At 72.2% G+C, this 55899-nt stretch carries 50 protein-coding genes and 4 pseudogenes (1 of these 54 only partly in view); 12 read left to right on the top strand and 42 right to left on the bottom strand.

Annotation, left to right across the window (positions count from 1 at the left end):
- From KDK95_RS07140 to KDK95_RS07120, 5 genes are all read right to left on the bottom strand, one after another.
- Positions 1-1275: the 5' portion of a 3-hydroxyacyl-CoA dehydrogenase NAD-binding domain-containing protein gene (locus tag KDK95_RS07140; protein ID WP_307844233.1), read on the bottom strand. Its footprint begins 846 nt before the window's first position; only the first 1275 of its 2121 coding nucleotides appear in the window; it begins with the start codon at positions 1273-1275; the stop codon falls past the left edge of the window.
- Complete coding sequence (locus tag KDK95_RS07135) at positions 1272-2492, bottom strand: thiolase family protein (protein ID WP_307844232.1); 1221 nt, start codon at positions 2490-2492, stop codon at positions 1272-1274. The genes KDK95_RS07140 and KDK95_RS07135 overlap by 4 nt, the downstream gene beginning before the upstream one ends.
- Positions 2493-2705: 213 nt before the next feature.
- The gene (locus KDK95_RS07130) at positions 2706-3107 is read right to left on the bottom strand and encodes a hypothetical protein (RefSeq protein WP_212517221.1); all 402 of its coding nucleotides are present in this window, start codon (positions 3105-3107) and stop codon (positions 2706-2708) included.
- Positions 3104-3295, bottom strand: a complete 192-nt coding sequence (locus KDK95_RS07125) for a type II toxin-antitoxin system HicA family toxin (protein ID WP_212517220.1) — start codon at positions 3293-3295, stop codon at positions 3104-3106. Before KDK95_RS07125 ends, KDK95_RS07130 begins: the two co-directional genes overlap by 4 nt.
- A 123-nt stretch (positions 3296-3418) precedes the next feature.
- Entirely contained in the window at positions 3419-4690 is a 1272-nt protein-coding gene (locus KDK95_RS07120) for an HRDC domain-containing protein (protein ID WP_212517219.1), read from the bottom strand.
- An 83-nt stretch (positions 4691-4773) separates the two neighbouring features.
- On the opposite strand from KDK95_RS07120, the gene lhgD reads away from it, so the two are divergent.
- Positions 4774-5982: an L-2-hydroxyglutarate dehydrogenase gene (gene lhgD / locus KDK95_RS07115; protein WP_212517218.1), complete on the top strand. Its 1209-nt coding sequence runs from the start codon at positions 4774-4776 to the stop codon at positions 5980-5982.
- Positions 5983-5998: 16 nt separating this feature from the next.
- Here the strand turns inward: lhgD and KDK95_RS07110 are convergent, their stop codons facing one another.
- Positions 5999-6928: a LysR family transcriptional regulator gene (locus tag KDK95_RS07110; RefSeq protein ID WP_212517217.1), complete on the bottom strand. Its 930-nt coding sequence runs from the start codon at positions 6926-6928 to the stop codon at positions 5999-6001.
- 91 nt (positions 6929-7019) lie between these two features.
- Between KDK95_RS07110 and KDK95_RS35605 the strand changes: the two genes are divergently transcribed.
- The gene (locus tag KDK95_RS35605; protein ID WP_249160509.1) at positions 7020-8426 is read left to right on the top strand and encodes an MFS transporter; all 1407 of its coding nucleotides are present in this window, start codon (positions 7020-7022) and stop codon (positions 8424-8426) included.
- A 21-nt stretch (positions 8427-8447) separates the two neighbouring features.
- On the opposite strand, the pseudogene KDK95_RS07105 reads toward KDK95_RS35605, so the two are convergent.
- From KDK95_RS07105 to KDK95_RS07075, 5 genes and pseudogenes are all read right to left on the bottom strand, one after another.
- Positions 8448-9626: pseudogene (locus KDK95_RS07105) on the bottom strand (glycosyltransferase); the annotation flags it as partial.
- Between the two features lie 422 nt (positions 9627-10048).
- Positions 10049-10144: pseudogene (locus KDK95_RS37360) on the bottom strand (DNA-binding response regulator); the annotation flags it as partial.
- 120 nt (positions 10145-10264) lie between these two features.
- A pseudogene (locus tag KDK95_RS38165) lies at positions 10265-10465 on the bottom strand (response regulator transcription factor); the annotation flags it as partial.
- A 165-nt stretch (positions 10466-10630) separates the two neighbouring features.
- Positions 10631-10996 (bottom strand): annotated as a pseudogene (locus tag KDK95_RS38160) (response regulator); the annotation flags it as partial.
- 389 nt (positions 10997-11385) lie between these two features.
- Positions 11386-12108 carry a DUF3000 family protein gene (locus KDK95_RS07075; RefSeq protein ID WP_212517214.1) on the bottom strand — a complete coding sequence of 241 codons (723 nt, stop codon included), beginning with the start codon at positions 12106-12108 and terminating at the stop codon, positions 11386-11388.
- Positions 12109-12356: 248 nt separating this feature from the next.
- Between KDK95_RS07075 and hemE the strand changes: the two genes are divergently transcribed.
- The 3 genes from hemE to hemQ are packed head-to-tail and all read left to right on the top strand — an operon-like array spanning position 12357 to position 15537.
- A complete protein-coding gene (gene hemE, locus KDK95_RS07070) occupies positions 12357-13367 on the top strand; it encodes a uroporphyrinogen decarboxylase (RefSeq protein WP_372463276.1) in 1011 nt (336 codons plus the stop codon).
- 2 nt (positions 13368-13369) lie between these two features.
- The gene (gene hemG, locus KDK95_RS07065; RefSeq protein WP_307844228.1) at positions 13370-14803 is read left to right on the top strand and encodes a protoporphyrinogen oxidase; all 1434 of its coding nucleotides are present in this window, start codon (positions 13370-13372) and stop codon (positions 14801-14803) included.
- The gene (gene hemQ, locus KDK95_RS07060; RefSeq protein ID WP_212517212.1) at positions 14800-15537 is read left to right on the top strand and encodes a hydrogen peroxide-dependent heme synthase; all 738 of its coding nucleotides are present in this window, start codon (positions 14800-14802) and stop codon (positions 15535-15537) included. The genes hemG and hemQ overlap by 4 nt, the downstream gene beginning before the upstream one ends.
- Positions 15538-15628: 91 nt before the next feature.
- Here hemQ and KDK95_RS07055 read toward each other — a convergent pair whose 3' ends face one another.
- The 6 genes from KDK95_RS07055 to KDK95_RS07030 form a co-directional block, all read right to left on the bottom strand.
- Positions 15629-16264, bottom strand: a complete 636-nt coding sequence (locus tag KDK95_RS07055; RefSeq protein WP_212517211.1) for a hypothetical protein — start codon at positions 16262-16264, stop codon at positions 15629-15631.
- A gap of 169 nt (positions 16265-16433) precedes the next feature.
- Complete coding sequence (locus KDK95_RS07050) at positions 16434-17477, bottom strand: agmatine deiminase family protein (protein WP_212517210.1); 1044 nt, start codon at positions 17475-17477, stop codon at positions 16434-16436.
- A 77-nt stretch (positions 17478-17554) separates the two neighbouring features.
- Positions 17555-19246: an urease subunit alpha gene (locus tag KDK95_RS07045; protein ID WP_212517209.1), complete on the bottom strand. Its 1692-nt coding sequence runs from the start codon at positions 19244-19246 to the stop codon at positions 17555-17557.
- Entirely contained in the window at positions 19243-19941 is a 699-nt protein-coding gene (gene ureA, locus KDK95_RS07040; protein ID WP_212517208.1) for an urease subunit gamma, read from the bottom strand. The genes KDK95_RS07045 and ureA overlap by 4 nt, the downstream gene beginning before the upstream one ends.
- 292 nt (positions 19942-20233) lie before the next feature.
- The gene (msrB, locus tag KDK95_RS07035; RefSeq protein ID WP_212517207.1) at positions 20234-20644 is read right to left on the bottom strand and encodes a peptide-methionine (R)-S-oxide reductase MsrB; all 411 of its coding nucleotides are present in this window, start codon (positions 20642-20644) and stop codon (positions 20234-20236) included.
- Positions 20645-20704: 60 nt separating this feature from the next.
- The gene (locus KDK95_RS07030; protein WP_212517206.1) at positions 20705-21454 is read right to left on the bottom strand and encodes a dihydrofolate reductase family protein; all 750 of its coding nucleotides are present in this window, start codon (positions 21452-21454) and stop codon (positions 20705-20707) included.
- Between the two features lie 236 nt (positions 21455-21690).
- On the opposite strand from KDK95_RS07030, the gene zapE reads away from it, so the two are divergent.
- Together zapE and KDK95_RS07020 are read left to right on the top strand one after the other, a co-directional pair.
- The gene (gene zapE / locus KDK95_RS07025; protein WP_307844226.1) at positions 21691-22749 is read left to right on the top strand and encodes a cell division protein ZapE; all 1059 of its coding nucleotides are present in this window, start codon (positions 21691-21693) and stop codon (positions 22747-22749) included.
- A 105-nt stretch (positions 22750-22854) separates the two neighbouring features.
- Complete coding sequence (locus KDK95_RS07020) at positions 22855-24057, top strand: PPK2 family polyphosphate kinase (protein WP_212517205.1); 1203 nt, start codon at positions 22855-22857, stop codon at positions 24055-24057.
- A gap of 270 nt (positions 24058-24327) precedes the next feature.
- Here KDK95_RS07020 and KDK95_RS07015 read toward each other — a convergent pair whose 3' ends face one another.
- From KDK95_RS07015 to KDK95_RS06940, 18 genes are all read right to left on the bottom strand, one after another.
- Positions 24328-25116, bottom strand: a complete 789-nt coding sequence (locus KDK95_RS07015; protein ID WP_212517204.1) for a sirohydrochlorin chelatase — start codon at positions 25114-25116, stop codon at positions 24328-24330.
- Positions 25117-25180: 64 nt separating this feature from the next.
- Positions 25181-26077: an ABC transporter permease gene (locus KDK95_RS07010; protein ID WP_212517203.1), complete on the bottom strand. Its 897-nt coding sequence runs from the start codon at positions 26075-26077 to the stop codon at positions 25181-25183.
- Positions 26067-26867: an ABC transporter ATP-binding protein gene (locus tag KDK95_RS07005; protein ID WP_212517202.1), complete on the bottom strand. Its 801-nt coding sequence runs from the start codon at positions 26865-26867 to the stop codon at positions 26067-26069. Before KDK95_RS07005 ends, KDK95_RS07010 begins: the two co-directional genes overlap by 11 nt.
- A 29-nt stretch (positions 26868-26896) precedes the next feature.
- Entirely contained in the window at positions 26897-27997 is a 1101-nt protein-coding gene (locus tag KDK95_RS07000; protein ID WP_212517201.1) for an ABC transporter substrate-binding protein, read from the bottom strand.
- A 151-nt stretch (positions 27998-28148) separates the two neighbouring features.
- The gene (locus KDK95_RS06995; RefSeq protein WP_212517200.1) at positions 28149-29453 is read right to left on the bottom strand and encodes a sulfate adenylyltransferase subunit 1; all 1305 of its coding nucleotides are present in this window, start codon (positions 29451-29453) and stop codon (positions 28149-28151) included.
- Between the two features lie 2 nt (positions 29454-29455).
- Complete coding sequence (gene cysD, locus KDK95_RS06990; RefSeq protein ID WP_212517199.1) at positions 29456-30376, bottom strand: sulfate adenylyltransferase subunit CysD; 921 nt, start codon at positions 30374-30376, stop codon at positions 29456-29458.
- 14 nt (positions 30377-30390) lie between these two features.
- A complete protein-coding gene (locus KDK95_RS06985; RefSeq protein WP_212517198.1) occupies positions 30391-31107 on the bottom strand; it encodes a phosphoadenylyl-sulfate reductase in 717 nt (238 codons plus the stop codon).
- Positions 31104-31283: a hypothetical protein gene (locus tag KDK95_RS06980; protein ID WP_212517197.1), complete on the bottom strand. Its 180-nt coding sequence runs from the start codon at positions 31281-31283 to the stop codon at positions 31104-31106. The genes KDK95_RS06985 and KDK95_RS06980 overlap by 4 nt, the downstream gene beginning before the upstream one ends.
- 150 nt (positions 31284-31433) lie before the next feature.
- On the bottom strand, positions 31434-31520 hold the full coding sequence (locus KDK95_RS38155; RefSeq protein ID WP_372463275.1) for a putative leader peptide: 87 nt from the start codon (positions 31518-31520) through the stop codon (positions 31434-31436).
- A 219-nt stretch (positions 31521-31739) separates the two neighbouring features.
- A complete protein-coding gene (locus KDK95_RS06975) occupies positions 31740-32258 on the bottom strand; it encodes a protein-tyrosine phosphatase family protein (RefSeq protein WP_212517196.1) in 519 nt (172 codons plus the stop codon).
- A 32-nt stretch (positions 32259-32290) separates the two neighbouring features.
- On the bottom strand, positions 32291-33448 hold the full coding sequence (locus KDK95_RS06970) for an acetyl-CoA C-acetyltransferase (RefSeq protein ID WP_212517195.1): 1158 nt from the start codon (positions 33446-33448) through the stop codon (positions 32291-32293).
- Between the two features lie 151 nt (positions 33449-33599).
- Positions 33600-35342, bottom strand: coding sequence for a nitrite/sulfite reductase (locus KDK95_RS06965; RefSeq protein WP_212517194.1), 1743 nt, complete (start codon positions 35340-35342; stop codon positions 33600-33602).
- Between the two features lie 54 nt (positions 35343-35396).
- Positions 35397-35528, bottom strand: a complete 132-nt coding sequence (locus KDK95_RS36750; RefSeq protein WP_282971250.1) for a hypothetical protein — start codon at positions 35526-35528, stop codon at positions 35397-35399.
- A gap of 262 nt (positions 35529-35790) precedes the next feature.
- Positions 35791-36822, bottom strand: a complete 1032-nt coding sequence (locus tag KDK95_RS06960) for a S1C family serine protease (protein ID WP_212517193.1) — start codon at positions 36820-36822, stop codon at positions 35791-35793.
- Between the two features lie 283 nt (positions 36823-37105).
- Positions 37106-37789: a LutC/YkgG family protein gene (locus KDK95_RS06955; protein ID WP_212517192.1), complete on the bottom strand. Its 684-nt coding sequence runs from the start codon at positions 37787-37789 to the stop codon at positions 37106-37108.
- On the bottom strand, positions 37786-39228 hold the full coding sequence (locus KDK95_RS06950) for a lactate utilization protein B (RefSeq protein ID WP_212517191.1): 1443 nt from the start codon (positions 39226-39228) through the stop codon (positions 37786-37788). The genes KDK95_RS06955 and KDK95_RS06950 overlap by 4 nt, the downstream gene beginning before the upstream one ends.
- Positions 39225-39947, bottom strand: coding sequence for a (Fe-S)-binding protein (locus KDK95_RS06945; protein ID WP_212517190.1), 723 nt, complete (start codon positions 39945-39947; stop codon positions 39225-39227). Before KDK95_RS06945 ends, KDK95_RS06950 begins: the two co-directional genes overlap by 4 nt.
- Positions 39948-40040: 93 nt before the next feature.
- Positions 40041-41096: a C40 family peptidase gene (locus KDK95_RS06940; protein ID WP_212517189.1), complete on the bottom strand. Its 1056-nt coding sequence runs from the start codon at positions 41094-41096 to the stop codon at positions 40041-40043.
- 486 nt (positions 41097-41582) lie between these two features.
- Here KDK95_RS06940 and KDK95_RS06935 point away from each other — a divergent pair, with 486 nt between their 5' ends.
- Positions 41583-41855, top strand: a complete 273-nt coding sequence (locus KDK95_RS06935) for a hypothetical protein (protein ID WP_212517188.1) — start codon at positions 41583-41585, stop codon at positions 41853-41855.
- Between the two features lie 128 nt (positions 41856-41983).
- Here KDK95_RS06935 and KDK95_RS06930 read toward each other — a convergent pair whose 3' ends face one another.
- From KDK95_RS06930 to paaN, 3 genes are all read right to left on the bottom strand, one after another.
- Complete coding sequence (locus tag KDK95_RS06930) at positions 41984-42454, bottom strand: DUF2231 domain-containing protein (RefSeq protein ID WP_212517187.1); 471 nt, start codon at positions 42452-42454, stop codon at positions 41984-41986.
- 69 nt (positions 42455-42523) lie between these two features.
- Positions 42524-43108, bottom strand: a complete 585-nt coding sequence (locus KDK95_RS06925; protein ID WP_212517186.1) for a DUF2087 domain-containing protein — start codon at positions 43106-43108, stop codon at positions 42524-42526.
- 185 nt (positions 43109-43293) lie between these two features.
- A complete protein-coding gene (gene paaN / locus KDK95_RS06920; protein ID WP_212517185.1) occupies positions 43294-44970 on the bottom strand; it encodes a phenylacetic acid degradation protein PaaN in 1677 nt (558 codons plus the stop codon).
- A gap of 222 nt (positions 44971-45192) precedes the next feature.
- Here paaN and KDK95_RS06915 point away from each other — a divergent pair, with 222 nt between their 5' ends.
- Positions 45193-45780, top strand: coding sequence for a TetR/AcrR family transcriptional regulator (locus KDK95_RS06915; protein WP_307844222.1), 588 nt, complete (start codon positions 45193-45195; stop codon positions 45778-45780).
- A 178-nt stretch (positions 45781-45958) separates the two neighbouring features.
- Here the strand turns inward: KDK95_RS06915 and KDK95_RS06910 are convergent, their stop codons facing one another.
- Positions 45959-48091: an LCP family glycopolymer transferase gene (locus KDK95_RS06910; protein ID WP_212517184.1), complete on the bottom strand. Its 2133-nt coding sequence runs from the start codon at positions 48089-48091 to the stop codon at positions 45959-45961.
- Positions 48092-48470: 379 nt separating this feature from the next.
- Between KDK95_RS06910 and pdhA the strand changes: the two genes are divergently transcribed.
- Together pdhA and KDK95_RS06900 are read left to right on the top strand one after the other, a co-directional pair.
- Positions 48471-49601, top strand: coding sequence for a pyruvate dehydrogenase (acetyl-transferring) E1 component subunit alpha (gene pdhA, locus KDK95_RS06905; RefSeq protein ID WP_212517183.1), 1131 nt, complete (start codon positions 48471-48473; stop codon positions 49599-49601).
- A gap of 44 nt (positions 49602-49645) precedes the next feature.
- A complete protein-coding gene (locus KDK95_RS06900; protein ID WP_212517247.1) occupies positions 49646-50608 on the top strand; it encodes an alpha-ketoacid dehydrogenase subunit beta in 963 nt (320 codons plus the stop codon).
- Between the two features lie 7 nt (positions 50609-50615).
- Here the strand turns inward: KDK95_RS06900 and KDK95_RS06895 are convergent, their stop codons facing one another.
- From KDK95_RS06895 to KDK95_RS37620, 3 genes are read right to left on the bottom strand one after another with little or no spacing between them, the layout of a single operon-like run.
- Positions 50616-51413, bottom strand: a complete 798-nt coding sequence (locus KDK95_RS06895) for an MBL fold metallo-hydrolase (RefSeq protein WP_212517182.1) — start codon at positions 51411-51413, stop codon at positions 50616-50618.
- A 15-nt stretch (positions 51414-51428) separates the two neighbouring features.
- Positions 51429-53420 (bottom strand): DUF5919 domain-containing protein, encoded by a 1992-nt coding sequence (locus KDK95_RS06890; RefSeq protein WP_212517181.1) that lies wholly within the window; start codon positions 53418-53420, stop codon positions 51429-51431.
- Between the two features lie 45 nt (positions 53421-53465).
- Positions 53466-55064: a Rieske 2Fe-2S domain-containing protein gene (locus KDK95_RS37620; RefSeq protein WP_212517180.1), complete on the bottom strand. Its 1599-nt coding sequence runs from the start codon at positions 55062-55064 to the stop codon at positions 53466-53468.
- A 205-nt stretch (positions 55065-55269) separates the two neighbouring features.
- Between KDK95_RS37620 and KDK95_RS06880 the strand changes: the two genes are divergently transcribed.
- Positions 55270-55899: LLM class flavin-dependent oxidoreductase (locus tag KDK95_RS06880; protein WP_212517179.1), on the top strand; the 630-nt coding region annotated here is incomplete at its 3' end.

The raw sequence follows: 55899 nt of genomic DNA, 5'->3' as shown, positions 1-55899 counted from the left end.
CACGGCCTCGATCACGAAGTCCGCGTCGGCGAAGGCGTCCTTGGTCAGCGAGCCGGAGACGAGCGCCTTGAGCCGGTTCAGCTTGTCCGAGTTGAGCCGGCCCTTGAGCGCCAGCAGGTCCAGCTGCTCGTGGACGTACCTGACGCCCTTGTCCACGCGCTCCTGGTCGATGTCGGTCAGCACGACCGGCACCGCGAGCCGCTGCACGAACAGCGTGGCCAGCTGCGAGGCCATCAGGCCGGCGCCGACGACGCCCACCTTGGTGACCGGCTTGGCCAGCGAGCGGTCCGGCGCGCCGACCGGGCGCTTGGCCCGCTTCTGCACCAGGTTGAAGGAGTAGACGCCGGAGCGCACCTCCTCGCTCATGATGCGGTCGGCCAGCGCCTCGTCCTCGGCGTCGAAGCCCTCGGAGCGGGAGTTGGTGCGGGCCCCGGAGATCAGGTCCAGCGCGAGGTACGGCGCGGGGGTCGCGCCGTGCACCCGGCTGTCGGCGATCTGCTTGCCGCGCGCGAGCGCCGCGGTCCACTCGGCCTCGGGGTACTCCTTGCGCTCCACGACGGTCTCGCCCTTGACCACCGAGGCGGCCCAGCCGAGCGACTCCTCGAGGAAGTCCGCGCCCTCGAAGATCGCGTCCGCGATGCCGAGCTCGAAGACCTTCTTCCCCTTGAGCTGGCGGTTCTGCGACAAGGGGTTGTCGATAATGACCGTCACCGCGTTGTCCGGGCCGATCAGCCGCGGCAGCAGGTAGGTGCCGCCCCAGCCCGGGATCAGGCCGAGGAAGACCTCGGGCAGCGAGAGCGCCGGAAGGCTCGCGCTCACGGTGCGGTACGTGCAGTGCAGCGCGATCTCCACGCCGCCGCCCATCGCCGCGCCGTTGATGAACGCGAACGTCGGGATCGGCAGCTCGCCGAGGCGGCGGAAGGTGTCGTGGCCCTGCTTGCCGGTCGCCTTGGCGATCTCCTTCGAGCCCGCGCCGGCGATGCCCTTCAGGTCCGCGCCGACGGCGAAGATGAACGGCTTGCCGGTGACGCCCGCGGCGACGATCTCGTTGTTCTGCGCGAGCTTCGCCACCTCGTCGAGCGCGACGTCGATGTTGATCAGGCCGCGCGGGCCGAAGGTGGTCGGCTTGGTGTGGTCGAAGCCGTTGTCCAGGGTGATGAGCGCGAAGCGGCCCGCGCCGCCCGGCAGGTCCAGCAGGTGGACCGGGGCGTGCGTGACGACCTCCTCCGGGAAGGCGGCCGTGGCCTGCTCGATCAGGCTCTGACGATCAGTCACTTCCCGTACTCCTCGTGGTTCGGGTTCTCCCAGATGACCGTGCCGCCCATGCCGAGGCCGACGCACATCGAGACCAGGCCGTAGCGGACCTCGGGGTGCTCCTCGAAGTGGTGCGCGAGCTGCGTCATCAGCCGCACGCCGGAGGAGGCGAGCGGGTGGCCGATGGCGATCGCGCCGCCCCACGGGTTGACCCGCGGGTCGTCGTCGGCGATGCCGTAGTGGTCGAGCAGCGCGAGCACCTGGACCGCGAAGGCCTCGTTCAGCTCGAACAGGCCGATGTCGTCGATCGTCAGGCCCGCGTTGGCCAGCGCCTTCTCCGTCGCCGGGATCGGGCCGAAGCCCATCACCTCGGGCTCGACGCCCGCGAAGGCGTAGGAGACCAGCCGCATCTTCACCGGCAGGCCGAGCTCGCGGGCCACGTCCTCGGCGGCGATCAGCGAGGCGGTGGCGCCGTCGTTGAGGCCGGCCGCGTTGCCCGCGGTGACCTTGCCGCGAACCCGGAAGGGGGTCTTGAGCGCGGCCAGGGCCTCGATCGTGGTGCCCGGGCGCGGCGGCTCGTCGGCGGTGGCCAGGCCCCAGCCCGGGCCCGCCTGCGACTCGAGCGAGTTGCGGGTGGCGACCGGTACGAGATCCGGCTGGATCTTGCCGTTGGCCAGCGCCTTCGCGTACTTCTCCTGGGAGGCGGCGGCGTAGGCGTCCGAGCGCTCCTTGGTCAGCTGCGGGAACCGGTCGTGCAGGTTCTCCGCGGTCTGCCCCATGACGAGCGCGGACTCGTCCACGAGCCGCTCGGCGATGATCCGCGGGTTCGGGTCGACGCCCTCGCCCATCGGGTGCCGGCCCATGTGCTCGACGCCGCCCGCGACGGCGATGTCCACCGCGCCGAGCGCGACCGAGCCGGCCACGCTGGTCACGGCCGTCATGGCGCCCGCGCACATCCGGTCGATCGAGTAGCCCGGCACCGACAGCGGCAGCCCGGCCAGCAGCCCGGCCGTGCGCCCCAGCGTCAGCCCCTGGTCGCCGATCTGCGTGGTCGCCGCGATCGCGACCTCGCCGATCCGCTCCACGGGCAGCTCCGGGTGCCGGCGCACGAGCTCCCGGATGCACTTGATGATCAGGTCGTCGGCGCGGGTCTCGGCGTACATGCCCTTGGGGCCCGCCTTGCCGAAGGGGGTTCGGACGCCGTCCACGAAGACGACGTCGCGCGCGGTACGAGGCACGGTGGCACTCCTAGCGTGAAGCGATGACAGGTGCTCGGAGGCCATGCTACTCGCGAGTAACCTAATTCGGTACCGCGGATTTCGGGCAGCCGCCGCCGGCCCCGGCGGACCGCGCGCAGCTCAGGTCACGGTGGCTGCCCGGGGCGCGCACCCGGGTTCGGCTGGGCTCGGCTCGCCGGTCGGCGCGTCATCTCGAACCGGGCCGGGTGGCGACTAACCGGTCGGCGACGCCGTCTTCAGCAGCTGGTGCACGCGCTGGAAGGACAGGCCGAGCAGCCGGGCCGCGTCGCGCTGGGTCAGCCCCTGGTCGACCAGGCGACGTGCGGCCCTGACCAGGGTCGCCTGCTCCTCGCGCGCCGCCTCCGCGCGCCTGGCCCGTGCCCGCTCCACCTCGGCGACCACCTCGTCCGCCTCGTTGACGTGCAGGTCGATCTCGATCTCCTCCGCTGGGACGTTGAGCAGCAGCGATGTCGCCTTTCGCGCATTCGACGCGGCTTCGGCGAGGTCGCGTCCCTGGGTGACCGCCGCGTAGTTCGGCGGGAAGCCGTGGATCTCCACGGCCCACCAGCGACCGTCGCGCGTCGCGGTGGCCCGATAGACGGTGGGGGTAGTCATCCGTTCCTCGCTGTCTTGAGGGTGATCTTCGCCGTCTGCTCAGGTATGTCTGCATGGCGGCCGATGATGAGGACCGCATGCCCGAGGTGGTAGATGTCGTGGCCCGCACCATGGCGGACGAACTCGAGTTTGAGGTCCTTGGACTCCGCGATCTTCACGAGCTCGCGAAGCAGTGCTCTGCGCTTCATGCGCTGAATCTAATAGTACCCGTGCCCCGAATTCTATGCCAACTAGATTTCCAGACTCTAGCGTATGGGTAGCGTTTTCTGGAGGCGGGTTTGCCGCGCGCCGAGGGATGGAAGGGCGGCGCGCTAGACCGCGTGGGCGGCCGCCCGGCGCAGGGCCGCGCCGAGGACGTGGGCGGTCAGCCCGACCTGCCAGGGGCGGGCGCCGCCGGTGGAGAGGTAGTGCGCGATCGTGTCGTCGTCCAGCTCGGCGGGCGGGGCCCAGCAGAGGCGGCGGACGAGGTCCGGCAGCAAGAGGTTCTCGGTGGGGACGTGGTGCTCGTCGGCGATCGCGGTCACGGCCGGACGGGCCACGGCGAGACGGGCCGCGGCGGCCGGGTCGGCGCGCTCCCAGGACTTGGCCGGCGGCGGGGCGTCGCTGCGCGGCGGGTGGTGGGGGAGGTCCCTGTCCGGCAGGGCCAGGGCGGCTTCCAGCGCAGCGAAGTAGCCCACGGCGTCGGCCGAGCGGGTACGGCCGCTGAAACCGGGGACGGCGCGCAGTTCGTGCACGGTCCTGGGCAGCCGCGCGGCCGCCTCGACGATCGCCGCGTCGGGCAGGACGCGGCCGGGGGCCATGTCGCGGCGCCGGGCCAACTCGTCGCGGCGCTCCCAGAGCGCGCGCACGACGGCGAGGTTGCGGGCCTTGCGGACCCGGTGCACGCCCGAGGTGCGGCGCCACGGCTCGGCGCGCGGCTCGGCCGGCGGCGCGGTGCGCACGGCCTCGAACTCCTGCAGCGCCCACTCCAGCTTGCCCTGCGACTCCAGTTCGTCGTGCACGGCCTCGCGCAGGTCGACGAGCAGCTCGACGTCGAGCGCGGCGTACTTGAGCCAGGACTCGGGCAGCGGCCGGGTGGACCAGTCGTCGGCCGAGTGGCCCTTCTCCAGGTGGTAGCCGAGCAGGTCCTCGATCATCGGGCCGAGCCCGACCCGCGGGTAGCCGGCCAGCCGGCCGCCGAGCTCGGTGTCGAACAGGTTCTGCGGCGTGAAGTTCAGCTCGCGCAGGCAGGGCAGGTCCTGGCTCGCCGCGTGCAGCACCCACTCGGTGCCGGACAGCACCTCGCCGAGCTCGGACAGATCGGGGCACGCCACCGGGTCGATCAGCGCGGTGCCCGCGCCCTCGCGCCGCAGCTGCACGAGGTAGGCCCGCTGGCCGTACCGGAAGCCCGAGGCCCGCTCCGCGTCCACGGCCACCGCTCCGCGTCCCGCCTTGAACCGGGCGACCACGTCCGCGAGTCCCGCGGCGGTGCCGACGACGTCCGGCACCCCTTCGCGCGGGCTGAGCAGCGGCAAGGGCTCGGGGGCGGCGGGTTCCGGCGACGGGGCGGGCGCGGCGGTGGGTTCGAGGGCGCGGTCGGTCACCCCCTTACCGTAACGCGCGATTGGGACAGACCACGTTATCGCGTCGCACCCCGTTGGCTCCGCGCGGCTTCTAGACTGGCCGCATGGCCGCAGAGCACGCTCATCGGCACGTGATCGTCATCGGCGGAGGCATCGTGGGGCTCGCGACGGCGCGCGAGCTCGCGACCGTGCGCGGCCACGATGTCACGGTGCTGGAGAAGGAAGCGCGCTGGGCGGTTCACCAGACCGGGCACAACAGCGGCGTCGTGCACGCCGGGCTGTACTACCGGCCCGGGAGCCTCAAGGCCCGCACGGCGGTCGCCGGAAACGCCTCCATGGTCGGATTCGCCCGCGAGGCCGGGGTTCCGGTGGAGGTGTGCGGAAAGCTCGTCGTCGCGACGTCGCGGGAGGAGCTGCCGCGGCTGCACAGGCTGGCGGCCAACGCGGAGGCGAACGGCGTGCCCGCGCAGCTCGTGGATCCGGTGCGCGCCAAGGAGATCGAGCCCGAGGTCTCCTGCGTGGCCGCGCTTCACGTGCAGAGCACTGCGATCATCGACTACCCCCTCGTGTGCGAGGCCATGGCCGAGGACCTCGATGCCGCGGGCGCCGATCTGCGCACCGGCGCGCGGGTGCGCGGCATCCGCTCGGGGAACGGCGGCGTGGAGGTCGAGACCGACTCGGGCCCGGTTCGCGCCGACGCGCTCGTCAACTGCGCGGGGCTGCACAGTGATCGGATCGCGCACCTCGCCGGGCTGCGTCCGCCGGTGCGGATCGTGCCGTTCCGCGGCGAGTACTACGAGCTGGCGCCGGAGCGGCGCGACCTTGTGCGGGGTCTGATCTACCCGGTGCCCGATCCGCGTTTCCCGTTCCTCGGCGTGCACCTGACGCGCGGCATCGACGGCAGTGTGCACGCGGGCCCGAACGCGGTGCTCGCGCTGCGCCGCGAGGGCTACCGCCGGCGCGATTTCTCACCGCGCGACCTCGCCGACTCGCTGCGCTTCCCCGGCACCTGGCGGCTCGGGCGCGACTGCTGGCGGCCGGGGCTCGACGAGGTGCGCCGCTCGCTCTCCCGCAGCCGCTTCGCCGAGTCGCTGGCCCGGCTGGTGCCCGCGATCACGGAGGCCGACATCGTGCCGGCGGGCGCGGGCGTGCGCGCGCAGGCCGTGACGCCCGAAGGGAAGCTGCTCGACGACTTCCTGATCGAGGAGCTCCCGCGCCAGGTCCACGTGCTCAACGCGGTCTCGCCGGCCGCCACCGGTGCGCTGGAGATCGCCCGGCACGTCGCCGACCGGCTCGACGAGGTCATCGACTGAGTCCGCTGCGCTGGGGTCAGGGATTTTCCGACCACGCGGGCGCCCAGCCGCCTTCCAGGGGCCGGTACGCGGCCGCCAGGTGCTTGCGCAGCGCGGCGAGCGCGGGATGCGGGTTGTCAGCGTGCCAGACCAGCGAATGCGGATAGATCGGCGTCGGGGAGGTCAGCGTGACGCGGCGCAGACCCCAGTCCGCGGGCCACGCGAGGTCCGTGCGCTCGCCGACGAACGTCGCGAGGCTCGTCGAGTCGGCGACGGTCGCGAGGAGCGGTTCGAGGCCGAAGCCGGGGCCGACCGGATCGAGCGTCAGGCCGAATTCCGCGGCCAGGTCCAGGTAGTACGCGCCCCACTCCGTGCCCGGCGCGACCGTCGGCATCCAGATGCGGTGGCCCACGAGCTGTGCGGTGGTGACGGACCGTTCGCCCGCCAGCGGATGCCCCGGGCCGACGAGGATGTGCAGCGGCTCGTCGTCGACGCGGACGGACTGGACCTGTTCGGGCAGCCGCGTCCCCGGCCGCGGCACGGCGCGGATCGCGGCGTCGATCTGGCCGTCGCGCACGGCGGCGACCGCGGCGTCCGCGTTCGGCAGCGTCACGACGCCGAGTTCGATGTCAGGGTACGCACGATGAAAGGCGCGCAGCAGCCCCGCCGGGGCGAGCTTGCGCTCGATCACGTCCACGCGCAGCGCACGCCGCCCGGGCCGGACGGACGCGACGGCGCGCTCCTCGGCGGCGAGCAGTGCGCGGGCGTGCGGCAGGAACGCCTGGCCGTCGATCGTCAGCGCGGCGCCTCGCGCCGACCGCGTGAACAGCCGGACCCCGAGGCCCTTCTCCAGCGCCGCGACCCGCTTGGAGACGGCCTGCTGAGTGACCGCCAGCTCGGCGGCCGCCTCTTGGAACTGGCCGGTGTCGGCGACGGCGGCGAAGGTGCGCACGGCTTCAAGGTCCATGGCGGCATGCTAGATGTACAACTCCGGGTTGTGCCGCGACGGTCGCGCGGTTGTTTGAACCGGGCTGCCGGGGGCCGGTTTAATCGCGGCCATGGTTACCGGGAGACGCGCGCTGGGCCGGGAGTTCCGCTGGCTGTGGACCGCGTACGTGGTCAGCACGTACGGCACCTGGCTCGGCTTCGGCGCGTTCCCGCTGATCGTCATCACCGTGCTGCACGGCGGATCCGCCGAGATCGCCGTGCTCATGGCCTCGGGCCGGGTGGTCGGCGCGCTGCTCGCGATCCCGGTCGGGCCGTGGATCGAGTTCCGCCGCAAGCGCCCGGTCATGATCGCGATGGATCTGACGCGCTTTGCCGTGCTGATCACCGTGCCGCTCGCCTACACGTTCGGCTGGTTGACCTTCGGTCAACTTCTGGTTGTGGCAGTGGTCGACGGCGCGGCGGACATCGCGTTCAACGCGGCGAGCGGAAGCTTCGTCAAATACCTCGTGGAACCGGACGATCTGCTCATCGCGAACGCGCGGTTCGAGTCGACGAACTGGTCGTCGATCGTGCTCGGTCCGCCGATCGGCGGCCTGCTGATCGGCGTCCTGGGTCCGGTGACGACGGTCGTGGCCGACGCCGTGAGCTTCCTGCTGTCCGCGTGCGGGATCCGCGCGATCGGCGGCGTCGAGCCGAAGCCGGAGCGCCGGGAGGGACGCTCCGGCATCAAGGCGGCCGAGCTGTTCGAGGGCTGGCGCCACATCCTCGGCAGCGCCGCGCTCAGACCGCTGTTCTTCAACTCGATCCTGGTCAACGGCCTGATCTCGGCGACCGAGCCGCTGATGGCCGTCCTCATGCTGGGCCGGTACGGCTTCCCGGTCTGGGAGTACGGGCTCGCTTTCGCCGTGCCCAGCATCGGCGGCCTGGCCGGCTCGCGCGTCGCCCGACCGCTCGCCTCGCGATTCGGGCAGCGCAGGCTCATCCTCGTGACCGGCGTGCTGCGCGCCTGCTGGGTGATCGGGCTGGCGGCGATGCGGCCGGGCGTCCCGGGGCTGCTCGTCGTCATGGCCGTCGAGGGCGGCCTGATCACCACCTGCGGCGTGTTCAACCCGCTCTTCGCGACGTATCGCCTCGAACTGACGCCCGCCGACCGCACCGCGCGCGTGCTCGCCGCGTGGTCGATCAGCAGCAACACGTCGATCGCGCTGATGACGGCGCTGTGGGGCGCCATGGCCGAGTTCACCGGCGCGAAGGCCGCTCTCGGGATCGTCGGGCTATGCCTCCTGGTGACGCCGTTCCTGCTGCCGTGGCACCGACGCGTAGTGCGCGCCGAAGACCTCGTCGGCCAGGCTCGGCGCCCCGATCGTGTCCTCGTGATGCGGCGTCGCGCGGGCAATCAGCCGGTAGGCGAACAGATCGGGCAGCAGCCGCGCGAGCACGCGCTGGCCGCCGAACGGCAGGGCCTCCACCTGGGCGTCGAGGATGTCGTAGCCGGTGCGGACGAGCATCCCGCGTAGCGAGCGCCGGGTGAAGAACCGCAGGTGGCTCACGTCGAGGATGCCGCGCCGGTCGTAGTCGAAGCGCCCGAGCAGGAAACGCAGCCGCGGATACCAGTGCACCGCGTTCGGCACGCACACGTACACCTGCCCGCCGGGCCGCAGCACACTGCGGATCTCGCGGAGCAGCCGCTCCGGCCGGACGAGGAACTGCAGGACGCCGGCCACGAGCACGACGTCATAGCCCGCGGCGACGCGCGCCTCCGGCGGGATGCCGTAGTTCAGGTCCGCGCGCACGAACAGGTTCATCCGGTCGCGCACGCCGTCGAACTCGGTGCGGTCCACGCCCACGACGCGGTGCCCGACCTCCCGGACGCGTTCGGCGAAGCAGCCGTCGGCGCAGCCGAGGTCGAGCACGCGGCCCATCGGAAGCCCGGCCAGTTCGGCGAGCAGCGACTCGTGCGACGCCCAACCCCCCTCGTGAGCGTCGGGTTCCGCCGCCGGGACCCAGTCGCTCGTGCCGAACCCCATGCCGACCCGGCGGTATTCGAGCACGTCGCGCAGCACGCCGACGCCCTGCCGCAGGTCGGCGGCCGCGGCCTCGCCGGGCACCGGGACCTCGATGATCCGCTTCGCCGCGTGCCGCAGCTGAATGAGGATCTGAGTATCGAACTCGGGCCCGTCCCCGTTCGCCTCATACGCGATCTCGCGCAGCGCGGCCGTGCCGTAAGCCCGGAACCCGTCGTGGGCTGCGCGCAGTGGGGCGCCGAGGATGCGCTCGCCGAGCCTGAGCGGAACGCCGCCGCAGATCCGGTTGACGCGGCCACCTTCGGCAGATCCGTCCGGGACGCCGATCACCGCGTCGGCTTCCTCGTCGAGGATCGGCCCGACCAGCGAGGGAAGTGATTCGGGGGCGTATCGTCCGTCGCCCGAGAGCAGGGCGACGACGTCGAGGCCGTGCTCGATCGCGATCCGCAGGCCTGCCTTCCGGGTCCCGCCGTGCCCGAGCCGCTTCGTATGCCGCAGCACGGTCGAGCGGCCGAGCCGGTTGCGGCGCGCCCACGCGGCGGCGACGGGGAAGGTGTCGTCCGCGCTGGCGTCGTCGAGGATGACGATCTCCTCGATCCGCTCCCGGAAGGACTCCGGGATCCGCTCCAGCGTGCCCGGCAGCACGCCGGCCGCGTCGCGGGCGACGACGAGCACGCCGATCCTCTTGTGCATGGTGCTACTCCCCGACGCCGTGGACCTGGGCCGACCGGACAACCGACCGGACCAACGCGTCCGCCCGCACGAGGGACATGCCCCCGGCGGGCAGCGAGCGCGGGAGTTCACCCGCAGGCGTGGTTAGTCACACGAACGCGGACGCCCCGCAGGGAAGGCCGCGGGTTGTCCGGAAGCCCACGTGCCGCGGGCGACGCGGGCGACGGTCAGGCGATGATCCCGCCGCGCATGGCCACGGCGACCATGCCGGCGCGGTCGCCGGTGCCGAGCTTGCGGGCGGCCCGGGTGAGGTGGCTCGTCACGGCGGGCGATGGTCAGGCGATGATCCCGCCGCGCATGGCCACGGCGACCATGCCGGCGCGGTCGCCGGTGCCGAGCTTGCGGGCGGCCCGGGTGAGGTGGCTCGTCACGGCGGGCGATGGTCAGGCGATGATCCCGCCGCGCATGGCCACGGCGACCATGCCGGCGCGGTCGCCGGTGCCGAGCTTGCGGGCGGCCCGGGTGAGGTGGCTCGTCACGGCGGGCGATGGTCAGGCGATGATCCCGCCGCGCATGGCCACGGCGACCATGCCGGCGCGGTCGCCGGTGCCGAGCTTGCGGGCGGCCCGGGTGAGGTGGCTCGTCACGGCGGGCGATGGTCAGGCGATGATCCCGCCGCGCATGGCCACGGCGACCATGCCGGCGCGGTCGCCGGTGCCGAGCTTGCGGGCGATCCGAGCGAGATGGCTCTTCACGGTCAGCGCGCTCAGCCCCATCGTCTGCCCGATGGCCTTGTTCGAGCGGCCGTCGGCGACCAGCCGCAGCACCTCGATCTCGCGCGCGGACAGCTCGCGCACGCCGGCGTTCATGGTGTTCGGGATCGAGCCCTGGGCCAGCGCGGCCATCGTGCCGGCCTGTCCGGACATCGCGGCCAGCCGCCGCTCGCGCAGGTGCGCCGGGCCGTGGCCGTGCCCCATCGGGCCCGCGCCGTTCATCCCGTTCAGCCCCGGGCGGGCCTGCGGCAGCGTCCGGGCGCCGGTGACCACGTAGCCGCGCACCCCGGAGGCGAGCGCCGCGCGCACCGCGTTGGTGTCGTCGGCGGTGGAGATGGCGACCGCGCTGTTCCACCCGGCCGTGCGCATCTCCGCCAGCAACGCCAGGCCGGGGCCGTCCGGCAGATGCACGTCCACGACCGCGATATCGCGAACCGTGGCCATCCGGCTTCGCGCCTCGGCGATGGTGGAGGCCTCCACCACATCGCGCACTCCGAGTGCCCACAGATGGCGGGTCACTGAGGTGCGCACGCGCGGATCGTGCACAACTACCATCGCGGTCAGCTTGGCCGGCCGGTAGGCCAGCATGCTCGCGGCATGGTCGACGAGGACGGACACCCGAACCTCCCTGGAGGTGGAGGGTTGGACCGGTCGGCGAGGGTGGAGGGGCCGGCCGGACGGAAGGGCCTGTCTCTAGCCCTTCCGGGGAAGGAATCGGCAATGTGAGTGGCGACCTTTAGCGTGAGCCGACGGCCGAACGGCCGTGCGCTTCCGCCGTCCGGGCGAGACGCCACCGTACGGAACTCACCCGGACGCAGTAGCGGATCAGTCCGGTCCCGGCCTGAGGGGCAGCTGAATCCGCCGTGTGGGTAGGCTTCATACCCAGCGTGACCGACCGTTAACCAATTCTGGATGTACGCCCGTTTGGCTCAACGGACGTCTAGTGATCGAATGACCGGTCGTCCAGCGGTCCGCCCGCCGTAACCCCCCGCGGAGCGCGGCCGCGCTCAGCCGCCGACGCGCGGCAGCCGGGCGATCCCGGCCAGCTCGGGGGGCATCCCGACCGCCGTCGCCAGGCACTGCGACCAGGCCTCGACGTGCGCGGCGAGGCCCGGGCCGGCCTCCTGCGCGCTCCACCGGGCGCGGCCCGCGGCCGCCGCGGCGCGCTGCACGGCCGGGCCGCCGGGGATGGAGGCGTCCAGCGGCGGCAGCGGCGACCAGGACGCCCGCAGCTCGACCGACATGCTGGTGCCCTGGTCCGCGAGCTCGCCGTAGCCCGAGGACGCGCAGCGCGAGACGGTGCCGCCGAGCGCCGCGTAGTTCAGGCCGGACAGCGCCTCCCGCAGCCAGGACCAGGCGACGTCGGCCACCAGCGGGTCCTCAGCGATCTCCGGCTCGAGCTCCGCCTCCAGCAGCGTGACGCAGCGCCAGCTGCCGAGCCACTCCTCGTGGCCCGCGGGCTCGTACAGCAGCACGAAGCGGCCCGAACCGAGCTCCACCTCGCCGCCCTCGCGCTGCTCCGACGCCGAGACCGAGACCGCGTGGCTGTGCGTGGCGAGCCGACGCGGCGCCGGCAGCGGCTCGAACTCCAGGCCCGGCCGCGGCCGCAGCGCGCCGATGCCCCCGACCGCCGCCGCGAAGACCTCGGGCGTCGCCGGCCCGGCGCCGCCCGACGGCGCCTCGGCGACCTGGGCGCGGTGCGGGGTCAGGGGGTGCGGGTGCTGGGCCATGTGTCGCAGCGTACGACCGGGTGGCGGACCGCGGCGGGTAGGCGCGCCCAAGTATGCGCGAAGTCACCTGTGACGGTCCTCACAAAATGAAGAAGGCGTCCCGGGCGCCCGCGGCCGGGCGCGCCGGGGCGAGTACGGGTCCGCCCTCGCACGCGGGTATCGTGCATTTCGTGAGCAGCACCCAGAACGCGCAGAGCACCGATCCCGACGCCGCGGCCCCGGCGACCCCCGCCGCCGACTCCGCGTTCCTGCGCGCCTGCCGCCGGGAACCCGTGCCGCACACCCCCGTGTGGTTCATGCGCCAGGCCGGCCGCTCGCTGCCCGAGTACCGCAAGGCCCGCGAGGGCATCCCGATGCTCGACTCCTGCTTCATGCCGGAGCTCGTCGCCGAGATCACCATGCAGCCGGTGCGCCGCTACGGCGTCGACGCCGCCGTCTTCTTCAGCGACATCGTCACCCCGCTCAAGGCGATCGGCCTCGACCTGGAGATCAAGCCGGGCGTCGGGCCGGTCATCGCCGAGCCGGTGCGCGCCGCCGCCGACCTCGACCGGCTGCGCGCGCCCGAGCCGGACGAGCTCGCGCCGATCGCCGCCGCGGTGCGCCTGCTGACCGCCGAGCTCGGCGCCACCCCGCTGATCGGCTTCGGCGGCGCGCCCTTCACGCTCGCCAGCTACCTGATCGAGGGCGGCCCCTCGAAGGGCTTCGAGCACACCAAGGCCATGATGTACGGCGATCCGCAGCTGTTCACCGCGCTGCTGGACCGCGTCGCCGACATCACCTCGACCTTCCTGCTCACCCAGATCGACGCCGGCGCCTCCGCGATCCAGCTGTTCGACTCCTGGGTCGGCTCGGTCGCCCCCGTCGACTACCGGCAGTACGTGCAGCCCGCCTCCGCCAAGGTCTTCGCCGCCGTCGCCGACCGCGGCGTGCCGCGCATCCACTTCGGCGTCGGTACCGGCGAGCTGCTGCGCGACCTCGGCGAGGCCGGGGCCGACGTGGTCGGCGTCGACTGGCGGGTGCCGCTGCACGAGGCCGAGCGCCGCGTCGGGCCCGGCAAGGCCCTGCAGGGCAACCTCGACCCGGCCACGCTCTTCGCGCCGCCCGCCGCGCTCGACGCCGCGGTCCAGCGCGTGCTCGACGACGCCGCGCGGCTGCCCGGCCACGTCTTCAACCTCGGCCACGGGGTCCCGCCCAACGCCGATCCCGGGCAGCTGGCCCGGGTCGTCGACTACGTGCACGAAAACACCGTCCGGAGCTGACCGTGTCGTCCACGACGCCTCCCACCGGCCGCCGGCCGCGGCATCTGCTCGTCGTCGGCGGCGGGGTCACCGGCCTGGCCGCGGCGCGTGCCGCCCTCGCCGCCGGGCTCACCGTGACCCTGCTCGAGGCCTCGCCGGGCTACGGCGGGAAGCTCGTGCTCGGGCACGTCGCCGGGAGCACCGTGGACCTCGGCGCAGAGTCGATCCTGGCGCGCCGGCCCGAGGGCGTGGCGCTGGCCCAGGAGACCGGGCTCGCGGACGACATCGTGCACCCGGCCACCACGGCCGCCGGCGTGTGGAGCCGCGGAGAGCTGCACCCGCTGCCCTCCGGACAGCTGATGGGCGTCCCCGGCGACCTCCGGGCCCTGAGCGCGAGCGGCGTGCTCGGCTCCCGCGGCCTGGCCCGCGTGCAGGCCGACCGCGTGATGCCGAAGACGCCGGTCACCGAGGACGTGGCCGTGGGCGAGTACATCGCCCGCCGGCTCGGCCGCGAGGTCGTGGACCGGCTCGTCGAGCCGCTGCTCGGCGGCGTCTACGCGGGCCACGCCGACAAGCTCTCGCTGCGCGCCACGGTCCCGCAGCTCGTTCCGCTGGCCGCGGCCGGCACCCCGCTGACCACCGGCGTGCGCGATCTGCTCGCCAAGGGCGCGGCGGACTCCTCGGCCGCCGGCCAGGCGCCGAAGCCGGTCTTCGCGGGCATCCGCGGCGGCGTGGGACGGCTGCCCGGCGCCATCGCCGCGGATGTCGCCAAGCGCGGCGCGGACCTGCGCACCGACGTCGCCGTCCGGGCCCTGCGACGCACCGAGGCCGGATGGCGCGCCGAGCTGTCCGACGGCTCGACCGTGGACGGCGACGCCGTCGTGCTCGCCGTCCCCGGCTACGCGGCGGCCGACCTGCTGGCCGAGCACGCGCCGTCCGCCCTCCCCGAGCTGCGCGACATCGAGTACGCCTCGATGGCCATCACCACCTTCGCCTTCCACCGCAGCGCCCTGGCCGGCATGCCGCTCGGCTCCGGCTTCCTGGTGCCGCCGGTGGACGGGCGCGCGATCAAGGCCGCGACGTTCTCCAGCCTCAAATGGCCCTGGCTCGCGCACAGCGCCGGGGACCTGGTCATCCTGCGCACCTCGCTCGGGCGGCACGGCGAGGCCGAGATCCTGGAGCGCGAGGACGGGGAGCTGGCCAAGGCCGCGCTCGCCGACCTCGCCGACGCGATAGGCCTGACCGCCGCCCCCGTGGACCGGCACGTGCAGCGCTGGACGCGGGCCCTGCCGCAGTACGCGGTCGGGCACCTCGACCGCGTCGCCCGGATCCGCGCCGCGCTGCCGGCCGGCCTGGCCGTCGCCGGCGCCGCGTACGACGGCGTGGGCATCCCGGCCTGCATCGCCTCCGCGGACTCAGCCGTAAGCACACTGATTGAAGGGAACGACGAGAGATGACGGACACCACGGGCAGTGAGCAGCAGGAAAGGCCCGTGAGCCGGAAGGCGCGGGAGCTGAACGAGGAGATCCGCTACACCAGCTGGTCGGTCTTCAAGGCGGTCGCCGAGCTTCCGGAGGACGAGGGCCTGCGCGCGGGCTACGCCGAGGAGGTCGAGCAGCTGTTCACCAAGCTCGCCGCCGACCAGGACGTCGTGGTGCGCGGCACGTACGACACGGCCGGGCTGCGCGCCGACGCCGACATCATGATCTGGGCGCACGGCCCGTCGGCCGAGTCGCTGCAGGAGCTCTACTCGTCCTTCCGCAAGACCCTGCTCGGCCAGTGCTGCGAGCCGGTGTGGTCCAGCATGGCCCTGCACCGCCCGGCGGAGTTCAACAAGAGCCACATCCCGGCCTACCTGGCCGGCGAGGCGCCGCGCGACTGGGCCTGCGTCTACCCGTTCGTGCGCTCGTACGAGTGGTACCTGCTCCCGGACGAGGAGCGCCGCGCGCTGCTCGCCGAGCACGGCAAGATGTCCCGCGAGTACCCGGACGTGCGCGCCAACACGGTGCCGTCCTTCGCGCTCGGCGACTACGAGTGGCTGCTCTGCTTCGAGGCGAACGACCTGCACCGGATCGTGGATCTGATGCGCCACCTCCGCGGCTCCGAGACCCGCCGCCACGTCCGCGTCGAGATCCCGTTCTACACGGGCCGGCGCAAGTCGCTCGGCGAAATCGTCCGCGTTCTGCCGTAGGCGATTTCTCTGTTCTGCGTTTTAGACGGGCGCCCGCGACAATGCGGGCGCCCGTCGTTGTCGAATGCGACTAATTCACCGATTCGATTTCCTAGTCGATGGTCGTGCTCGTCAGCGACGGCGTCGCGGACGGGTAGCCCACCGCGCTGGCGTTGACGCCGATACCGATGACCGAGAGCACCGCGGTGAAGGTCAGGCCGGGGCTGCTGTAGCTCGTCCCGGACAGCGAGCTCGTGATCGTGCCGGAGGAGCCCGAGGTCAGATCGATGGTGAGGGTCGGCAGCGTGAACGTGGTGCCGGCGCTGATCGGGCCGGGGATGGAGACCGTGATCACGCCGGAGGCCTCGGACACGCTCGGCGTGCCGGAGCCGTAGTTGCTGCCGCCGGAGAGCGAGGCCGAGTCGTAGGTCGAGTTGGCCGGCACCGGGACCTCGAGCTTGATGCCCTGGATCTTCTTGACGGTGTAGCCGTCCGCGCTGCTGGGCACCGTGATCGAGCCCACGGACTCGGTGATGGCCAGGGACGAGTCGGCCGCGACGGTGCTGGGCGCCGAGGCGGTGACGGAGGCGCTGACGGTGAAGGTGCCGGTCTGGCCGAGCGCGCTGGCCTGGCAGTCGTAGGTGACCGCGGTGGCCGCGTCGGCGCTCGTCGCGACGCCGAACGCGGTCAGGCCCGCGAGCAGGGCGACGGCCAGCGGCCGCCGCGCGGTGGTGAGGGAAACGGACATGGCTGTATCGCACCTCTGACTGGAGTGTGGGTTTCCAAGGGAGGCGAGCCGGCTCAGTAGTCAGCGTACTGCGACGAATATGTCTGTCTACCGACCGGTAGCGAACGCCTGGAATATTTTGTGCGCTATTTCCTTTTCGGCACGCGGGAACAAATCGAACGGATATTTCTCAGACCGCCGGCTGCTGCTGGGTGATGCAGTGGATGCCGCCGCCGCGCTCGAAGATGGGCCGGGCGTCGACGAGCTCGATCTTGCGGCCGGGCAGCAGCGAACCGAGGATCTCGGCCGCCTGCGCGTCGCGCGGGTCGTCGAAGCCGCAGAGCAGCGCGAAGCCGTTGCCGAGGTAGTGGTTGATGTACGAGTAGTCCACCGGCTCGCCGTCCGCGTCGGTGATCACCGTCGGCGCCGGGAGCTCGACCACCTCGAGGGCGCGGCCGCGGGCGTCCGTCGCGCCCCGCAGCAGGGCGGCGTTCGCCTTGCCCACCTCGTGGTCCGGGTGCGCCGGATCCGGCTGCGTGTGCACGACCACGACGCCCGGCTGCACGAACGCCGCGACGATGTCGACGTGCCCGCGCGTGCCGAACTCGCTGTAGTCCCGGGTAAGCCCGCGCGCCAGCCAGATGACCTTGCCGACGCCGAGGAAGGCCTTGAGCTCGTCTTCGACCGCTTGCCTGGTCCAGTCCGGGTTGCGGCCCGGGTCCAGCTGCACGGTCTCGGTGACGAGCACCGTGCCCTCGCCGTCGACGTGGATGCCGCCGCCCTCGTTGACCAGGCGCGAGATGAAGCGGCGTGCCCCGGCGTGCCCGATGACCGATTCGGCGATGTCCGCGTCCTTGTCCCACTGCGCCCAGGACTGCGCGCCCCAGCCGTTGAAGATCCAGTCGGCGGCGGCGAGCTCGCCGGCCCCGCCCCCGGCCCCGCGCGTCAGGAAGGTCGGGCCGATGTCGCGCATCCAGGCGTCGTTGAGCGGGAACTCGACCTTGGCGACGGCCGGGTCCAGCCACTCGTCGGCCGACGCGCGCGCCGCCGGGTCGACGACCATCGTCACCGGCTCGTAGCGCACGATCGTGTTCGCCACCTGCGACCACGCGCGGTACGCCTCGGCCGGGTCCTCGCCGAGCGTGTACCCCTCCGTGGGCCAGGCCATCCAGGTGCGCTCGTGCGGCGACCATTCGGCGGGCATCGCGAATCCGAGCTCTGCGGGGGTGGGCATGTCAGGGGTCTCCTCGGTCACGGGAAGCGTCACTGGAACCGTCCTACGAAGCGTCATGCGAAGCGTCGTGCGAAGCGTCAGAGGAAGTACAGGCGGGAGAGCGGCACGGTCTCGGCCGGCGGAGAGCTGACCGGCTCGCCGTCGAGGGTGACCGCGCCGGTCGCCGGGGCCACCTCGACCAGGCCGAGCCGGGCGTTGCGCACCATCGAGGCCGGGCCGATCCCGCGCGTCCCGCGCACGCCGACGCGGCGCCGCCGGGACGGGAAGCGGTCCGACTCGGCCTCGGCGGCGGCGCCGGAGACGAAGGCCACCGACAGGTCCGCCGCCGTCGCGCCGTGCGCCCCGAACTGCGGCCCGAGCACGAGCGGCTCGCAGCGGTCGGTCGCCGCGTTCGGATCGCCGACCACGCCGTACGCGGGGAAGCCGGCCTTCAGCACGAGCTGCGGCTTCGCGCCGAAGTACCCGGGCCGCCACAGCACGACGTCCGCGAGCTTGCCCACCTCGAGCGAGCCGATCTCGTGCGCGAGACCGTGCGCGATGGCCGGGTTGATCGTCAGCTTCGCGATGTAGCGCAGAATGCGCGCGTTGTCGTGCGCGGCGGGCTGCGCGCCGTCGAGCCCGCCGAGCTCGGCCTTCATCTTCGCCGCGACGGCGAACGTCCGGCGCACGGTCTCCCCGGCGCGGCCCATCCCCTGCGCGTCGGACGAGGTGATCGGGATGACGCCGAGGTCGTGCAGCACGTCCTCCGCGCCCATCGTGCCCGCGCGGATCCGGTCGCGGGCCATCTGGGCCTCGCCGGGCAGCTCCGGCTTCAGGTCGTGCGCCGAGACGATCATGCCGAAGTGCTCGCCGAGCGCGTCCCGCCCGAACGGCAGCGTCGGGTTCGTCGAGGAGCCGATCACGTTCGGGACGCCGGCCAGCCGCAGCACGTTCGGCACGTGCCCGCCGCCGCAGCCCTCGATGTGGAAGGCGTGGATCGTGCGCCCCTCCAGCACCGCGAGGGTGTCCTCGACGGACAGGCACTCGTTCAGGCCGTCCGTGTGCAGCGCGACCTGCACGTCGTGCTCCTCGGCGACCCGCAGCGCGGTGTCCAGGGCGCGGGCGTGCGCACCCATGTCCTCGTGCACCTTGAAGCCGCTCGCCCCGCCCTCGACCAGCGCCTCCACGAGCGGATCGGCGTTCGAGGACGAGCCGCGGGCCAGGAAGCCGATGTTCACCGGCCACGCGTCGAACGCGTTGAACGCGTGCCGCAGCGCCCACGGCGAGTTCACCCCGACGCCCCAGACCGGCCCGAACTCCTGGCCGACGATCGTGGTCACGCCGGAGGCGAGCGAGGCCTCCATGATGCGCGGCGAGAGCAGGTGGACGTGCGTGTCGATGGCCCCGGCGGTCGCGATCATCCCCTCGCCGGACACGATCGTCGTCCCCGTCCCGACGACGACGTCGACCCCTGACATGGTGTCCGGGTTCCCGGCCCGCCCGATCGCGTGGATCCGCCCCTCGCGCACGCCGATCGACGTCTTGCCGATGCCGAGCACCGGGTCGATCACCAGGACGTTGCTGATCACCAGGTCGCACGTGGCGCGCACCGACGCGGCCTTCAGGTGCAGCCCGTCGCGCGCCGTCTTCCCGAACCCGGCGAGGAACTCGTCCCCCGGCTGCTGCGAGTCGAACTCGACCTGAGCGATCAGCCCGCTGTCGCCCAGCACGACCCGGTCGCCGACCCGCGGGCCGTGCACCGAGACGTACTGCTCCGCGTCGAAGCTCATCGGACGCCGCCCTCCACGGTCAGATACCCGCACGCCGCGGCCTTCGCCAGCGCGCGCTCCTTCGCCCCCGGCTCGTCCAGCGGGCCGTCCACCAGCCCCGCGAACCCGATCGCCACCCGCTCCCCGCCGATCGGCACCAGCGAGACGCGCACCGCGGCCCCCGGATCGAACCGCACCGAGGACCCGGCCGGCACCGCCAGATGACGTCCGTAGGCCGCCGCCCGGTCGAAGCGCAGCCGCGGGTTCGACTCGAAGAAGTGGAAGTGCGACGTGACCGAGATCGGCACGGAGGCGGTGTTCACGACCTCCAGCGACACGACGTCCGCCGGCTCGACGGCAGCATGCTGCGACTCGTCCCGCAGCAGGATCGCCCCCGGCGCGCCCGCCTGCTCGCCCCCGATCGGATCCGAGATCACCGCGAGCCGCGTCCCGTCCTCGAACACGGCCTCGACCTGCACCTCGGTCACGATCGCCGCGACCCCCGGCAGCACGTCCGCGGGCCCCAGCACCCCGCGCCCGGCCGCCACCGCGTCCGCCAACCGCGCCCCGTCCCGCGCCGCCTCGCACACCGTATCGGCGATCAACGCCACCGCCTCGGGCACGTTCAGCCGCAGGCCCCGGGCCCGCCGCGCGCGGGCGAGCTCGGCCGCGGTGAAGATCAGCAGCCGGTCCCGCTCGGTCGGAGTCAGTCGCATGAGGCCAGTCCACCACACCGTGACCAGTGCCGACAGCGAACCGGCCCGGTCACTCTGTAGCCGATCCAGCCGTTCGGCTGCCAGCCCGTCTCGCGGCGCCGCCGGGCCCGGTTTCGGCGCGGGGCCGGGGCCCGGGGGTGCTGCCGCAAACCCGGCCGCCGACAAGCGCCGACCCCAGCGTTCACCGCGCGGCGTGGCGATCGGGGCAGGCTCCCATCCGGAGCGGGTACGCCGTCGTTCCCGCCGAGGCCTGCCCGGTCGGCTACCCCGCCGTCCACGCTCGCGGACTCGGCTACTCCGCCGCCTTCGGCTCCAGCGTCAGCGAGATCGAGTTGATGCAGTAGCGCTGGTCGGTCGGGGTCGGGTAGCCCTCGCCCTCGAAGACGTGGCCGAGATGCGAGCCGCACTTGGCGCAGCGGACCTCGGTGCGGACCATGCCGTGCGACCTGTCGGCGATCAGCTCGACCGCGTCGCTGTCGGCCGGGTCGTAGAAGGAGGGCCAGCCGCAGTGCGAGTGGAACTTCTCGGTGGACCGGAACAGCTCGCTGCCGCACGCCCGGCAGCGGTATACGCCCTCTGTCTCGGTGTCCGTGTACTCGCCCTTGTACGCCGCCTCGGTGCCCGCCTGGCGCAGCACCTGGTACTCCGCCGGAGAGAGCTGCGCGCGCCACTCATCCTCGGTCTTCTCCACTTCGTATCCCATATTCATGAGGGTACGTCGTTTGAGGAGCGGTCCTGAAGGCTGTGCTCGCTTACCGGGTCCTTACGTCACCACGTACCTGGCGAACAGGAAACCGTCCTCGGTCAGCAGGGTGTGCAGGTTGAGCTTCATCGGCACCGGGAACGCCGGGCCGTCCAGCAGGCGCAGGCCGTCGCCCGCTCTGAGCTGCGGCGATACGGACAGGCAGAGCTCGTCGAGGCGCCCCGCGGCGGCGACCGCGGCGAGCAGCTTGGGGCCGCCCTCGCACAGGAGCCTGCTGCGGCCGGTGTCGACCAGGCGGTCTACGGCCTCGGCGAGGTCGACTCTGCCGCGCGGGCCCGCGATCAGCACCTCGCCGGCCGCGCGGGCCAGTTCCAGGCGCTCCGGGGGCGCGTCGGCGACGGTGACGGTGATGGTCGGGGTGACGGCGTCGGTGTAGAGCGGGGAGTCGAAGTCGACGTCGAGCGACGAGCTGACGACGGCGATCGCGGCGGCCGGGGGCTGGCCGGCGGCAGCCCTGGCCTCGGCGAACTCCTCGCGGACGACGACGGGGCGGTGGTAGCCCTCCGTGCGCACGGTGGCCCCGCCGACGAGCACCACGTCGGCCAGGCCGCGCAGGGTGCGCAGCACCCTCAGGTCCGCCGGGCCGGACAGGCCGCGGGAGGCGCCGTCGGCCTGGGCCAGTCCGTCCACCGAGGCCACCAGATTCGCCCGCAGCCAGCGCCGCGCTCCCCGCGGATAGGCGTACACGGTGCTCAGCTCGGGCTCCGGCCGGGACCGCGGGGGAGGGGGCTCGGGGATCAGTTGCCGCATACCCCGCATGCTAAGGGCGGGCGCCCGGGCGGCGGTCAGCCCGGGCAGCTATCCGGGCGAGCGCGGTCGGAGCGCCGCACCACGGAGAGCCGCGCCGGAGGACGACCGGAAAGTGAGGCAAGTCACGTGTATCCGGGCGAGCGTGCCCGGATAGTGAGGCACGTCACGTGCCATCGTGAGGCAGCTCACGCGGCCACCTGCCATGATCACCATCCGCGCTCGATAAAATTGATCATGTGACGATCGCCGAGCGCGGCTACGCGAACTCCCTCACCGAGCGCCGACCCGCCGTTTCCGCCGACCGGCTGATCGCGGAGCTCGTGCCGCCGCCGCGGTTCGCGCACGCGCGCTTCGCCACCTACATCCCCGACGCGGCCGAGCCGAGCCAGTCGGCCGCGCGCGATCTGCTCTCGGAGCGGGCCGCGGCGTGGTCCGGCGGCGGCTCCGGCGGGAAGTCCGGCATACGCGGGCTGCTGCGCCGCTCCTCCTCCGCGGCCGGCGGCGAGGGCCGCGGCGTCTACTTGGACGGCGGCTACGGCGTCGGCAAGACCCACCTGCTCGCCTCGCTCTGGCACGAGACCGAGGGGCCGAAGGTCTACGGCACCTTCGTGGAGTACACGAACCTGGTGGGGGCGCTGGGCTTCGGGCCCACCGTCGCGCACCTGGCCACCCAGCGGCTGGTCTGCATCGACGAGTTCGAACTCGACGATCCCGGCGACACGGTGCTCGTCTCCACGCTGCTGACCCGGCTCGCCGAGGCCGGCGTGCAGCTGGCCGCGACCTCGAACACGCTGCCCGGCCAGCTCGGCGAGGGCCGCTTCGCCGCCGCCGACTTCCTGCGCGAGATCCAGGGCCTGGCCGCGCGGTTCACCGCGGTGCGCATCGAGGGGCGGGACTACCGGCGGAGGGACGGCGCGTCGGCGCCGGATCCGCTCAGCGACGCCTCCGTGCGCGGGTACGCCGACGGCGGCGAGTCCCGCTTCGTCGACGACTTCGACGCCCTCGTGAAGCATCTCAGCACCCTGCACCCGAGCCGGTACGGCGCGCTGCTCGACGGCGTCGAGGCGCTCGGCCTGCTCGGCGTGCGCCCGATCGAGGACCAGAACGCCGCGCTGCGCTTCGTCGTCTTCGTCGACCGGCTCTACGACCGCTCGGTCCCGGTGCTCGCCTCCGGCGTGGCCGCCGACCGGCTGTTCACCCCGGAGCTGCTGGGCGGCGGCTACCGGAAGAAGTACCTGCGCGCGGTCAGCCGGCTGATCTCGCTGACGAAGGCGGGCGCGGCGCTCGTCGCCTAGGGCTGATAACCGCCGGTGAATGCGCGGTGAACCGGCGGGCACCCCGCGGTGAATCACCTGCGGACCGGTGGTGCATCCGGCGCGCTCGCATGGGAGAATCCGGTCATGGCGCAGAAGCAGGACAAGCAGAAGAAGCCCGCCAAGGCCAAGGATGCCGGGAAGGCCGAGAAGGCGGCGCGGGCCGAGAAGCTGCGGACCAAGGAACTGACGAAGGCGGTCCGGGCGAAGGCCGACAAGGCCGTCGAGGTCACCAAGGCCACTGCCAAGTCCGCCGCGAAGAAGGCCAAGGACTTCGAGGCCGAGGCCCGGCGCGCCCAGGAGGAGTACAAGGCCGCCAAGGCGACCGCGAAGGCCGTGCTGAAGGTCGAGGACGCCGAGCTCGCGCCCGAGGAGGCCAAGCAGCTCGTCGAGCAGGTCGCCGCGCAGATCGTCGCCGCCGAGGCCGCCTTCGCCGACGCCCCGATCCCGGACACCGTCCTCGGCGAGCTGCTGCGGCTCAAGCCCGGCGCCCCGGTGGACCTGGCCGCGATCGAGACCGCGGCCACGCCCGGCGTGGAGAACCGCGCGCAGGTCGAGGCCCAGCTCCCGGCGCTCGCCGCGCGGGTGGCCGAGCTGCAGGAGCGGCTCTACGCCGCGGCCGCCGGCGGGGACTCGAAGCGCCGCGTGCTGCTCGTGCTGCAGGGCATGGACACCTCGGGCAAGGGCGGCACGGTGCGCCACGTCGTCGGCCTGCTCGACCCCAACGGCACCCGGATCAGGGCGTTCAAGGCCCCCACGGTCGAGGAGCAGGCGCACGACTTCCTCTGGCGGATCCGCAACAACGTGCCGGAGGCCGGCCAGATCGGCATCTTCGACCGCTCGCACTACGAGGACGTGCTCGTCGCGAAGGTGCGCAAGCTGGTGCTGCCGATGCACATCGGCCGCCGCTACAACACGATCAACCGCTTCGAGAAGTCGCTGGTCGACGACGGCACCGTGATCGTGAAGTGCTTCCTGCACATCTCGCCCGACGAGCAGCGCGAGCGGCTGCTGGCCCGGCTGGAGAGCCCCGCCAAGCGCTGGAAGTACACCCCGACCGACGTCGACGACCGGATGCTGTGGCCGGACTTCCAGGAGGCCTACCGGATAGCCCTGGAGCGCTGCGGCACCGAGGCGGCGCCCTGGCACGTCGTGCCGGCGGACCGCAAGTGGTACCGCAACTACGCCGTGCTCCGGCTGCTGATCGAGGCGCTCGAGTCGATCGATCCGCAGTACCCGCCGGGCGACTTCGACCTCGCCGCGGAGCGCGAGCGGGTTCTCGAGTCCTGACCGTTCTCGAGTCCCGACCGCGCGGGCCGATTCCGATGATCGTGGGAATGCGCCGATCGGGTAGCAGTCGGCAACCGCGGAGCTGACACGCCGTCGGGCAGGTCGATGTAGGCCGTGTCTTCGGACTAGCGTCGGATCAGGCCGCGGTGTCTGATGCGTGCGCACGCAAGGCGTAGGAGCGGGCGCACATTCGTCGTCTGTAACCGTCCCTGCAAGGCCGCGAGCGTGCGTGGCAGGTGCCGTGGCCCGGCGATCGTCGGAGGGCGTGGCCTAGCGTCGCAGGGCGCTTCCGTTCCGGGCCCCCGGGCGGGGGCGCCCTCCGTGGCTGCCCGCGTTCCGCCGCAGCGCGGCGCCGGCCCGGGCGACCACCAGCCTGAGCAGCGCCGGGTCCACATCGGCCGGGGTGGCCAGCGGGGCGGCCATCCGGACGCCGGGGGTGCCGTTGGCGACCCGGTCGGCCAGCAATCCGGGAGCGAGGAAGTAGCTTGCGATCACGACGTCCCGCGCACCCGCCGCGCGGGCCCCGGCGACCGCCCGGGCCGCGTCGGGCTCCGCGGCCGCCGCGTAGGCGGGGCTGACGCTGTGCCAGCCGGTGCGGGCCCAGCGCGCGGCCGCCGCCTCGAGCACGCCGCGCGCCGCTGCGTCCGAGGTGCCCGCCGAGGCCAGCACGACGGCGGTCTCCGGGTCCCCGGGCCACACGCCGAGCTCGCGCAGCCGCGACTCCATGGCCTCGATCAGCAACCGGTCCGGGCCCAGCGGCTCGGCGACCAGGATGCGCTCGTGCGCGCCGAGGGCCGCGCGCGCCTCGGCGACCGCGGCGGGCACGTCGTGCGCCACGTGGTAGCCGTGGTTGAGGAACATCGGCACCGCCACGATCGGCTCGTCGCCGCCCTGCCGGGCAAGCAGCCGCGCCGCCTCGACCACGTCCGGGCCGCAGAGCCCGAGGTGGCCGACCCGCGCGGCGTGCCCCTGTCGGTGCAGCTGCGCGCACAGGGTCTCGTAGGACGCCGCGTAACGCGGGTCCCGAGAACCATGGGCGACGAGCAGCAGCCGACTCACGCCGCCACCTCTTCGGCGCTCGCGGGGAATCGCACCGTTCTCAACGGTTCGCTCGCAAGCTCGCTCACGAGCGGACCAGCCCCCGGCTGCGCAGCAGGCGCCGCTCGATCGGCGCGAAGAACGCGGCGTTGATGCCGATGCCGATCACCAGGATGATGATCAGGATTCCGAACGCCATCGCCATGTCGTTGTTGTCGCCGGCCTCCGCCATCGCCTGGCCCACGCCGGGGCCGAGGTGAGGGGAGACGGCGATCAGCTCGGCCGCCATCAGCGAGCGCCAGGAGAACGCCCAGCCCTGCTTCAGGCCGCTGACGTAGCCGGGCAGCACCGCCGGGAACAGCACGTGCCGCGCCGAGTTCAGCCCGCGCGCGCCGAGGTTGCGGCCCACCCGGGTGTAGATCGGCGGGATCTGGTCCACGCCGTCGATGAGGCCGATCGTCACGGACGGGATCGCCCCGAGCAGCACCACGGTGTAGATCGTGCCGCTGGTGATGCCGAACCACATGATGCCGATCGGCACCCAGGCCACCGACGGCAGCGACTGCAGGCCGGACAGGATCGGCTGGATCGCCGCGCGCAGCCACGGGATGCGCGCGATCGACAGGCCGAGCACCGTGCCGACCACGACCGAGATGGCGAAGCCGATCACGCCGCGGGAGACCGAGTCCCAGATCGCCGCGCTGATCTGGTACGTGCTCCAGTTCGAGGTCAGCTCGTCCCAGACGTCGGCCGGGCCGGGCAGCACCCAGGCCGGCTTGATCTGCGCCAGCACCAGCAGGTCCCAGATCAGCAGCAGCGCCACGACCGCGAGCACCGGCGGCAGCACCTTGGCCAGCAGCACGCGCCGCCACCAGGGCTTGCGCGATTCGGCGGCGGTCTCCAGCGCGTCCAGGCCGGCCTCGAGCGAGGTGAACTCGGCCTCGGGCTCGGGCACGAGATCTTCGACGACTTCAGTTGCCATGGCGGCTGATCTCCTTGTGCAGCTCGGCGGTGATCTGCCGGGTCAGGTCGGTCACCGCGGCGTCCTCGATCCGCCGCGGCTGCGGGATCTCCACCCGCCACTCCCGGGCGATCCGGCCCGGGCGGGAGGAGAGCAGGATGACGCGCTGGCCGAGGCGGGCGGCCTCGCGCACGTTGTGCGTCACGAAGATGACGGTCAGGCCGGTCTCCGACCAGAGCTTGACCAGCTCCTCGTGCAGCACGTCGCGGGTGATGGCGTCGAGCGCGGCGAACGGCTCGTCCATCAGCAGCACGTCGGCCTGCTGGGCCAGCGAGCGCGCCAGCGCGACGCGCTGGCGCATGCCGCCGGACAGCTCGTGCACCCGCTTGTCGTAGGCGGAGCCGAGCCGGACCAGGCCCAGCAGCCGCTGGGCCTCCTCGCGCCGCTCGGCCTTCGCGCGCACCCCGCGCAACTTGAGCGCGAGTTCCACGTTGCGGCCCGCCGTGAGCCAGGGGAAGAGCGCCGACTCCTGGAACATCAGCGCCGCGTGCCCCGGGCGCGAGCCCTTCCCCGGCAGCTCGATGAGGCCCGAGCTGGCCGGGTCCAGGCCCGCGATCAGGTTCAGCAGCGTCGACTTGCCGCAGCCGGAGGCGCCGAGCAGGCAGACGAACTCGCCGGGCGCCACGGACAGGTCGATCCCGTCCAGCACCGGCACGCCGCCCTTGCCGAAGGTCTTGGTCACGCCGGTCAGCCGTACGGCCGCCGGCTCGACCGCCTCGAGCTCTTCGCCCACGGTCGCGGTCACAGTCATCGCGGTGTCCCTTCTCCTGGGTCAGTCGGTCACGAGGTGGAGACCGTGGTCTCCCCGGCCTTCGTCAGCTCCTGGTTGAGCAGCGTCAGGTCGAAGATCCCGGTGAGCGAGGTGCTCTTGAGCAGTCCGTCGGCCACCGCGTGGTCCAGCGAGGTCTGCAGCGAGGAGACCAGCGGGTCGTTGGTCACCGACTCCTCGGTCCAGGCCCGCTCGATCTCGCTCGCCTTGATCGTCGAGCCGGTCAGCTTCTTGATCGCGCCGCTGATCAGGGTCTGCGCCGCGGCCGGGTTCGCCGTGATCCACTTGTTCACGGCGATCTGCGCGTCCAGCAGCTCGGCCACCGTCTGCGGGTGGGCCTTGAGGTACGCGGTGTTCACGACGAGGTTCGTCGTGGCGAACTCGCCGGCGGGCCACAGCGACTTCTCGTCCACCAGCACGTGGCCCTTGCCCTCGACCACCAGCCGGGAGGCCCAGGGCTCGGGCACCCAGGCGCCCTGGATCTTGCCCTGCTCGAACAGGCTGAGCGTGGTCGCGTTCGCCTCCGGCTGGATGCTCACGTCACCGCCGCCCTGCTCGTTCGTCGTGTAGCCCTGCTGCTTGAGCCAGTAGCGCAGTGCCACGTCCTGCGTGTTGCCGAGCTGCGGGGACGCGATGGTCTTCCCCTTGAGCTGCGCGGCGGAGGTGATGGAGCTGTCGACGACGAGTTCGGCGCCGCCGGTCTCGGCGCCCGCGACGATCGTCAGGCCCTGCTTGTCAGACTTGGTCCAGGCGGACAGGGCGGAGGAGGGGCCGACGTACGCGGCGTCCAGCTGGCCGGACAGCAGCGCGGTCATCTCGGCCGGGCCCGCGTTGAAGATCGTGGTGCTCAGCGTGGTCGAGCCGAGATCCTTGGCGAGCGTGCCGTTCGCGACCTCGGCGATCGCGGTGGAGTGGGTGACGTTGGCGAAATAGCCGAGCCGCAGCGACGAGGCCGCGGTGCCGGAGGAGGTTCCGGTGCTGCCGCCGCCGGCGGCAGAGCTCGTCCCCGCCGTCGCATGGGCGCACGCGCTGGTGACCGCGAGGGTCAGTGCGCCGACGACGAGGGCAGAGGCGGTGCGCAGCGCTAAGGGGAACTTTCCGGTTCTGGGCATGGGTTTCCTCGCGAGGAGTCGAAGGGAAGGGCGGGGTGGTGCGATGGCGCGGCGTCGTGGGCGCGACACCCGCTCAGCCGCCCGGTGCCCTTCGGCTCGATCGCGCCGGAGATCCCGGCGAGTATGAAGTGGAACACTGACATCCTCTTGCTCAGTCCTCGGATCCCAGCGGCACGCCCACCATGCCCGCGGTCAACGTCGTCCCGTCGGCGTCGTCGATCAGCAGGAAGGAGCCGGTGCGCCGGTGATCGGCGTAGTCGTCCAGCGGAAGCGGGGCGGCGGTGCGCAGCGTGACCTGGCCGATGTCGTTGGCCCGCAGCGCCTCCGGGTTCGGGTCGCGGCGCAGCGTCTCCAGGTTCAGCGTCGAGTCCAGCGAGCGCACGATCGCCTTGACGGTCGAGGTGCCGTGGCGCAGCAGCACCCGGTCGCCCGCGCGCAGCGGCCGGTCGGCGATGTGGCAGACCGTGGCGACCACGTCCTGCGTCACCTCGGGCGCCCGGTCCGCCGCGACGATCACGTCGCCGCGGGAGACGTCCACGTCGTCCGCGAGCCGGATGGTCACCGACTGCGGCGCGTAGGCCAGGTCGACGTCCTGCTCGCCGAGCCGGTCGATCCCGGCGATCGTGGTGCGCCGGCCCGAGGGCAGCACCAGCACCTCGTCGCCCGGACGGAACGCGCCGGCGGTGACCTGGCCCGCGTAGCCGCGGTAGTCGCGGAACTCGGGGCTCTGCGGCCGAAGGACGTACTGGACCGGCAGCCGCGCCGCGCAGAACTGCGGGTCGTGGTCGACGTCCACGTTCTCCAGGTGCTCGAGCAGCGTCGGGCCCGCGTACCAGTCCATGTGGTTCGACGGGTCCACGACGTTGTCGCCGGCCAGCGCCGAGATCGGGATCGCGGTCACGTCCGGCACGCCCAGCGCCCGGGTGTAGGCGGCGAACTCGTCGGCGATCGGCGCGAACACCGACTCCCGGTAGTCCACCAGGTCCATCTTGTTCACCGCGAGCACCACGTGCGGCACCTTCAGCAGCGCCGCGACGGCCGCGTGCCGGCGGGTCTGCTCGACCACGCCGTGCCGCGCGTCCACCAGCACCACGGCCAGCTGCGCGGTCGAGGCGCCGGTGACCATGTTCCGGGTGTACTGCACGTGGCCCGGCGTGTCGGCCAGGATGAACCGGCGCTTCGGGGTCGCGAAGTAGCGGTAGGCGACGTCGATCGTGATGCCCTGCTCGCGCTCGGCGCGCAGGCCGTCGGTCAGCAGCGCCAGATCGGCGCCGTCGAGGCCGCGCTCGCGCGAGACCCGCTCCACGGCGTCGAGCTGGTCGGCGAAGACCTGCTTGGTGTCGTGCAGCAGCCGGCCGACGAGGGTGGACTTGCCGTCGTCGACGGAGCCCGCGGTGGCCAGCCGGAGCAGCGTGCCGGCCGGCGTCTCCAGGGGCGGCTCGTGGATGGCGGTCATCTTTAGAAATACCCCTCGCGCTTGCGGTCTTCCATGGCGGCTTCGGACATCTTGTCGTCGGCGCGCGTCGCGCCGCGCTCGGTCAGCGTGGACGCGGCGATCTCGGTGATGATGTCCTGCAGCGTCGCGGCGGTCGAGTCGACGGCGCCGGTGCAGGACATGTCGCCGACGGTCCGGTAGCGCACGGAGCGCGTCTCGATCGTCTCGCCGTCCTTCGGCCCGCCCCACTCGCCGGGCGTGAGCCACATCCCGTTGCGCTTGAACACCTCGCGCTCGTGCGCGAAGTAGATCTCCGGGAGCTCGATCTTCTCCTGCTCGATGTACTGCCAGACGTCGAGCTCGGTCCAGTTGCTCAGCGGGAACACGCGCACGTGCTCGCCGGGCCGGTGCCTGCCGTTGTAGAGCGACCACAGCTCGGGGCGCTGCCGGCGCGGGTCCCACTGGCCGAACTCGTCGCGCAGCGAGAACACCCGCTCCTTCGCGCGGGCCTTCTCCTCGTCGCGCCGTCCGCCGCCGAACACGGCGTCGAAGCGGTGCGCGTTGATCGCGTCCAGCAGCGGCACGGTCTGCAGCGGGTTGCGGGTGCCGTCCGCGCGCTCGCGCAGCCGGCCGTCGTCGATGTAGTCCTGCACCTTCGCGACCTCCAGCCGCAGCCCGTGCTCCGCGACGGTGCGGTCGCGGTACTCGAGCACCTCGGGGAAGTTGTGGCCGGTGTCGACGTGCAGCAGCCCGAAGGGCACCTTGGCGGGCCAGAAGGCCTTCATCGCCACGTGCAGCATCACGATCGAGTCCTTGCCGCCGGAGAACAGCAGCACCGGGCGCTCGAACTCGGCCGCGGCCTCGCGGAAGATGTGCGCGGCCTCCGACTCGAGCGCGTCCAGGTGGCTCAGGCGAAGGGGGCTCACGGTATCCACAACGGTCATGTCAGTCTCCTTCGTCACGTGTGCAGTCCGCACTCGGTCTTGGCGAACCCGGCCCAGCGTCCGGCCCGCGGGTCCTCCCCGGGGGCGGTGCGCCGGGTGCAGGGGGCGCACCCGATCGAGGTGTATCCGTCCTGGAAGAGCGGGTTGACCAGCACGCCGTGCTTCTCGGCGTACTCCTGCACGTCTTCGTCGGTCCACGCGGCGATCGGCGAGATCTTCACCATGCCGCGCTTGGCGTCGAAGTCCACGACGCGGATGTCCTTGCGGGTCGGGGCGTCCACCCGGCGCATCCCGTTGATCCACGCCGTGTACGGGGAGAGCCCGCGCTCGAGCGGCTCGACCTTCCGCAGCGCGCAGCACTGCTCGGGGTTGCGCTCGAACAGGTTCGCGCCGTACTCGGCGTCCTGCTCGGCGACGGTCTGCCTCGGGGTGACCGAGACCAGGTTCACGTCGTAGACCGCGGCGACCGCGTCACGCGTGCCGATCGTCTCGACGAAGTGGTAGCCGGTGTCCAGGAACAGCACGTCGATGCCGGGCACCACGGTCTGCGCCAGGTGCACCAGGTGCGTGTCCGCCATCGACGACGCCAGTACGAGGTTCGACCCGAAGGTCTGCCCGGCCCACGCCAGCACCTCGGCGGCCGGCCGGTCCGCGAACCGGGCCTCGGCCTCGTCGGCCAGCGCCCGCAGCGCGTCCTCGGTCGTCTCGGATCGTGATATGAGCGCGGTCATGACTTGGATACCGCCAAACTGCTGAGACCGACGAAGTTCAGACGGAAGACCCGCGCGCACGCCCGGCACAGCCACACGCCGTGGCTGGCCTCCGGCTTGTCGCCGGACAGCACCTCGGGACGCAGGTCCTCATCGCCGCAGTACGGGCAGTACTGCGGTGCGGCTCGTTCGCTCACGGCGAGTCCTCTTCCGGGATAGGCGTGGTCGGGCCTGGCCGGAGCCGGAAGGAGTGGAATGTCCCGTCCGACGCATCAGCCCGGCCCGCGTGGCGCGCCTCGGGCGCCGGATGCGGCGCGCGATCGAGGCGGTGTCGACGGCGGCGGGGGTCAGCGGGTGGGCAGACAGACTGCGCTGGAAACGCGCTTGAGGTCGACGTGCAGCCGACCTACGAGGGCGATTCCGGAGCGGGACATGATTCGAGATTGCCATCCCGAGGCGTCCGCGTCTACCTCGTCCCGCTATGCGGACCGAGGTGTGAGACGCGGCACATGAGCTCTCGCGGGCCGGCTAGCGCGATCGGCCGCCGTGAGCGGGGTGGAGTTCCGGGATGGTGGTACGGCCGGCTTTCGCAGGCGGGCGGGGTGAGGGCAGCAGCCTTGCCGCCCCCACCGCCGGGTGCCGAAGGCCCGGCCTCAGCCGGCGAAGCGGGCCACCATTTCGCTCTGCCAGCGCGATTCCGGCCAGCCGTCGTGCTTGGTGCGCAGCCGCTGGACCCGGTCCAGCCAGCCGACGACCTCGTCCGGGTCGTAGCCGCGGGCGGTGAGCGCGCAGGCGATCACCGTGCCGGTGCGGCCGATCCCGGCCCGGCAGTGCACCACGACGTTGCGGCCCTCGTCGAGCAGCGAGCAGACCTTCGCGACGGCCGCGCGCAGCTCGAGCTCCTCGTGCACCGGGTCCGGCGGCAGGCCGCCGTTCACCAGGTCGTGCAGGGTGAACACGTGCCGCTCGAGCGGGGCCGGGCTGTAGTTGCCGAAGCCGATGAGCGAGACGACGGTGTCGAAACCGAGCTCGGAGAGCCGGCTGAAGTCGAAGTTGTCCGCGGGCAGGGCCATGCCGGCCAGCCGCGCCTTCTCTCCGCGCTGCGCCCACCAGAGCCAGGGCGGCCCCGAGACGACCGCGTCGTCGGGCTGCGGGAGTTCGATCATCGCCATAGTGCGAGCCTAACCGGGCGGGGGTGGTCTGTTCAGAGTCTTTCGATGATCGTCACGTTGGCCTGGCCTCCGCCCTCGCACATCGTCTGCAGTCCGTAGCGCCCCCCAGTGCGCTCCAGCTCGTGCAGCATCGAGGTCATCAGCCGGGCGCCGGTCGCGCCGATCGGGTGGCCGAGCGCGATCGCCCCGCCGTTGACGTTCACCTTCGCCGGATCGCAGCCTGTTTCCCGCAACCAGGCCAGTACGACGCTGGCGAACGCCTCGTTGATCTCTACCAGGTCGACGTCCCCGATGTCGAGCCCTGTCTTGCGCAGCGCGTGGGCGGTGGCCGGGATCGGGGCCGTCAGCATCATGATCGGGTCGTCCGCGCGCACCGAGAGGTGGTGGATCCGCGCCCGCGGCGTCAGCCCGTGCACCCGGACGGCGTCTTCGGAGGCGATCAGCAGCGCCGCCGAGGCGTCGTTGGTGGGGGAGGAGACCGCCGCCGTCAGCCGGCCGCCGTCGGCCAGGGTCTTGAGGCCGGCCATCTGCTCCAGGCTGGTGCCGCGGCGCGGCCCCTCGTCCACGGCGAAGCCCTGGTACGGCGCGATCTCGCGCTCGAAGTATCCGGCGTCGATCGCGGCCACGGCCCGGGTGTGCGAGCGCAGCGCCCACTCCTCCATCTCGGCCCGGGAGATGTCCCACTTCTCGGCGATCCGCTCGGCGCCGTGGAACTGGCTGACCGGCTGCTCGCCGTAGCGCTCCCGCCAGCCCGTCGAACCGGCGAAGGGCCCCTCGGTCATGCCGAGCTTCTCCACCGCACCGACGCCCGAGTACCAGAGCGGGATCTGCGACATCGACTGCACGCCGCCCGCGACGACGAGGTCCGAGGTGCCGGACATCACCGCCTGCGCGGCGAAGTGCACGGCCTGCTGCGAGGAACCGCACTGCCGGTCGATGGTGACCCCCGGCACGTGCTCGGGCAGCCCGGCCGCGAGCCAGGCCGTGCGCGCGATGTCCGTGCTCTGCGGCCCGACGTTGTCGATGCAGCCGAACACGACGTCGTCCACCGCGCCCGGGTCCGCCCCGGTGCGCTCCATCAGGGAACGGAGAACGTGCGCGCCCAGGTCGGCGGGGTGCACGGCGCTGAGCGCGCCGCCGCGCCTGCCGACCGCGGTCCGCACCGCGCCGACGATGTACGCCTCTGTCATGGGGCCAGGGTACTGCGCGAAGGCCGGATTGTTACCGTGCGGTAAGCGACAGGCGTGTAACTCCTGTATTCCGCTTTGACCTGCCTACACGCTGCGTCCACGCGGCTACGTTCGCTTCCTGCTCCGTGTCTTCGACCTATCGCCGGGTGGCCTAGCCGAGTTCGGCTTCCGAGGCCCGCACGGTCCACTGCGCGAAGGACTCGCCCTCGTGCCGCCCCGCCTGGAAGTTCTTCAGCACCCGCTCGATGTAGTCGGGCAGTTCGGACGCGGTGACCTTGAGCCCGCGCACCTTGCGGCCGAAGGAGCCCTCGTCGTCCAGGTCCGAGCCGAAGTGGCCGCCGAGGTGCACCTGGAAGCCCTCGACCTGCTCGCCGTCCTTGTTCCGGACGAGCTGGCCCTTGAGCCCGATGTCGGCGGTCTGGATCCGGGCGCAGGAGTTCGGGCAGCCGTTGACGTTCACCGTCACCGGCGTGTCGAAGTCCGGCAGCCGCTTCTCCAGCTCGTCGATCACGTCCGAGGCCAGCGCCTTGGTCTCGACGATCGCCAGCTTGCAGAACTCGATGCCGGTGCACGCCATCGTGTGCCGCCGGAAGACGCTCGGCCGTACCTGCAGGTCCAGCGCGGCCAGCGCCTCGACCAGCGGCTCGACCCGGTCCCGCGGCACGTCCAGGATCAGCATCTTCTGGTCGGCCGTGGTGCGGATCCGCTCCGAGCCCGCGGCCTCGGCGAGGTCGGCGATCTTCGCCAGCGTCGGTCCGTCGACCCGGCCGACCCGCGGCGCGAAGCCGACGTAGAAGTTGCCGTCCTTCTGCTCGTGCACGCCCACGTGGTCGCGCTCGGTCGGCGGCACGAACGCCGGCGCCGGGCCGTCGATCAGCCCGCGCTTGAGGTACTCGGTCTCCAGCACCTCGCGGAAGCGCGCCGGACCCCAGTCGGCCATCAGGAACTTCAGACGCGCGCGGTTGCGCAGCCGGCGGTAGCCGTAGTCGCGGAAGATGCCGGCCACCCCGGCCCAGACCTCGGGGACCTCCGCCAGCGGAATCCAGGCCCCGAGCCGCTTCGCGAACTGCGGATTCGTGGACAGGCCGCCGCCGACCCAGAGGTCGAATCCCGGCCCGTGCTCCGGGTGCACGACGCCGACGAACGAGATGTCGTTCGCCTCGTGCACCACGTCCTGCAGGCCGGAGATGGCGGTCTTGAACTTGCGCGGCAGGTTCGAGAACTCGCGGGAACCGATGAAGCGCTCGTTGATCGCCTCGATCGCCGGGGTGCCGTCCAGGATCTCGTCCTTCGAGACGCCGGCGACCGGCGAGCCGAGGATGACGCGGGGGACGTCGCCGCACGCCTCGGTGGTGCTCAGGCCGACGCCCTCGAGGATCTTCCAGATCGTCGGGACGTCCTCGATGCGGATCCAGTGCAGCTGGATGTTCTGCCGGTCGGTGATGTCCGCGGTGCCGCGCGCGTAGTCCGTCGAGACGGTCGCGATCGCGCGCAGCTGGGCCAGCGTCAGCCGGCCGCCGTCGATGCGCACCCGCAGCATGAAGTACTTGTCGTCCAGCTCCTCCGGCTCGAGCACAGCGGTGCGCCCGCCGTCGATCCCGGGGCGGCGCTGGGTGTAGAGGCCCCACCAGCGCATCCGGCCGCGCAGGTCGGCGCCGTCGATCGAGTCGAAGCCGCGGTGCGCGTAGATGTTCTCGATCCGCGCGCGGACGTTGAGGCCGTCGTCGTCCTTCTTCACCTGCTCGTTGCCGTTGAGCGGGGTGAAGTGCCCCTTCGCCCACTGCCCCTCGCCGCGGTGCCGGTGGATCTGGTGCGACTTCACGCTCGCGGTCCGCCGCGGCGCGGCGCCGGGGTCCTGGGCGGAGGCGTTCGGACGCGACTCTGCAGTCGTCATGGAGGGAATCCTTCAACGTGACGTGATGAAGCGGGCGGCGGGCTTGGAGGCTGGCTACGCCCGACAGATCGCGCTGGAGCTGCGGCCGAAGTCCACGTGCCGACGCGAGACCAGCGCGACGCCGAGGTCGCGCACCCGCAGACGCGCCGCGGCGCGCGCGACGGGTCGGTCTATGGCAGGGGACATGTCCCCAGGTTTGCACCCGAGCCGGGGGGACGTCCAGCCGATCCCAGAATCCGGACCGCACGTGAGACGCCACGGCGCGTCGCCCCGTGCCTGCCGGCGCCGTCGCGCGCCCGGACCGGTCGCGGTTCGGCGCGCCTCCCGCCGCGGTTTCCGGAGGCCGGCGCGCTCATCCGGTTCGCGACGGGACCGGTGACGGCGGTGCCGTCGAGAGCTTGAGCAGCTTCCGGGGCTATGCCGTGTCAGAGACGGACCAGGAGACGGACTAGGAGACCTGGAGGGTCCCGAGGGTGACCTCGACCGTGCTCTTCGTGCCGTTCGCCTCGGTGAAGCCGACCGGCACCTTCTGGCCCGGGCTGAGCGTCGCGAGCAGCGCCGACAGGGCCTCCATGGACGTGATCTGGACCTTGTCGACGGAGGTGATGAGGTCGCCGGGAACGATGCCGGCGTTGGCGGCCGGCCCGCCGGACGTGACTTCCACCACGCCGACGCCGACCGGGTTCGCGTTGGAGTCGATGACGGTGCGGCCGGTGATGCCGAGCGAGGCGAGGCCGGAGTCGACGACCTTGCCGTGGGTGACGATCTGGTCGGCGATCCGCTTCGCCTCGTTCGAGGGGATGGCGAAGCCGATGCCCGGGTGCGCGCCGCCGAGGTTCTGGTCCACGGCGGTCAGGGTCGGGATCCCGACCACGTGGCCGTTCAGGTCGACCAGCGCGCCGCCGCTGTTGCCGGAGTTGATCTCCGCAGAGGTCTGGATCATGTCGGTCAGGGTGGCGGCGGGCGTGTTCTCGCTCTTCGGCTCGGTGACGGTGCGTCCGGTCGCGGAGATGATGCCGTCGGTCGACGAGCTCGAGAGCCCGATCGGGTTGCCCATCGCGAGCACGATCTGCCCGACCGCCGCCTTGGAGGAGTCGGCCCAGGTCACCGGCTTGAGCCCGGACGGCGGATTCGTCAGTTTGATCACCGCGAGGTCGCCCTGCGGGAAGCGGCTGACGAGCGTGGCGGCGAAGCCCTCTCCGGAGGTGGACAGGGTGACCGTGTACGTGTCCGAGCCGGCGACGACGTGGTTGTTGGTGACGATGTCGCCCTGGGTGTCGAGGATCTCCCCGGTTCCGAGCGAGCTGGGGCTCGTGATCTCCACCACCGAGGGCATCACCGAGGCGATGACGTCCTCGTAGTTGGTCTGCAGGCTCGCCCCGCCCGGACTCGACGTCGAGCTCGCCGAGCCGGATCCCGACGAGGTGCAGCCGCCGAGTGCCAGCGCCCCGATTCCCAGTACCGCGACCACGCCAAGCACTCGTGTCCGCACCTTGGACCACCATCCCGTATCCCGGCGGGGCTAGCCGCTCTGCTCTGATCCAGCAGACATCCCCCCGCGGCTCCCCGCACGCCGACCACGTGCAGCCTGGGCCGAACGGGCTACGCGGCGCCGAGACCCGCCTACGCGGCGCCGAGCAGTACGACGTCGAGGGTGCGGGGGCCGAACGGGCTACGCGGCGCCGAGACCCGCCTATGCGGCGCCGGGCAGTACGACGTCGAGGATGCGGGGGCCGAACGGGCTACGCGGCGCCGGGACTCGCCTACGCGGCGCCGAGCAGTACGACGTCGAGGATGCGGGGGCCGTGGACGCCCTCGACGCGATCGAGTTCGATGTCACTGGTCGCGGACGGGCCCGCGATCCAGGTCTGCGGACGAGTCGGCACGAGGGCGCCGACCGCGAAGGCCTGTGGGACGGAGCCGACGATCTGTTCCGGCACGCGCACGACGCAGATGTGGTGGTCGGGCACGAGGGTGAGCAGCCTACGTCCTTGACCGGGGCCGCCGTCGAGGACGATGGTGCCGGTCTCGGCGATGGCGAGTGCGCAGCCGCTGATGACCGAGTGCACGGCATCGAGGCGCTGCGCGGTCAGATCGGGGCTGTCGTGAATGAGCGTGACCTCCGGCGGGACCCGCGTGAGCCAATCCTCCGGCAGTCCGCCCGGCACGGCGGCGCTCCTCGACCCGCGCTCGGCCAGCAGCCGTGCGACGGTGACGGCGATCTCGGCCTCGCCGCTGCGATGGACGTGCGCCCGGTATTCGGCGAGGTTCTCGGCGAGCAGATCGATGTTCTCGCCCGCGGAGCGCGCGCCGTGCACCGCCAGATAGTCCCGGTCGACCTCGCTCCGCTCCCCGCGCGGCACGTCGGCCAGCGCTCTGCGGACCCGCCGGAGGATCTCCTCACGCGCGCTTGTAGCGCTTCTAGCGCTTCCGGTCGTCTCGGTCATCGGTGGTTCTCCTTCCACCACTGGCGGAAGGTCTGCTTCGGCAGCTCCGGGAGGTCGCGGGTCTCGGTCCACGCCTTGGCCGGGCCGAGGGGGAGCTTGCGGTCCGGGGGCAGCAGCCTGCGGGCCTTGATCGCGGCGGCCTCGGCGGCGCGGTAGGCGGCCGGATGGGTCATGGCGTAGGTGGCAGCCTGCATGGCGGCGCGTTCGGCACGGTGGCCGGGTTCGGCGTCGGCGACGCGGGCGCGGAGGTGGACGAGGACCTCGGGGATGTCGATGGCGACCGGGCAGGCCTCGAAGCAGGCGCCGCACAGGGACGAGGCGTAGGGGAGTGAGGCGTCGATCTCGCTCGCGGTGCCGCGCAGCTGCGGGCTGAGGATGGCGCCGATCGGGCCCGGGTAGGCTGAGCCGTAGGCGTGGCCGCCGGCGCGCTCGTAGACCGGGCAGACGTTCAGGCACGCGGAGCAGCGGATGCAGCGCAGGGCCTGGCGGCCGACGGTGTCGGCGAGGGTGTCGGTGCGGCCGTTGTCGAGCAGGACGAGATGGAACGTGCGCGGGCCGTCGCCCGCGGCCGTGCCGGTCCACATCGTCGTGTACGGATTCATCCGCTCGGCGGTCGAGGAGCGGGGAAGCAGCTGGAGGAAGACCTCGAGATCGCGGAAGCTCGGGATGACCTTCTCGATGCCGACGACCGAGATCAGCGTCTCGGGCAGCGTCAGGCACATGCGGCCGTTGCCCTCGGATTCGAGGACGACCAGCGTCCCGGTCTCCGCGATCATGAAATTGGCACCGGAGACGGCGACCTTGGCGCGCAGGAACTTCTCCCGCAGGTGCAGCCGCGCCGCCTCGGCCAGATCGGCCGGAGCGTCGGTCAGCCCCTCCGGCGCGGGACGGCCGTAGCGGGCCATGTTGGCGCGGAAGATGTCGCGGATCTCGGTGCGGTTGCGGTGGATCGCCGGGACGAGGATGTGCGAGGGCAGGTCGTCGCCGAGCTGCACGATCAGCTCGGCCAGGTCCGTCTCGTAGGCCGCGACGCCCTCGGCGGCCAGCGCCTCGTTGAGGCCGATCTCCTGGGTGGCCATGGACTTCACCTTGACCACCTCGCGGATCTGATCGCCACCGCCGTCGGCGGCCTTGACCAGGCCGGCGACGATGCGGTTGGCCTCGGCGGCGTCCCGCGCCCAGTGGACCTGCCCGCCCGCCTCGGTGACCTTCGCCTCGAGCTGCAGGAGGTACTCGTCGAGATGGCGCAGCGTGTGGTCCTTGATGGCCTTGCCGGCCTCGACGAGCTCGGCCCAGTCCTCGATCTCGGTGACGGCCTTCGCGCGCTTGTCGCGGATCGTGTGCGTGGCGCGGGTCAGATTGGCGCGCAGCCGTTCGTCCTTCGTGGCGGTGCGGGCCGCTTCGGGGAAGGAGGGCATCCCCAGGTAGACGTCCTTCATGCGCTCGCCCCGTACGGCGAGTCCGCGGTGGACGCCAGGACCTCGGCGAGATGCAGGGTCTTGATCGGCGCCTCGGATCGGCGGGCCGTACCGCCGATGTGCATCAGGCAGGAGTTGTCCGCAGCGATCAGGTATTCGGCGCCGCTCTCCACCGCGTGCGCCACCTTGTCGGCGCCCATGGCCGCCGAGACGTCGGGGTTCTTCACCGAGAAGGTCCCGCCGAATCCGCAGCACTCCTGCGCGCCCGGCAGCTCCACGAGCTCGAGGCCTGCGACGCGGCGCAGCAGCCGGGTCGGCCGGTCGCCCAGCTTGAGCAGTCGCGAGGAGTGACAGGTCGGATGATAGGCGACCCGGTGCGGGAAGTACGCGCCCACGTCCTGCGCCCCGAGGACGTCCACGAGGTACTCGGTGAGCTCGTAGACCGGCGGCGGATCGTCCGCGCCGAGCAGCCTCGGATGCACGTCGCGGACGAAGGCGCCGCAGGAGCCCGAGGGCACGACGACGGCGTCGTACCCGCGGAAGTCGCCCGCGAACTTCTCCGCCAGCGGCTTGGCCTCGGCCGGATAGCCGGTGTTGTACTGCATCTGCCCGCAGCAGGTCTGCGCCTCGGGGAAGTCGACCTCGACCCCGAGGCGCTCCAGGACGCGTACCGCGGCGATCCCGGTGCTCGGGAAGGCCACGTCGTTGACGCACGTGACGAACAGGGCGATCTTCGGCATCGCGGCTCGGCGCTCCTCGATTCATCGGAGGTCTGGACTCTGCTGCGATGCTACTGCGCCCCGCCGACACCGGGCCAGCGCCCGGCGGGATTCTCAGCTGCTGAGCTCCGTGGTGGGAAGGATCTGCCTGGCCGCGGTGACCGGCATCATGTTCCAGCGGCCGTACTGGATCCGCTGCCCGGTGGTCGGCGCGTGGATGACCAGGCCGTTTCCCACGTACATGGCGACGTGCGCGCCGCCGAGGTAGAAGATCAGGTCGCCGGGCTGCAGATCGGCGGGATCCGGCGAGACCGCCTGGCCGGCGTCGATCTGATCCCACGTCACGCGCGGCAGCTGCACGCCGGCCGCCGCCCACGCGGCCTGGACCAGGCCGGAGCAGTCGTAGCTGGGATCGCCGGTGCCGCCCCACTGGTACCACATGCCCAGCTTCGACTCGGCGAAGTCGACCGCCGTCGCGGCCCGGCCGGCCGGCTGCGGCAGGTTCGCGATCTCCTGCGGGGTGATGCCCGCGTAGTCCATCGACCAGCGCTGGGCCGACGTCAGCTGGTCGAGCAGCGCCTGCGCCTGCCGCTCCCCGGCGAGGATCTGCGCCCGCGCCGCCGCGGCCCGCGACTCGTCGTCCGCCTGCTGCTCCATGGCCTGCGAGGCCTCGGCGCGGAACTGCACGAGCTGCTGCTGTTGCTGAAGAACCCTTTTCAGTCCGACGGATTCGCCGCGGCTGAGCGACTGAAGGCTGACCGCGCGCTGCAGGAATTCATCGGGTTGCTGCGCGAACATAAGCTGCAAGGTGGGATCGACGCCGGCGCCGCGATATTGCGTTTCGGCCAATTGACCTAACGATCCGTAGTATTTATTGACCTGCAGCTGAATCGTCGACGCCGTGGACTGAATGGCGTCGACCTTCTGCTGAAGCGCCGCCATGTCCTGGGACGCCCGGTCGTAGCGCTGCGTCGCGATCTCCGACTGCGCCCGCAGGCTCTGCACCTGCGCCGTGACCGACTGCACCGTCAGCGCCTGGCTCGTCGCCGGCGCGCACACCGCCGCCGCGATTCCCACCGCCGCGGCCGACGACGTCACCGCGCCGACCCTGCGCCCGCCGCTCGCCGCGACCGGCCCGACCACGCGGTTCGCCCGTTTGTGAGACACCATCGCGGCACCACTCCAGACCAGGGACCTGCGACCGGGCGGGGACCCCGGTCGACCGATACCGCGTCACCCTAGCCAGGGGTGACCGGCTGGGCGCGCAGGGTGAGCGCCGCTTTGCCGGATCGTTACCGCGCCTCTGTGCTTTCGGCCGCAGTTGCCCGTTTTCCGGCGCCCGTTCGGGGTACGGCGGGCCTGGTGGCGCGCCCGGAGCGGCCGATTGCGCCCGGCCGGGGAAAAATTCGGCGACAGGGTTGCGGCGGGCCCCTAGAATCTTCGATTCAGTGAGACAAACCGTACGCTCAACCCATGAGCGGATATTTGACAACCCGGACCCGCTCCCCGAAGCGAATCAGTACCACGGAGGCATCCATGTCGGCACAGGCGATTTCCGCGGCAGGCCCAGCGCCTACCCCTGTGCCCCCCTGCCGGCCGTCCCGCACCCGGTCGCGACGCCCGTCCGCCGCCGAGGCCGCCGAGGCCGCGGAACCGATGGACGACGGCCTCGGCTGGAGCGAGCCGGAGATCGCCGAGCTCGCCCGCCTCGCGCCCGGACTGCTGCCCGGCCGGATAATGACCTGCGATCCGGTCGGCGCCCTGGTGCTGACCGAACTCGGCGCCACCGCCGCGACCTACTGCGCGTCGCTGCTGCTGGCCGTCGCCCGCGCCCGCTCCGCCGGCCGCCTGTGGCCCAAGCCGGGCGACCGCGTGGCGCTGCGCCGGTGGCCGGACGGCCCGGTCACGGTGGAAGGCGTCGTCGCCTGACTCCCCAGGCCCCTCCTCAGGGGCCGCAGACCCCCTGACAACGCCTGGCAACGTCGAAGAGCCCCCCACCCGGTCCACCGCGGGTGCAGGGGCTCTCGGCGTCTCGCGAGGCCTTGCGGCGCTGCTTGCTACTTGTTCGAGGTCTTCACGATGCCGCCCCACGCGGCCCGCGCGCCCGAGTCGCCGACCTGGACGACGCGCACGAGGCAGATCGCGCTCGCGCCGATGGCGAGCGCCGCGATGACGACCATCGCCGCGTGGTGGTCCGCGTAGCCGCGCCTCTCGGCCAGCGCCAGCGCCAAAGCCAGCACGGCCACCGCGGCGACGAACCAGACCAGCGTGCCGCCGAGCGCCTTGTGCTGCGCGGCCACGGTCTGCAGGTACGAGTTGTGGTTGTACAGCTGCGTGCCCGCGAGCTGCGTCGCGTACGTCACCGGCACCATGATCACGGCGAGCGCCGCGACCCACCAGCCGAACCGGCGGCGCCAGGCAGGCCGGATCGCGATGGCGAGGACGCCCAGGCACGCCAGCGGTATGCCGACCACCGTCACGTGGATGATCAGTATGTGCGTGGGCAGTCCGAACACGGTGTACGGCATGGAAGCGTCCTCAACTGGCGTCTCGACTCATTGTTCAAACGGCAACAACGTACGCGCTTGCGTAAAGGTTCAAACGTCTACCGTCCCACCTGTGCGCCAATAGAAACCGTCCTCGCGGGAGAGGAAGGCCGAGTCGATCAGGTAGCGGCGCAGGGCGGCGTAGTCGGGGTAGAGGTCGCGCAGCACCATGTTCACCTCGGCCTCGGCGTACCGGGTGCCGGGTTCGAAGGCCTGCGCGACCTCCTCGAGCACGATCTGCCGCTTGCCGAACTTCTCCGGCAGGTAGACCAGCTTGCCGTCCTGGAAGCAGTTGAGCAGCACCGAAAGGCGCGCCGGATCGGTGGTCGAGAAGGCCTTCGCGGCCGCCTCGTCGCGCTGCCGGTTGAGCTCGCTCAGGGCTCGGCGGAAGACCTCGGGGGCCGCCGTGTAGCGGTCCCCCCGCGTTCCGCGGACCAGGCCGAGGGCGCCCAGGTTGGCCAGCGCGCGGCCGGTCTCCGCCGCGTCGGCGCCCGCCGCCGCGGCGAGCTGGGCCGCCGTCAGCCCCTCGGGCGGGTCGGCGAGCACCAGCGCGGCGAAGACCCGCAGCTTGGCGGTGTCGGCGAGCACGGCCACCAGTTGGCGCGGGTCGGGGACCCGCTGATCGTTGTCCTCCATATCGGCGGAGCCTAGTTGAGCCCGTCGCCACGACGCAGGGGGATTTTCGCTCACGGGCCACTACCTACCCGCGCGGCGCACCGCTTTCACCGGCTTTTCCGGTCAACCCACCAGTTCCCCGCGCAGCGGCAGTTCCCGCGAGGACGGGCCGACCTTGACGCCGAACTGGCCGCCGGGCCGGGCCGCTACGCCGGCCGCCGCGACTGGATGAACCGGAACCGGCCCGCGACGAAAGCGTGGTCGGCGTAGGTGGCGTTGGCCGCGGGGTTGGCGCCGGTGCCGTGGTAGTCGGAGAAGGCGGCGGACTGGTTGACGTAGATGGGGCCGACGAGGTTGATCGAGAGGTTGGCGCCCGCCTCCCAGGTCGCTTCCTCGACGGCGCGGATGACCGCTTCGCTGTCGGCGTACACGGCGGCGGTCAGGGCGCCGTGGGCCTTGACGGACTCGCGGTAGATGTCGATCGAGTCCTGCGTCGAGTCGGTGGTGATGATGAAGGAGATGGGGCCGAACCACTCGTGGGTGTAGATGTCGGCGTCGACGGCGTCCACAGCGGCTATCAGGGGGGTGCGGATCGCGGCGTCGGGGAAGTCGGGGTGGGTGACGGCGCGTGAGGCGAGGACCGTCTTGCCGACGCCGGCGGCGCGGTCCAGCCGATCGAGGATGAATGGGTTGACGACGGCGCCGAGGATGGCGGTGGCGCGCGCGTCGTCGCCGAGGAGTTTCTCGACGGCTCCGGCGAGGTCGGCGGCGAACTCCTCGGGGGACTTGCGCTCGTCCCCGACCTGGATGCCGCCGCGAGGGACGAGGATGTTCTGCGGGGTGGTGCACATCTGCGCGGTGTACAGGGACAGGGAGAACGCGAGGTGGCCCAGCGCCGCCGGGTACTCGTCGTCGCGGAAGGAGTCGACGATGACCGTGTTGATGCCGGCCTTCTCGGTGTAGACCTGCGCTTGGCGGGCGTTCGCCTCGAGCCAGTCGCCGAACTCGTTCGAGCCGGTGAAGTCGATGATCTTCACCTCGGGGCGCAGCGCGAGGGTCTTGGCCAGGCCCTCGTCCTTCGCCTCGGGGGCGAGGGCGACGAGGTCGGGGGAGAAGCCCGCCTCCCCGAGCACCTCGCGGGCCGTCTCGACGGTGAGTGCGAGCGGGGCGACGGCGCAGGGGTGCGGCTTGACCAGCGCCGCGTTGCCGGTGACCAGCGAGGCGAACAGGCCGGGGTAGCCGTTCCAGGTCGGGAAGGTGTTGCAGCCCACGACGAGGGCGACGCCGCGCGGGGCGGCGATCCACTTCTTCGCCAGCCGGGTCGGCTCGCCGCGGCCGGTCGGCTTCTCCCACAGCACCTTGTCCGGATGCGCGTTCAGCGCGGAGTAGCCGTACGCCACCGCCTCCAGGCCGCGGTCCTGGGCGTTCGGGCCCGCCGCCTGAAAGGCCATCATGAAGGCCTGGCCGGTGGTGTGCATCGCGGTGTACGCGACCTCGAAGCTTCTGGCGTTGAGCCGGCAGAGGATCTCGATGCACACGGCCGCGCGGGCCTCGGCGCCGGCGTCGCGCCACGCGGGGATCGCCGCCTGCATCGCGGGGATCAGCACGTCCGGGTCCACGTGCTCATAGCTGAAGCCGAGCTCGAACCCGTACGGGGAGACCTCCGCGCCCACGGTCGTCCCGTCCGCTCCGGTCTGCCCGAGCGACCACGTGGCGCCGTGCCGCGCCTCGAAGGCCGCCTGGGCGCGGTCCTTCGCCTCGGCCGGGTAGGCCTTGGCGTTCTCCGGGAACCGCGAGTAGTACCCGCGGGAGCGGATCGCCCCGAGGGCCGCGTCCAGGGTCGGACGGTGCCGGGCGATGAGTTCGGCGACGGTGGCGGTCATCAGGGCTCCTCGTGCTCGGCGGGTCGACGCGGGTTCGGGTCGGGTCGGTTCTGTCCGGTTCGGTTTCAGCGGTGACGCGTTTTACGGCCGGTTCGGTCCGAGCCAGACTAACCGACCGTTCGGTAGGATCGAAGGGGCTTGCGTGCGGGATCGCGCGGCGGCGACCTGCGGCCGCGCGGGGCCCTTCGACGCGGCGACGCCCGCAGAGAGGAGGTTTCCGCAGTGGCGGCGACCAAACGCGCGGATCGGCACACCCCGGAGTCGCTGCTGGCCGTGGCGGTGGACGTGTTCAACGTCCGCGGCTACGACGGCACCTCGATGGAGGATCTGGCCAAGGCCGCGGGGATCACCAAGTCCTCGATCTACCATCACGTCGCGGGCAAGGAGGAGCTGCTGCGCCTCGCCGTCTCCCGCGCGCTCGATGGGCTGTTCGGCGTACTGACCGAGCCGGGCGCGACGCAGGGGCGCGCCGTCGACAGGTTCGCGTACGTGATCCGGCGTGAGTGCCTGGTGCTGGTCGAGAAGCTGCCCTATGTCACGCTGCTGCTCCGGGTGCGCGGGAACACGGCGACCGAGCGCGAGGCGCTGGCGTCGCGCCGCGAGTTCGATCACCGGGTCGCCGAGCTGGCCGCGGCCGCCATCGCGGACGGGGACCTTCGGGCGGATCTCGACCCGCGGCTCACGGCGCGGCTGGTGTTCGGCCTGGTCAACTCAGTGGTCGAGTGGTACCGCGCGGAGGGGCCGGACTCGGGTCCCGCGGTCGCGGACGCGCTGGCCTCGCTGGTGCTGGACGGACTCCGGCCGCGCTGAGGCGGCCGGGGCACGGAAGTCCGCCGGGCCGGACCGGACCACGGCGCAGCCGCCGCCCCGCTCGATCGCGCCCTCGCCTCAGCCCACGTACTCTCACGTACTCGCCGCCGCCGCGCAGGCCCCGGTCAGCGAGCCGGGCCCGAAGCCGCCCGGCCTCACCGAAGCTGCGGCCGACGGCCTACTTGGAGGCCATGCTCAGCGTGCCGCTCTCCACCGGGATGCACTCGTTCTCCGAGCCGCTCGCGAAGCTCTCGTGCGAGTCGGCGGGGGCCGTGGCGGCGCCGCTGGTGTTCACCGAGGGGGTGGAGGCCGTGCTGCCGGTTCCGGCGCCGAGCTTGGTGCCGCTGGTGAAGTCGGTGCCGATGAAGACGCTGACGCCCTTCCAGTTCGTCGTCGCCGACACCTCGGAGGTCGAGATGCCGAGCGCGGCGGCGACCGCGTCGGCCTCGGCGCGGGTGGCCTCGTTCGGGTCGTAGGTGACCTGGCTCGCCGAGACCGTCGAGGCGTTGCCCGCGGAGACGGTGTTGCTGAAGCCGTCCGAGATCAGCCCCTGCTTGACCGTCGTGGCCCGGCCGCTCACGCCGTCGGCGTTGTAGACGTTCACCGGGACCGAGCCCTTGTCCACGCTTGCGGAGGTGGACGCGCTGGCCGCGGCGGTCGGGGAGGCGGCGGCGCTGGTGGCCGACTTGGCGGAGCTGGAAGTGCTGCTCTTGGTCGTGTTGGTGAACGAGGTCGAGCCCTGGATCGCCGCGAACACCGCCTTGGCGGCCGAGGACGGGATGACCCGGCTCTGGTTGTTCGGGTCGTACTCCCACGGCATCGTCAGCATCGTGATGTTCTTGGTGGGCACCCGGTTCAGGCTCTCGACCAGGCCCTCCAGGTTCGTCAGGCCCGCGTAGTTGTCGCTCACGGTCATCGCCTTGGCCGCCGCCTGGCCGATCGAGATCAGCTGGGTGACGTCGCTGAAGTTCATGCTCTTGCGCAGCGTCTGGATCATCTGGGCGAGGAAGTAGTGCGTCGCCTCCTCGCGGCCGAGGTCCGAGCCGTCGAAGAAGGAGTGCCGGGTGCGCAGGAACTCGAGGACCTTGTCGCCCTGGATGGTGCTGGTGCCCGCGGGCAGCTTCAGGCCGGAGTCCTTGTCGTTCACGGCCGAGGTCACGCACACCGGGACGCCGCCGAGCGCGTTGGACATCGTGACGATGCCGCTGAAGTCGAACAGCATGTAGCCGGTGATGGTGATGCCGGTCAGGTAGTGGTCCGCGGCGACCTGGCACTCGGGGCCGTACTGCAGCGCGGAGTTGATCTGGTACGTGCTGTAGGAGCCGGTGAGCGTCGTGGTGCCGTTCTTCTCGGCGCAGTTCGGCAGGTAGGCGACGGTATCGCGCGGGATGGACAGGATCGTCGCGTCGGTGCCCTCGGCGGAGACGTGCAGGATCATCTCCGAGTCGGCGTTCGCGCCGGGACCGCAGTCGTTGCCGAGCTGGCAGTCGGCGGCCGTGTCCCGGGTGTCCGAGCCGATCAGCAGGATGTTCTGCGCGGTGTGGCCGTAGGGGTCGGCGGGCAGCGAGGCCTCGCTCATGCCGCTGGGCAGCAGCGCGGTGTGCTTGATCGAGCCGACGGTGGTCTCGTAGACGTACGCGCCGTAGCAGACCCCGGCGAGCACGACGACGCTCATGCCGAGCGCGGTCCACTTCGTGGCCTGCTTCATCTTCGAGGGCGGCCGGCCGGCCAGCTCCTGCTGCCTGGCCCAGGCGCGCTGCGCCTTGCCGTGCGGGTCCACCTCGTCGAGGTCGATGTCGTCGTTCACGTGGCTGGGACCGGCCGCGGCGGCACCCGCTCCGGCACCCTCGGCGGCGGCGCGCCGGCGGCGGCTGCCGCGGCTCTCCCCGAGCTCGTCACGGCCGGCCGCGTCCTCGCCCGGCGCGCTCCACACGTCGGCGCGGGCCGGCTCGGCGTCCCAGGGCTGCGCGGGGCGCTGCCGGGGCACGGCGCGCTCCTCGGGGTACCGGTCGCCGCCCTGCGGAGCGCGCGGCGGGGCCTGCCGGTAGCCGCCGGGCGGCTGCGCCCGGCCGTAGCCCGGGCCGCCCTGCGGGTTCTGATACGGGTCGCCCTGGCCGTAGCCGGGCGCGCCGCCCTGGCGCCGGCCCTGGCCGGGCGCGCCCTGGTTCTGCCCCTGGCCGTAGCCGGGCCCGCGGCCCTGGCCCTGCTGCGGCGGGCGGCCGTAGCCGGACGGCGGCTGCTGCGGAGGCGCGTACGGGTCGTACCGCGGGTCCTCGTCCCCGGGATACCAGCCTCGCCCGCCGTCGCTCATGCAGACCGACTTCCTTTCCGGTGCCCTGCCGAACCTTCTGATCGAATATCTGCTTAACCCCGACTCCATCGTCGCCCATTCGGTTGCAGATCCGGAGACCGGATTGTCGCAAGTTCGCTGCATCTCCGAGACGGTCGCCCCGAGATGTCATGATGAGTACTGATATTCGCGACTAATCGCCGTAACCGGTGGGAAAGGGACAGGGCGCCGGCTCGGCGGCCGGGCCGCGCCGCGTGGTAAGGCCTGATCGGACGGGGGTTGGCCCTCGGCGCTGTCCGCACTCTGGACAAGGCGTGGGGCCCGCGGCCAGACTGGGAGCACAACCTACCGACCGTCCGGTCGGTAACTGGACACCGCTGGATCAGCCGATGGAGACCCCATGACGCTGCTGGATCTGTCCGCGCGAGACCGGGAGGGCAAGGCGGCTACCGCCGTCCGACCCGTCTGGGACAGTGAGCCCTTGCGCTACCTGGACGAGCACGGGGCGCCGGTGGAGGGCGGCATCCGCCCGACCCCGGCGCTGCTCGACCCGGGCGCGCTGCTGCGCGGGTACCGGGCGCTGCGCTTCGCCCGCGCCTTCGACACCGAGGCGACCAACCTGGTGATGCAGGGGCGGCTGGCGGTCTACCCGTCGTGCCGCGGCCAGGAGGCCTGCGAGGTCGCCGCGGTGCACGCCCTCGAGGAGCAGGACTGGCTGCTGCCGACCTACCGCGACTCCGCCGCGCTCGTGCTGCGCGGGATCCCGGCCGTGGACGCGCTGACGCTGCTGCGCGGCACGTGGCACTGCGGCTACGATCCCAAGCAGTGGCGCACCATGCCGCAGTGCACGCCGCTGGCCACCCAGGGCCCGCACGCCGTCGGCCTCGGCCTGGCCGCGAAGCTGGCCGGCGACCCGGCCGTGGCGCTGTGCTTCTTCGGCGACGGCGCCACCAGCGAGGGCGACTTCCACGAGGCGGCCAACAGCGCCGCCGTCTATCAGGCCCCTGTGGTGTTCCTGGTGCAGAACAACCAGTACGCGATCTCGGTGCCGCTGCACAAGCAGACGCACGCGATCAGCCTCGCGGACAAGGCGTCCGGCTACGGCATGCCCGGCATCCGCGTCGACGGCAACGACCTGATCGCGATGAACGCCGTGCTCGCCGAGGCCGTGCAGCGCGCGCGGACCGGCGGCGGCCCGACGCTGATCGAGGCGGTCACCTACCGCGTGCAGGCCCACACCAACGCCGACGACGCGGCCCGCTATCGGCAGTCGGCGGAGGTCGAGTACTGGCGTCGCCGCGACCCGATCGACCGGCTCGGCCGCTACCTGACCGCGCGCGGCGCCCTCGACGCCGCCGTCGAGGCGGAGATCGACGAGGAGTGCGAGCGCTACTGCGAGCAGATGCGCGCGCAGTTCGCCGAGGAGCCGTCCTACGACGCGGACGAGATGTTCGAGCACGTCTACGACGAGATGACGCCTCAGCTCAAGGCCCAGCGGGAGATGCTGCGCGCCGAGGAGGCGGCGAAGTGAGCCAGGGCACCGAGCAGATCTCCGCCCCGGCGGCCCCGCTGACCATGGCCAAGGCGATCAACGCCGCGCTGTCCGACGCGATGGCCGAGGACGACAAGGTGGTCGTCTTCGGCGAGGACGTCGGCGCGCTCGGCGGCGTGTTCCGGGTGACGGACGGCCTGGCCGCGAAGTTCGGCGACGAGCGCTGCTTCGACACGCCGCTGGCCGAGGCCTCGATCATGGGCACCGCGATCGGGATGGCCGTCTACGGCTTCAAGCCGGTCGTCGAGATGCAGTTCGACGCCTTCGCCTACCCCGCCTTCGAGCAGGTCTTCAGCCACCTCGCCAAGATGCGCAACCGCACCCGCGGCGCGGTCCCGGTCCCGGTCGTCGTGCGCATTCCGTACGGCGGCGGCATCGGCGGCGTGGAGCACCACAGCGACAGCTCGGAGTCCTACTTCGCGCACACCCCCGGACTGCACGTCGTCACCCCGGCGACCGTCGAGGACTCCTACAGCCTGCTGCGCGAGGCGATCGACTCGCCGGACCCGGTGATCTTCTTCGAGCCCAAGCGGCTCTACTGGAGCAAGGCGAACGTCGCGCTTCCGGCGCGCACCGGCAGGATCGGCACCGCCGCCGTGCGCAGGCAGGGCACGCACGCGACGCTCGTCTGCTACGGCCAGACCGTCCCCGTGTGCATGGCGGCGGCCGAGCAGGCGGCGAAGGAGGGCATCGAGCTCGAGGTGCTGGACCTGCGCAGCCTGGTCCCGCTGGACGACGAGGCGATCGAGAGCAGCGTCGGGCGGACCGGCCGCGCGATCGTCGTGCACGAGAGCGTCGGCTTCGGCGGCTTCGGCGCCGAGGTCGCGGCCAGGATCGCGGAACGCTGCTTCTACCGGCTCGAGGCCCCGGTGACCCGGGTCGCGGGCCTGGACATCCCGTTCCCGCCGCCGAAGTACGAGCACTGGTACCTGCCCGACGCCGACCGCGTGCTGGACGCGGTCGACCGGGCGATGGCCGCCGGTTGAGTCGCGGCTAGCGCAGCGCGACCCAGCTCCCGTGCGGCACCGAGCGCAGCACGCCGGAGAGCCCGGCCTCCTCGAAGGCGAGCTCGATCTCGGCTCTGCCCTCGGCGAAGTGCGCCCAGCCGTCGTAGTGCGCGGGCAGCACCACCGGCGCGCCGAGCACGGCAGCGGCCGCGGCGGCCCGGCGGCTGTCCAGCGAGAGGGGCCGGCCGCCGTGCCGGACCGGGACGCGGGCGGCGCCGGCGTGCAGGATCGCGGCGTCCACCCGCGGGCCCTGCTTCGCGATCTCGGCCACGACGCGGATCGAGGCGTTGTCGCCGCTCACGTAGACCGTCGGCAGGTCCTCGCCGGCCAGCAGGAAGCCGATGACCTCGCAGGTCACGAAGCCGTCCGCGTCGCGCTCCGCGTCCTCGGGCCCGTGCACGGCAGGGACCGCCGTCACGGTCAGCTCGCCGTTCCCGTCCGGCCGCGGCACGGCGTGGCTCGACCACGGCTTGAGCCCGACTGCGCGCCCGCCGAGCTGCGGGGCCGAGCTCTCGGTGGTGAGCACCAGCGGTGCCTCGAGGGTGAAGGCGCGGCCGCGCACGTCCAGGTTGTCGGCGTGCTGGTCGTGGCTGACCAGCACGACGTCGACCGCGCCGAGCTCCGCCGCGTCCACCGGCGAGTCGGTCAGCTTCGTCAGGTGCCCGCTCGGCCCGGCGTCGTCGAAGGTCGGGTCGGAGACGATGCGCAGCCCGCCGAGGTCGATCACCGTCGTCGGGCCGCCGAGCACGGTCGCGGCGCAGGCGCGCCGGGCCAGGTCGATCATGTCGCTCTCCTCATCTCATTCGACCAGGTCGAGGGCGCGCACCGGGACGCCGGGGTCCGCCGCGCCGTACAGCCGGGCGAAGGCGTCCCAGACCGGGACGTTCTCGTCCCGGATCAGCGGCTCGCTCAGCCAGAACTGCGCGCCGGGGGCCTCCTCGATCCAGGCGTGCACCGGGTGCCGCGGCTCGCTCGCGGCGACCAGCTCCTCGATCCGCGCCGAGGCCACGTGCCAGGTGCGGCCGACCTGCCAGGCGCGCACCAGCAGCCGCTCGCCCTGCACCATCGTGCCCTGGTTGCGCAGTATCACGTAGCGCAGCCCGTCCAGCGGGCGCGCGCGGGTCCAGATCTGCTCGAACTGGCCGACCGCGTAGACGCCGAGCTCGGAGTGTCGCTCGGTCTCCAGCTGCGAGGTCATCGACGAGCGCCTGCGGTAGGGCAGGAAGCCCACCAGCACCCGGTCGTCGATCTGGTGCACGCTGATCTCGGGCAGCTGGTCGTAGAGCCGCACCCGCAGCCGCTCCGGCTCGATCCCGCGGGACGGCAGCTGCGAGGCCAGGAAGCGCAGCCGCTGGATGTTGCGCTCGACCATCTGGTCGAAGTGGGTGTCCCGGATCTCCTTCGCCCGCTCGCGCGCGGCCGAGGTGGTCGGCGCGAGCAGCAGGACCCTGATCGTCGCGCCGTTGGCCATCGCCCGCAGCGCCGCCTGGACGAAGGCCTCGGCGCCCGCCGCGTCGCCGTCCTGGCCGATCAGGTTGGAGCTGGTGTCCAGCAGGCGCACGCTGCGCTCGGCCCCGGCCAGCCGCTGCAGGATCTGCGCGGTGGGCAGCCGGTCGAAGTCCAGGGTGCGGCCGCGCGGGACCGGCTGCTCGGAGGAGGGCCACATCTGGTAGAACGTCGGCGCGCCGCGGCGCTCGGCGCTGTACTTCCGGTCGTGCGCCTCCAGCAGCTGCCGGTGCAGCGTCGAATCGGACGGCACCGGCTCGGCCTCGTGCTCCTCGCCGCCGTGCTCGCCGAGCCAGAAGTGCTGGTCCGGCTTGATCCGCAGCGCCGCGTCGATCCGGCTGGAGATGTAGTACTTCTCCTCGCCGAGCTCCAGGTACCGCACCCACATCGGCTCGCTGTCCTCGGCGTGCGAGAGCCGGATCGGGGCCAGCCGGCGCACCGGGCGCGCGTCCTCCCAGAGCTCGTCGAACTTCTCCAGGATCTGCATGCCGGTCAGCGAGCCCGCCGCGATCTCCAGCTGCGGCGCCTCGTGCGCGAACTGGTAGGCGGGCAGCAGCGCGAACAGGACCGAGTTGTCGCGCTGGTAGAGGGTGAAGGGCGCGGCGACCGAGTAGAGCCGCAGCTCGAAGGCGCCGACGGCCGCGGCGGGCTGGACGGCTGCGGCGGCCGGCTCGGCGGCCCGCACCGGGTAGACGCCGGTGTCCTCGCTGTCCGAGCCGATCATCGGGATCGGCGGCGGCGCGCCGATCCGCCGCAGCGCCTGGGCGAGCTGCTGCTCCATCGTGCCCAGCGCGGAGATGTTGTTGTGGATCTGCCCGTCGATGGACAGGCCCGGGTACGACGCCTCCAGCTGCTCCTGGCGCAGCCGGGAGGCATCGGTGGCCGGGCTCATCAGCAGCACCTTGACGTGCACGCCGCGCAGCACCGCGTCGTGCAGCGCGGGCAGCGAGCGCAGCCCGTTGGTCGTGTCGAAGAGCCCTGAGTAGGTGTCCAGCACCCTGATCTCCCGCTCGGCCTGCGGGATGCGCCGGGCGAAGAGCCGGAAGTCGAGGTGGGCGTGCTGCCGGATCTGCACCGCGGCGCGGGAGACGATCGGCTCGATCATCAGCAGGATGACCATGCCGCCGAGCATGTCGCCGGCCGCGTTCAGCAGCAGGTTGGGCCAGAACCCGTGGGTGAAGCCGGTGATCACCGCGCCCGCCGACAGGCCGAGGATCAGCAGCGCGAGCGCGCTGAAGCCGACCAGCTTGGGCTTGCGGGTGTACCAGCGGCTGAGCCGGAGCATCCAGCCGAACGGAAGCAAGGGTCGTCCCCCTCGTCAGGGAGGCCCCTACCCCTGCTCGGCCTCCGGGATCCGCGGGTACTGCGCGTCCGCGCCGTCCGGTGACGCGGGCCTGGTCACCAGCTTGCGGTCGTCGCTGGTCAGGCACCGGCCATTATCGATGTCGAACTCCCAGCCGTGCAAGGCGCAGGTCAGCACACCGTCGCGTACGGTGCCGAAACGGGTGAGGTCCGCCTTCAGGTGCGGGCAGTGCCGCTGCACCACGTGCCCGTCCGCCAGCGCGAAGTCCTCCACGCCGGCGGACTCGGCGTAGTAGCCCTCGACGAAGGTCATGTGCTCGACCGAGAGCGACTTGAAGAAGGAGTACACGTACTCGTTGAACGGGCCCTTGCGGGAGGCCTGGAAGCGGCAGGACAGGAACAGCTCGTTCACCCAGTCGGGTGTGCGCTCGCGGACCAGCTTCTCGATCAGCGGCCGCTTGGCCCGGAAGGAGTAGCGCACCTCCTCGTCCGCGTACTGCTTGATCTTGCGGTCCAGGAAGTCGAAGACGATCTGCTCGTCCGGGCCGCCGTCCACGGCCTCGACCTCGAGCAGGATCCGGCCGTTGAGGCCCGAGCAGGTGTGGTCCGCGGTCTCCATCAGCGGCTGCACCCAGTCCTGCAGCTGGCCGACCAGGTCGGAGCGGTCCTGCGGCAGCGCGCGCAGGATCCCGTCGATGACCGGCTGGACCTTCTTCTTGTAGTCGGTCAGGTAGCCGCGCCGGTCGTCCCGGATCCGGGCCACCTCGCGCTCGGGGATCTGCTCGAGCTCGGCCCCGCCGTCCCCGGTCAGCTCCACGCTCGTGCCGGTCAGGAACAGGTGCGCCTTCTCGAAGCCCTGCTCCCTGAGGTAGTCCAGGAAGACGAACTGGTCCGGGAAGACGTTCGCCTCGTCGCGGTCGAAGTCGTTGAACTCCCACAGCTCGTCGTCCAGGAAGCAGGGCGGCCCGGCGAACGGGAAGACGTGCGCGGCCTGGTACTGCTCGATGTACTTCAGCGCGCGGGCCATGCCGTTGCGCCGCTTGCGGGTGCCGACGGTGTGCTTCATCCGCTCCGGGAAGTCGTAGACCATCGGGTACCAGATGGCGCCGGAGTACTGCAGGAAGTGGCCGTGCAGCGGGCCGAACTCCTCGATCGGGCCCGCCTCGACCGGCCGCGAGTCGTTCTGGTTGTAGATGCGCACCCGTCCGTCGTCCACGGCCAGGCCGGAGTCGCCGAGCGGCCCGTCGGTCGGCGAGACCAGCGCGTTGATCAGCACGCGCAGGCCCGAGTCGAGGGTGACCGCCTCGTTGTTGCGGGTCTGCACGAAGTGCCTGAAGCCGAGGTCCTCGAGCGCCACGCGCAGGTCGGGCACCGCGAAGTCCGGGAGCAGGACGGTGGCGTCCTTGTTCATGTGCGCCGCCAGCCAGTCCGGGTCGAAGTGGTCCCGGTGCAGGTGCGAGACGTACAGGTAGTCGGCGGCGCCGAGCGGGGCCGGATCGAGGACGGTGTTGTCCGGGAACGGCACCCAGGAGCCGAAGTAGGCCGGGGTGAACCAGGGGTCGCACACGATGGACCCGGCGGCCGACTCGATGAAAAGCCCGGCGTGGCCGATCGATGTGATACGCACTGCTCGCTCCTCGTGGTGTTCCGGTCACGCTCGGTCGGGGCGCGGCCGTCGCTGCTGTGGCGCCCGGGCCGGGGGCGCTCGTCCCAACCTATCGCGGACGCGGGCACTCCTTTCGTCACATGCTCGCGAGCCGGTACGGTTTCGGCCTGACACCCGATCGCGAATCCACGGCGATCCACGGCCTGGGGAGGAAGGCGCGGCGCCGATGCAGCAGGAGCAAGGGGACGTCCGGGGCAGCGGCCTCGGCGTTCTGGTGGGGGCCAGGGCCGACGGCGATCCCGTCGCGTCCGCGCACCTGGCCAGGCTCGCGGACGGCCTCGGGTTCGGCGAGATCATGATCGGCGAGGCCACCGGGCACGACGCCTTCGCGCTCGGCGCCGCGCTCGGCGAGGGTCCGGCCACGCTGTGCCTCGGGCCGCTGCCCGCGGCGGTGCGCGACCCGGTGACCACGGCCCGCGGCGCGGCCACCGTGGCGGCGCTCACCGGCCGGGGGACCGGCGTGGCGCTGGCCGCCTCCACGTCCACCGTGGTCGAGGAGTGGCACGGCCGCTCCCGCTCCGACGCGGTGACGATCGTCGCCGAGTCGGCCCAGGCGCTGCGCGGGCTGCTCGCCGGCGAGCCGGTGGACTACAACGGCGCGCTGGTGCGCACCAAGGGCTTCGAGAGCGCGCTGCCGCCGTCCCGCGCGCAGCTGTCGGTGCTCGCGTTCGGCGCCGAGCTGACCGAGGTCGCGGCGGCCCGCGCGGACCGGCTGATACTCCCGATCGGCACCGTGGAGCACGTCTCCCGGCTGCGCGCCCGGGTCCAGGCGGCGGCGGAGCGGGCGGGCCGGGAG

The organism is Actinospica acidithermotolerans, from assembly GCF_018139625.1.
In the GTDB taxonomy this organism is placed as follows: Bacteria; Actinomycetota; Actinomycetes; order Streptomycetales; family Catenulisporaceae; genus Actinospica; species Actinospica acidithermotolerans.
This window is presented reverse-complemented; position numbering and strand designations above follow the sequence as displayed.

Coding starts and splice junctions, on each gene's coding strand:
- KDK95_RS07050 (WP_212517210.1), bottom strand. CDS start 17,477: ATGCCCACCCCCGCAGAGCTCGGATTCGCGATGCCCGCCGAATGGTCG.
- KDK95_RS07045 (WP_212517209.1), bottom strand. CDS start 19,246: ATGAGCTTCGACGCGGAGCAGTACGTCTCGGTGCACGGCCCGCGGGTC.
- KDK95_RS35605 (WP_249160509.1), top strand. CDS start 7,020: ATGGTTACCGGGAGACGCGCGCTGGGCCGGGAGTTCCGCTGGCTGTGG.
- lhgD (WP_212517218.1), top strand. CDS start 4,774: ATGGCCGCAGAGCACGCTCATCGGCACGTGATCGTCATCGGCGGAGGC.
- KDK95_RS06940 (WP_212517189.1), bottom strand. CDS start 41,096: ATGGTGTCTCACAAACGGGCGAACCGCGTGGTCGGGCCGGTCGCGGCG.
- KDK95_RS06975 (WP_212517196.1), bottom strand. CDS start 32,258: ATGGCGATGATCGAACTCCCGCAGCCCGACGACGCGGTCGTCTCGGGG.
- KDK95_RS07020 (WP_212517205.1), top strand. CDS start 22,855: ATGGCGCAGAAGCAGGACAAGCAGAAGAAGCCCGCCAAGGCCAAGGAT.
- KDK95_RS06935 (WP_212517188.1), top strand. CDS start 41,583: ATGGACGACGGCCTCGGCTGGAGCGAGCCGGAGATCGCCGAGCTCGCC.
- KDK95_RS06985 (WP_212517198.1), bottom strand. CDS start 31,107: ATGACCGCGCTCATATCACGATCCGAGACGACCGAGGACGCGCTGCGG.
- KDK95_RS06965 (WP_212517194.1), bottom strand. CDS start 35,342: ATGACGACTGCAGAGTCGCGTCCGAACGCCTCCGCCCAGGACCCCGGC.
- KDK95_RS06890 (WP_212517181.1), bottom strand. CDS start 53,420: ATGCTCCGGCTCAGCCGCTGGTACACCCGCAAGCCCAAGCTGGTCGGC.
- KDK95_RS07005 (WP_212517202.1), bottom strand. CDS start 26,867: ATGACTGTGACCGCGACCGTGGGCGAAGAGCTCGAGGCGGTCGAGCCG.
- KDK95_RS06930 (WP_212517187.1), bottom strand. CDS start 42,454: ATGCCGTACACCGTGTTCGGACTGCCCACGCACATACTGATCATCCAC.
- hemQ (WP_212517212.1), top strand. CDS start 14,800: ATGACGGACACCACGGGCAGTGAGCAGCAGGAAAGGCCCGTGAGCCGG.
- KDK95_RS06910 (WP_212517184.1), bottom strand. CDS start 48,091: ATGAGCGACGGCGGGCGAGGCTGGTATCCCGGGGACGAGGACCCGCGG.
- KDK95_RS07075 (WP_212517214.1), bottom strand. CDS start 12,108: ATGGCCCAGCACCCGCACCCCCTGACCCCGCACCGCGCCCAGGTCGCC.
- paaN (WP_212517185.1), bottom strand. CDS start 44,970: ATGACCGCCACCGTCGCCGAACTCATCGCCCGGCACCGTCCGACCCTG.
- KDK95_RS06950 (WP_212517191.1), bottom strand. CDS start 39,228: ATGAAGGACGTCTACCTGGGGATGCCCTCCTTCCCCGAAGCGGCCCGC.
- msrB (WP_212517207.1), bottom strand. CDS start 20,644: ATGGGATACGAAGTGGAGAAGACCGAGGATGAGTGGCGCGCGCAGCTC.
- KDK95_RS07110 (WP_212517217.1), bottom strand. CDS start 6,928: ATGGACCTTGAAGCCGTGCGCACCTTCGCCGCCGTCGCCGACACCGGC.
- KDK95_RS06955 (WP_212517192.1), bottom strand. CDS start 37,789: ATGACCGAGACGACCGGAAGCGCTAGAAGCGCTACAAGCGCGCGTGAG.
- KDK95_RS06925 (WP_212517186.1), bottom strand. CDS start 43,108: ATGGAGGACAACGATCAGCGGGTCCCCGACCCGCGCCAACTGGTGGCC.
- KDK95_RS06945 (WP_212517190.1), bottom strand. CDS start 39,947: ATGCCGAAGATCGCCCTGTTCGTCACGTGCGTCAACGACGTGGCCTTC.
- KDK95_RS07030 (WP_212517206.1), bottom strand. CDS start 21,454: ATGCGGCAACTGATCCCCGAGCCCCCTCCCCCGCGGTCCCGGCCGGAG.
- KDK95_RS06895 (WP_212517182.1), bottom strand. CDS start 51,413: ATGATCGACCTGGCCCGGCGCGCCTGCGCCGCGACCGTGCTCGGCGGC.
- pdhA (WP_212517183.1), top strand. CDS start 48,471: ATGACGCTGCTGGATCTGTCCGCGCGAGACCGGGAGGGCAAGGCGGCT.
- ureA (WP_212517208.1), bottom strand. CDS start 19,941: ATGCGACTGACTCCGACCGAGCGGGACCGGCTGCTGATCTTCACCGCG.
- KDK95_RS07055 (WP_212517211.1), bottom strand. CDS start 16,264: ATGTCCGTTTCCCTCACCACCGCGCGGCGGCCGCTGGCCGTCGCCCTG.
- KDK95_RS07000 (WP_212517201.1), bottom strand. CDS start 27,997: ATGCCCAGAACCGGAAAGTTCCCCTTAGCGCTGCGCACCGCCTCTGCC.
- KDK95_RS06995 (WP_212517200.1), bottom strand. CDS start 29,453: ATGACCGCCATCCACGAGCCGCCCCTGGAGACGCCGGCCGGCACGCTG.
- KDK95_RS36750 (WP_282971250.1), bottom strand. CDS start 35,528: ATGTCCCCTGCCATAGACCGACCCGTCGCGCGCGCCGCGGCGCGTCTG.
- KDK95_RS07125 (WP_212517220.1), bottom strand. CDS start 3,295: ATGAAGCGCAGAGCACTGCTTCGCGAGCTCGTGAAGATCGCGGAGTCC.
- cysD (WP_212517199.1), bottom strand. CDS start 30,376: ATGACCGTTGTGGATACCGTGAGCCCCCTTCGCCTGAGCCACCTGGAC.
- KDK95_RS06900 (WP_212517247.1), top strand. CDS start 49,646: ATGGCCAAGGCGATCAACGCCGCGCTGTCCGACGCGATGGCCGAGGAC.
- KDK95_RS07130 (WP_212517221.1), bottom strand. CDS start 3,107: ATGACTACCCCCACCGTCTATCGGGCCACCGCGACGCGCGACGGTCGC.
- KDK95_RS38155 (WP_372463275.1), bottom strand. CDS start 31,520: ATGTCCCGCTCCGGAATCGCCCTCGTAGGTCGGCTGCACGTCGACCTC.
- KDK95_RS06970 (WP_212517195.1), bottom strand. CDS start 33,448: ATGACAGAGGCGTACATCGTCGGCGCGGTGCGGACCGCGGTCGGCAGG.
- KDK95_RS07010 (WP_212517203.1), bottom strand. CDS start 26,077: ATGGCAACTGAAGTCGTCGAAGATCTCGTGCCCGAGCCCGAGGCCGAG.